A 57,671-nucleotide genomic window follows, 5' to 3' on the forward strand; every position below is an offset into this window, starting at 1 on the left:
ATCGATACGCGTATAGATGACGATCGATAAGCTGGATATCGCCAAAGGGAAACCCACCTGTAACAAATAGAGATGGTATTTTTTAATATGCTTGAGGCTTAAGTTTGCTTTCACACGCTGATTGAGCGATTTTTGTGAATAGCTAAACAGGAATCGGCGAATAATGAATGGCACGAAACTGCGGGCCACGACATAGGCAACAGCAAACCAAACCAGGCTCAGTTTAAGGTAAACAAAAGTCAGGTTCAGGATGATAAAGAGTAATAAAGCACAATTGTTAATAATTAAATTGATTTTTGACCGCAGCGTAGCGTCGAAAAAGAGTTTGTAAATATCATGAATGCTGAAAAAGGTACTCAATAGCAACAGGGCCAGAATCACGACCTCATTATGTTTCAGGTTAATCGATGCCCATATCATCAGCGCCGCGCTAAAAAACATAAACATCTTAAACTTGAGCTTGACCGAAGCCGACATAAGCCGCATGCCGGAATATTTATTTTTAGCGATACGATTGAAAAGAATGTTGTCGCTGCCCAATTGTACGAAAGGCATAATCAGGATGACGATAGAAAGCAAGTAGCTAAAAGAGCCAAAACTCGCCGGCCCCAAATAGCGGGCGACAAACATGGCAGAGATAATTCCTCCCCCGGCAAAACAGAGTTTTTCAAGGATGATCCAGAACGTATTAAAAATAATCGCCGCCATAGTTACCATTTCATAATGAGTACAAGTAAACCGCAGGGCTCGATTGTCAACTGCGACGCTTACGCCAGGCTGCGGTGACGAATATTTCGCGCTGATGTCATATAACTATATCTTGTTATTGGGCTCGACAACTGAAATCAAGATGAAATCTATTTTAGGTAAAGTTATTTCATTCGCTTATTTCATCTCTTCCTGATGTGAAATCCAAGACGGTTCGATTTCATATAAAAAAACCCGCCGCAGCGGGTTTTTGTCGCCTGTGGCGATAGGCGTTATCGTGCTGCACTGGGGTTACAGTAAAAATAGGCATCTTCCAAGCCGCCCGTGGCGCTTATGCATCGGTTGGCGTGAAGTAATACCGGGTTGTCATTTACCGAACAGATGCCAGATAAGGCGCTATAGTCGTTCCATTCTGTATTGTCATCTTGTCTGGCAGCAAGCGGGGTGTCCCCGTCAAATAAAAAAGTCAGGGCCGCAGTCAATAAAACACAGAATGTCAGACATAAAATCACTATTTTACGTTTCTGATAATAGCGCCGTTGTGCCAGAGAAAACAGGTACCGCCAGACCCCCATCCCCTGCAAGCTTTTATCGGGATAAGCATCACGATAAAGGTCGGCGGGGGTTTTGGCATGCGCGGGTAACGCCCATACGGGCTCAGCATGATCGGAAGGGTCCATATAGAGTTCATCTACGACCCTGGGGGCCTGCTGTGGGGCCGCCGGCGCCGTTGACGCCGTATCAACCGGCAGCGGTTGCGGCCGATCGTCGACGGCGGGACCCGCGTCCGTGCCGGGGAAAGCGAAAGGCGGGCTGGAGTGCATATCAAACCGATGTTTTTCTTCGATAATATAACCAACGCGCGGGACAGTTTTTATTATTTCGTGTTCTTTGTCGCCAATTTTTTTGCGAATCGATTTTATCGTTTGATTAATAGTAGAATCAGAGCAATAGGTGCCTTTCCAAATGCGGTTTACGAACTCCCCGCGCGTAACGGCTTTCGGGGAGTTTTCAACCAATAAACGCAATATTTGGTACTCTTTCCAACGAAGTCGGGTCTGCAAATCCGGGGCGACTTTCACATCAAGATTATCGATAGTGATAGTTTCAGTAAGTTTCATTTAAAAGTACCTCAGATATTTTTTTTCTTATCGTAATGCTTTCTCATAAGCTATACATGAAAATGAAAACTCAAATAATTTAATTAGATGGCAATATTTTCATTTCTTTTAAGCGTAACGAAACATAAATCCTCCTATGAAGATGAGCGGTTGTTAAGGCTAATCAAAGTTAGTTGAAGGCTTGCTAAGCTGTTAGGGTAATTATTCTTAATTTTATAGTCAATTTATCCTTTTTTAGTTTTCGGCTAACGCTTACCCGCGGCCGCAGATTAACCATAACGGCAAAAGGATTTTGTATGATATTTGTACCGTGATAATTGGCTGAAAAAAATTTATTTTGCAATGGGTTTTTGGCTGAATTTATGAAATTCAATCTAAAATATTTAACCTAATGATTTTCCATGTTTTCACACCAATAATGAAATTATCGCTAGAGAAGCGCGTGCTCAGCTTAAGAATAGAAAAACAAGTGAAATTGATGGTTTTGCTTCGTGTTTCATCAACAGCATTAGATAATGTGCAGTTTTTTATGCTGGATATGCTGGGTTCATTGGTGATATTTAGGGAGCGGCGGGCGGTGATGCGTTGGGCAAGGCTTTTGAGTGCCTCTCGGCAATTTCATCTATTTTACATAACTTATCTGAGTATTATCCTAAGGTGGCGTGGTGTGAAATATTCGACGTCTGCTGCAAACCCGGTTTTTCGCTACCTTTCTCAGGGGGAAAAAACGGTAAAAATTCGGCTATTTTTCCTGTCAAAAAAACGCGTTAATTTAGGATTTTTCCGCCCGATAGTCACCGCGGTTTATTTGTTAAACTGGAATAGGCGTATTAATTAACCTTTTTTAGTTATTCGTTTAACCTCATTCGCTGCCTTCACTTCCCCAATGCCTTGTCTTGCGTCGCAAGAGGCCAGTACTCGGCGTTTGGGGCCGCCGCAAGGCAGGAGAACTAACAGGGGGCAGCGTGGCGTCGGCCACCCCGGCGCGCGTCGTTAGCGCGATGTTTTTGCGCCGCCGCTGCCCTCTTTGTTAGCCTCTCGATGACGCGGCGGGATTGCGCATTAGACCGATCTATGACACTGTCTGCGCCGATGAACCGCTAGGGGGATAAAGATGAATGATTTTTCGCTGGTGTGCCGGGTGCTTGGCACGTTGTTTTACCGTCAGCCGCAGGATGAGGTACTCTCACCCTTGCTTACGCTTATCGCGCAGAATAAGCTCGCCGAGCATTGGCCGCTGAAACAAGACGCGCTGCTTACGCGGATGCAACAAGAGTGCGTGCCCGAGACGTTGCAGCAAGACTTTCAAGCGCTGTTTTGTGGCGAGACGCCTAAAGTTTCCCCCTACCGATCCGCCTGGTTGGACGCCGACGAACAGGACATTCGCGCCTTTTTGCTCGCCCGCGGTATGCCCTGCGGTGAGAAACCCACCGACCACTTTGGCGCGCTATTGCTGGCCGGCTCCTGGCTTGAAGATCAGGCGCAGCAGGATGAAACCGAAGCACAACGGCAGCTGTTTGACGGTTTTCTTTTGACCTGGAGCGAACGTTTTCTCGGTAAAGTGGAGGCAAATGCCGGCACCGGCTTTTATCGTGCGCTGGCAATTCTCTGTCGTGAAGCGCTGCCTGAATTACGTGACGAGCTGGGTTGCGACGTAGAGCAGGAAGGGTAACACGCCGGGGGGAGGCGCGCGTTAGGGCAATCGCTGGCGCCATATTCTGCCATGGCGTACGCCTTGATAAGTTGATTAGCGCGGCGGCATCGAAGAAGCTCCCGCTATTCAACCGCCTCACCCGCGCTCGATTACCGTTGGTTCGGCAATAAAGACATCGCCCCCCGGGCGATAGGCCGGCGCTCACGCCTTGACGGTGTGTCGCCGTCTGCACCGCTAAGGGAGGATGGGGCAATGCCCCGCGCCTTGCCGGTGCTATCGCCCCCGCCCGATTCCCACGCCGCAGCGACTTTACCGGGGGGAACGCCGCGTTATGTTGACCAACTGCCCGCTCCGCCTCAGCTGCTTACGCTCTTCACGAGGTTACGAAATAACCAGATCCGACGCGGGGCGTCACGCGTGGCAGGTTTGCCGCGGCGGGGTTTAGCGGGTAAAAGGAATCACCAGTTCACCCGGTTTGACCTCGATCCCTTTCGCCAGTTTCTTCGCCAGCGCCTCGCTTTTGCTGCGGTTGGCGTCCAGACGGTAAGCCGGCTGGGCATCGAACCAGCTCCTTAACGATTGCTGAAGATAAGGCTCCAGCGTGCGCAGCGTGCCGGTCAGTTTTTCCGGGTTGACCTGATAATTGACCAGCTGCATATCTTTGAGATAAATGGCGCCCTGCTCGGGGTCGTAGTAGGGCTGCGCTTTCAGCGTCAGCCTGACGTCAGCCTGTTGTGAACCCAGCAGGGAAACAACGTTAAAGCGGGCATTGCCGGCTAACGTCACCTTACCCGGCTCTTCCCTACCAATCTGGCTGTGCAAATCCTGTAGAACGATATCGGCCGAGATCAGGCCCGGGATACCGATGGATTTATGGAAATCATTGTGCTGCTGCAGATAGTCATTCACTTTTTGTTCGCTGAGGCTGTAATGCGTCAACCGATTACAGCCGCTCAGCAGCAGGCCGCCAAACACCACCGCCAGCGCGAAGCGTTTACCTCGTTTCATTCCTTCCCCATAGATTGTTCACCCCTCACGGCGAGGGGCGAACAGCATAACATAACTGCCTCGGGAGCGGGCAGGGGATACGCCCCGCGCGGCGCATCTCCGGCGCGGCTTATTGCGCCATACTGGACAGGAGATTCACCTGCGTCTGTTTGGCCATATTATCGCGATAATCGGCAACGCGGGTGGGCCAGTCGATGCCGGCAACGAGGGTTAACGAGCGCAGCCAGGGAAACAGGTGAATATCGTCTTCGGACAGTTCGCCGTTGCAGGCATTGGGCTGCTTAATTAACGGATCCAGATCGCGCAGCTGCTGGCTGATTTTTTTCACCAAGCCCGGCGTGTGATCCAGCAATTGCTCGAAATCCCCCAGGCTAGCCTGTTTTTTATTGATAAAATACCGGCGGGCCTGCTCGGTGGCGAACTCTTCCAGGCTCGCGCGCACAAAGCGCGGCAGCAGCAGGCGCTGCGCGGTGTCGCTAATGTCCTTTAGCCATTTGCCGATGGCGGGCTGTGTCGGGCCAGTCAACAGCGGGCGCCGGTCAAGGTTGTCAATATAATGGACGATGTCCATGCTTTCCGGCATGTAGCTGCCGTCATCTTTTTGCAAGATCGGCACCATTTTCTGCCCCACCATGGCGATGGGGGTGGTTTCATCGTCATTCGCCAGCACGTGCAACGCGATGGGAATATTTTTAAGACCAAAGATCATGCGGGCTTTGACGCAAAAGGGGCAGTGCTCGTAAATGTATAATTTCATGATGTCGGCATCCTCCCGTGGGGTATTGGCGCCTACTGCGCCAATAAGGTACATAAGGAATAAAGTATGGGTAACTTTACGCCCGGGATCAACCGCAGCGCCGGCAAAGGGGGAAAGCCGCCACCCTGGCGTGCACGCCGTCAGGAGCCTTCACCCCGACCGTTGAGCATCGCGGGCTCAATGGGACGCTGCTGAAATTGCCGGTACAACCCCAGCAGGGTAATAAAACCTATCAGCCCCAACATGAACCAGGGAAGCTGCGGAATCTCCAGACGGTTGCCGACATCATACAGCCAGCCGCCGCCGCTATAGCCGATGGCGCCGCCCAGCGCCAGGCCCAGGCGGCTAAATCCCATATAGCTGCCGCGGGCGCGGTTGTCCGCCAGCGACGCGCCCAACGTTTCCCGCGCGGGTTCGGCAATGATAGAACCGATGTAAAACAGCCCGATTAACATGAACAGCGCGCGCAGATCCTGGATCAGGCCGATAGGGAACAAACTCAGCAGCATGACGGTCAGCCCCGCCATTAGTCGGGTTTCCAACCTGAAGCGCTTTTCGCTCCAGCGGGCAATGGGGTAGAGCAACGACAGCGACAGGGCCGCTTCGATAGCATACATCCATTTCACCGCCGCGGGCTGGCCCGCCACCTCGTTGACGCGGATCGGCAGCATTAGCATCACCTGTACCGAAAGCATGTAGTAGCCGGTCAAGGTTAACACGTAGGTCACGAAGCGCTGGTCGCGCAGCACCCGGCGCATGCCTTCCAGCATCGGCGCGCGTACGGTGGAGATACGGTACCCCGGCAGCAGCCAGGCGTTAAAGATGGCGGCGAATACGAACAGTACTGCGCCGGCCAGGCACACCAATTTGAAATCATAGCGCAGCAGCCAACTGCCGAGCAGCGCACCGATTACGGCGCAGGCGCTGTCTTGCATCATTAACAGCGAATAGAAGCGCCCTCGTTCCCAAGGGCGCGTCAATTTAATCACCAGCGCCGTGCGGGGCGGATCAAATAGGGTGCCCCCCAAGGCGGAGAGCGCACAGGAGAGCCAAAGCAGCCAGGGCTCGTCGGCAATGCCCATTAATACGAACCCCAGGGCGCGCATCAGCATCCCGGCGACGATCATCGGCTTCGCCCCCAGTCTGTCGGCAAAGGCGCCGCCAAAAATACCCAGCCCCTGCTGGATAAACTGCCGCAGGCCGAGGGCGATACCCACCAGCAGCGCGGCCCAGCCGAGTTGATCGACAAACCGTATGGAAATGAGCGGGAAGACGACATAAAAGCCCATCACCACCAGCATATTATCCATTAACAGAAAATATTTACCCAAGCTCCTAGCTTGCGAGACCGACGACATGCTCCACCCTAAATTGCAATAAAGACGAAGAGGACAGCCTATTCTGAACGGAATATTTGATTAGCGATAGTGTGCTTAGGGATGATATTTTTTAATAGCGCGGAATTAGCAAAGCATATACTTTATTAACACGATTATATTATTGTTTATAAGTGGCGCAGCGCCCCGGTCAGCATAAAACGCGGCATGAGGCTTAGGTGAAACAGACCAGCGGATAGGGTACCGCTGCGTTGACAACCGCGTCGGTTCAGGTAGGCAAAACGGGAGGGCGGAGGAAAGATGTTCGGCTATCGCTCAGCATCGCCAAAGGTGCGGCTGGTCACCGATCGGCTGGTGGTACGTCTGGCCAATGAACGGGACGATTACCGTCTGGCGGAGTACTATGCGGCTAATCGGGATTATCTCAAACCCTGGGAGCCGATACGCGACGAGAGTCACTGTTATCCCTCAGGCTGGCAGGCGCGTCTGGGAATGATTAACGAAATGCATCGACAGGGCAGCGCCTATTATTTTGTCCTGCTCGATCCGCTGGAAACGGAAATTCGCGGAGTCGCCAATTTCAGCAATGTGCTGCGTGGCTCGTTCCATGCCTGTTTTCTCGGCTATTCGCTCGGAGAAATGTGGCAAGGGCAGGGGCTGATGTTTGAAGCGCTGCAGGCGGCCGTGCGCTATATGCAGCGGCAGCAGCATATGCATCGAATAATGGCAAATTATATGCCTCACAATCATCGCAGCGGCAGTTTACTGGCGCGGCTTGGATTTATGCGCGAAGGTTACGCGAAAGAGTATTTATTGATCGATGGCCAGTGGCGAGACCATGTTCTGATGGCATTGACCTACAGTGAATGGACGCCCGGTCGCTAATGTTTCGGGGGAGCACTATGACATTACGGATTGGCATTATTGGCTTGGGCGGCATTGCGCAAAAAGTGTATCTGCCGCTGCTCGGCTCCGCCGCACACTGGCATTTAGTGGGCGCCTTCTCACCCAATCAGTCGCGGGCGCGGGCGCTTTGCGACAGTTATCGTATTCCCTGTTTTGCCCGGATAGATGAACTCGCAGAGCAGTGCGACGCCCTGTTTGTCCATAGCAGCACCGAAAGTCATTTCGCTGTGGTGAGCGATTTGCTCAAGCGCGGTCGGCATGTGTATGTGGATAAGCCGCTGGCGGCCACCCTCGAGCAGGCGGAAGCGCTGTTGGCGCTGGCCGCCCGGCAGCAGCGGATACTGATGGTCGGTTTCAACCGCCGCTTCGCGCCGCTATACCGGCGTCTCAAACAGGACATGCAGCACGTTGCTTCGCTGCGCATGGATAAGCATCGTAGCGACAGCGTTGGGCCGCAGAACGTGCGTTTTACGCTTTTAGATGATTATCTGCACGTCGTGGACACCGCCTTATGGTTGGCGGGCGGGACGCCGGCGTTGACCGGAGGAGTGGTACGGGACAATGGTACGGGTCAGCTGTTGTACGCCGAGCACGCGTTTCGCTGCGGCGAGGGTCTGGTCACCACCGCTATGCACCGCCAGGCGGGCAGCCAGCGGGAAACCGTCACCGCCGTGACCCGCGGCGCGCTCTATCGGGTAGAGGAGATGAGCCGTTATCAGTGGGAACGCGCGGGAACGCTAGGGGAATTGCCGGTCCCCGCCTGGCAGACGATTTTAACCCAGCGCGGGTTCACCGGCGCGGTAGAGCACTTTATTGACTGCGCGGCGAACCAGACCCCGACGTGTCTCGATGGCGAGGAGAGCATCAGCGCGCAGCGCTGGATTGAGCGACTGCTCGCGGAGCGTGAGGTTTGATGTCCGCACGCCACAACGCTCGCAGCGTAGGGCCGGGCTGTTCCCCGACGGGCGGCGCCACCGGCCGTTATCGCGACGCCGCTAACGGAGAGTAGCGATTTTCTCCGGGCAGGGTAGACTAGGCGCACCTTAACGGCTCAGGATTAGCCGGGCGGCGCGCCAAGCTTAGGTTGACGGCGTCCGGGCGGAACAGAAAAACACCACCATGAATTTATTGAAATCGCTGGCAGCGGTCAGCTCCATGACACTTTTCTCCCGCGTATTGGGGTTTATTCGCGATGCTATCGTGGCGCGGGTGTTTGGCGCCGGTATGGCGAGCGACGCCTTTTTTGTCGCCTTCAAAATACCCAATCTGCTGCGGCGTATCTTCGCCGAAGGCGCTTTCTCCCAGGCGTTTGTGCCCATTTTGGCGGAATATAAGAGCCAGCAGGGGGAGGCGGCAACGCGCGTGTTTGTCGCCTATATCGCCGGCCTGCTTACGCTGGTGCTGGCGCTGGTCACCGTCGCCGGTATGCTGGCCGCGCCTTGGGTCATTATGATCACCGCGCCGGGGTTTACCGATACGCCGGAAAAATTCGCCCTGACGACCGCGCTGTTACGTGTCACCTTTCCCTATATTTTGTTAATTTCCCTCACCTCGCTGGTGGGCGCGGTACTGAATACCTGGAACCGGTTTTCGGTGCCGGCGTTCGCGCCAACGTTGCTTAACGTCAGCATGATCGGTTTCGCGCTGCTGGCGGCGCCGCTGTTTCATCCGCCGGTGATGGCGCTGGCCTGGGCGGTGGTGGCCGGCGGCGTCCTCCAGTTAGGCTATCAGCTGCCGCACCTGAAAAAAATCGGCATGCTGGTGCTGCCCAGAGTGCAGTTTCGCGACGCCGGCGTATGGCGCGTGCTGCGGCAAATGGGGCCGGCCATTCTCGGCGTGTCAGTCAGCCAAATCTCGCTGATTATCAATACCATATTTGCCTCCTTTCTGGTGTCGGGTTCCGTCTCCTGGATGTATTACGCTGACCGCCTGATGGAGTTCCCTTCCGGAGTGCTGGGCGTGGCGTTGGGGACTATTCTGCTGCCCTCGCTGTCGCGCAGCTTTACCCGTGGCAATCACGATGAATATTCCCGTCTGCTGGATTGGGGATTACGCTTATGCTTCATGCTGGCGCTGCCCAGCGCGGTGGCGCTCGGCATTCTGGCGCACCCGCTAACGGTGGCGCTGTTCCAGTACGGCAAGTTTTCCGCCTTTGACGCCTTGATGACCCAGCGCGCGCTGATAGCCTACTCGGTGGGCCTGGTCGGCCTGATTTTGGTGAAAGTATTGGCCCCGGGATTTTACTCCCGTCAGGACATCAAAACGCCGGTGCGCGTGGCGATGATTACGCTGGTCATGACCCAAGTGATGAACTTGACCTTTATCGGCCCGCTGAAACACGCCGGTTTGTCGCTGTCCATTGGCCTGGCTGCCTGTCTCAACGCCGGGCTCTTGTATTGGCAGCTGCGCCGGCAAAACCTGTTTCAGCCGCAGCCGGGCTGGCTCGGCTTTTTCTGCCGTCTGATACTGGCGGTGATTATCATGGCGGCGGCGCTGGTCGGGCTGCTGTCGGTGATGCCGGACTGGGCGCAGGGCGCCATGTTCTGGCGGCTGTTGCGCCTGATGGGCGTGGTGGCGGCAGGGGCTATTGTTTATTTCGCCACGCTGTGGTTGGTGGGGTTCCGTCCGCGCCACTTTGCGCGCTCGGTGCAGGTTCACTAAACCCTTTCCCGCGAAAAAAAGCCGGCCCGCGCTAGGCGGGCCGGCTTAATCAACGATCGCGGCGACCAAGGGTGGCGCCATCCAAGGCTAAGCCCCGGCTACATCCGCTCGACCGTTTCGATACCCAGCAGATCCAGTCCTTGTTTCAAGGTGCGCGCGGTGAGCAGCGCCAGCTGCAGACGGCTTTGGCGTAACGCTTCGTTCTCGGCAGTCAGGATCGGACAGTGTTCGTAGAAGGCGGAAAACAGCACCGCCAAATCATAAAGATAGGCGCACAATACGTGGGGCGTGCCGTCGCGCGCTACCGTCACAATGGCCTCCTCCAGCTGCAGCAAACGAACCGCCAGCTGAGTTTCCTGCTCCACCGCCAGCCGAATAGCGCCGCTGAGCTGCTGCTCATTCTGGCCGCTGCGTTTGAATATTGAGGCGACGCGGGTGTAAGCGTATTGCATGTAGGGCGCGGTATTGCCCTCGAAACTTAGCATATTGTCCCAGTCGAAAACGTAATCGGTGGTGCGGCTTTTCGACAAATCCGCATACTTCACCGCCCCAATACCCACCACCTGCGCCAACCTTTCCAGCTCGGCGTCGTCCATGGTGGGATTTTTATCGGCAATCAGGCGGCGCGCGCGTTCCAGCGCTTCGTCCAGCAGGTCGGTGAGTTTTATGGTTCCGCCGGCCCGGGTTTTAAACGGCTTGCCGTCCTTGCCCAACATCATGCCGAACATGTGATGTTCAAGCGGTACCGATTCAGGTACGTAGCCGGCCTTGCGCACGATGGTCCAGGCCTGCATTAAATGCTGATGCTGACGTGAATCGATATAGTAAATGATGCGATCGGCTTTCAGCGTTTCATAGCGGTATTTGGCGCAGGCGATATCGGTGGTGGTATAGAGGTAAGCGCCATCCTTTTTCTGGATGATCACCCCCATAGGCTCGCCTTCTTTATTTTTGAATTCCTCAAGGAACACCACGATGGCGCCTTCGCTCTCCACCGCCAGCCCTTTGGCCTGCAAATCCGCCACGATCCCGGGGAGCATGGCGTTATACAGGCTTTCGCCCATGACGTCTTCGCGCTTGAGCGTCACGTTGAGCCGGTCATAGGTTTTCTGATTCTGCGCCATGGTGACATCCACCAGTTTGCGCCACATCCGCCGACAATACTCATCGCCGCCCTGGAGCTTCACCACATAGCCGCGCGCGCGCTCGGCGAAAGCCGGATCCTCATCATAGTGCTGTTTGGCGGCGCGATAAAAACTTTCCAAACTGGAGAGCTGCATTTCCGCTTCACCGCCGTCCTGCACTTTTTCCAGGTAGGCAATCAGCATGCCGAACTGTGTTCCCCAATCCCCGACGTGGTTGGCCCGGATAACGTTATGGCCCAAAAACGTCAGCGTGCGCACCGAGGCGTCGCCAATGATGGTCGAGCGTACATGGCCGACATGCATTTCTTTAGCGACATTGGGGGCGGAATAATCCACCACGATGGTTTGCGGCGCGACGCTTGCAACCCCTAGACGTGGCGAAGAAAGCGCCTCGACAAGCTGATTCTCCAGCCAGCGCGGGTCGAGAAAAATATTGATAAAACCGGGACCGGCGATGTCGACTTTGCGCGCGATGCCGTTCAAATCAAGCAAGCCGACGACTTTTTCCGCCAGCGCGCGGGGCGGCAGACCGAGTCGTTTGGCGATCGCCATAACGCCATTGGCCTGGTAATCGCCGAATTGGGCCTTGGCAGACTGCCGCACCTGCGCTTCGCAGTCAGCGCTCGCGCCTGCGGCAACCAGCGCCTGCTGGATTTTTTCAGAGAGAAGTGTGTGGATGTTCACCGGAATACCTTTATTGCATGGGCGGGAGGCAGGCAGAGCGCTGACATTCCCTGGCAACCTGACTACGCCACCATAACCGGGCGGCCACGGTGGTCAGATCCGAAAAATAAACCATGCTTATACCATAATCGGCGGCGGGAGTCAGTAGAGTGGGTAAGACGGATTTAACGGGCGCGGAAAGGAAAGCAGGGAGGCTGCCCGCCGCGAAGCGGGAAGCGGGATGAGGGGGCATTAACGATAGCGGCGGCGTTCTTTGCGGGAAATGCCGAGCTGATTACGATTCTTGCTGCGTAAATGCTGGATTATGGAATAGACAGCGACAATAACCAGCAACAGGCATAAAGTTAATAATAGCATTTTATATACCTTCGATTATTTAGGTGTCTAAAATAGCTGAAATAACCTGGGCGCACAATCCGCTCGACGCGCTTTAAGAATATACCTACCTTTTACGCCTCTAATCACTTTGAAATATGAGATAAAGCTGATGTTTGTAAGTGTAATGTTAGGAAATAGGGCGAACATTACCCTTTCCATTAAGTATGATAAATATTTGCCATTAAATGCCCTCTTGCAAATTAACAGATTAATCTTAATACTCTATTGCGCGCTCGCCTACCGCCCAACGGGAGGGGCGAAGCGGCCTGCGGCGCGGTGCGCCGGGCTGGGCGGGGCGCAATGCGAGGGCAACAAAGATAAATAAGGATAAAGAAAAATGAATTGGACCGACGTTCCACAATTATTGGATTTAAAAATCGATTTAGTGCGTTTTGACGCTGAGCTATACGCTTTAACGAATAGATTAGGTATTTTGCCAGAAGCTTTTCTTATCGATCATATTGCCGTGCGCTGTCATCAAACCGTGACGGCGCAACGCTGGTATCAGGGTTTCTCCCAATGCGGCCGCGTTTTGAATGAAACGAAAATTAACGGTCGTAACATTGTGTTGTTTGAACTGACGACGCCGCTGGTGTTAAAAGGACAAGCCATCCATTGTATTGAGCTGCCCTGGCCCGGCGAACGGCGATATCCCCATGAAGGATGGGAACATATTGAAATGGTGCTGCCGGGTGAAACGGATACGTTTTACCCGCGGGCGCTGGCGCTGCTCTCGGAGGGAGCATTGGCCTCGCCCGATTTGCGCATCAAACAAAGCCAGCCCCATGCTCAGGAGGAGACGCTAGCCAATCCTACGCTTGCCATCAGCGATGGCCGCGTCACCGTGAAATTCCACCCTCATCGTCTAAGCGATATCGTTACCGCCGCGCGCCGTTGACGTTATTAGGTCAGCGACCCGCTATGGGGATTGGCTCTGTCGATGGCCTGCGCCATCCTCGCCAGGGCGGCATCCAGCACCCCCCGGGTGCAGCCGAAATTGAGCCGGACAAAGCGGCGGTCGCCGAAATCGGCGCCGGCGGAGAGACCGACGCCCGCCTGTTCAAAAAAGGCGTGTGGATCGGCGACGCCCAGGCCGCTGGCGTCAATCCAGGCCAAATAGGTCGCCTCGGGGCCTGCCAGCGTTAGACCGGGCATGTCCCGCAGGCGGGCCTTGAGCCGGTCGCGATTGCCGCGCAGATAGTCAATCTGCGCCGCAAGCCAATCCTGGCCGCCGCGCCAGGCGGCGTTTGCGGCGCACAAGGCCAGCACATCCACGGCCGGCACCAAGCCCGCGCGCTGCGCGGCGAATTTCATGCGCAGGCGCGCATTGGGTATGACCGCCACCGACGCCCCGAGTCCGGCGATATTGAAGCTTTTCGACGGCGACATGAGAGTAATGCTGCGCTGTGCCGCGTCCTCGTCCAGGGACGCGAAGGGGATATGCCGCAAGCCGGGGGTCAGTAATAAGTCGCAATGAATTTCATCCGAGCACACCAGCAGATCGTGCTCACGGGCAAAGGCCAGGTGCTGCAAAAGCTCTTCGCGACGATAGGCACTTCCGCCGGGGTTGTGGGGATTGCACAGCATCAACAGGCGTTCGTTGCCGGTCAGTGCGGGATCGGTGCCGGCGAAATCCACGCACCAGCGATCGGCATCGCGCCGCATTGGCGCCAGCCGCTGTTCACGGCCCGCGCTGCGGGCGGCCGCGCGGAACGGCGGATAGATGGGATTGGGTATCACTACCGCCTCGTTTGCCGCGGTCAGCGCGCGGACCGCCAGATGCAGGCCGCTTACCAGCCCCGGCAGAAAAACGAGCCATTCCGCCTTGACCTCCCATTGATAGCGTTCGCGCATCCGCTGGATGAAAATCTCGGTCAGATCCGTCGGCGACGAGCCGTAGCCAAACACGCCGTGTTCGACACGGGCGCGCAACGCCTCGATAATACAGGGAGGGGAGCGAAAATCGGTATCGGCCACCCAGAGTGGAATGACATCCCGTCCGGCGTACTTTTGCCATTTATAACTATCGCTGTGACGCCGGTCGATACATTCATCGAAGTTGAATGCCATAGTCTTTTCCCTGCACAATTAAAAACAATAACGCCGCCGTTTAATGGCATAGTGTGCTATGCCAGTAATTCAGGGCCGTCAAGAAAGGAGTAGTATACCATGCCAAAACTGGAAGTTTGCTGCTATAGCGCGGAGTGCGCCATAACGGCCGAGCAAGCGGGCGCGGACCGGATTGAGCTTTGTTGTGCCCCAAAAGAAGGGGGATTGACGCCCGGTTTTGGAACGCTACAGGCGGTACGCGACCGCGTTGCGTTGCCGGTTCATCCCATCATTCGCCCGCGCGGCGGTGATTTTTGCTACAGCGCTGCCGAGTTTGAGGTGATGCTTAATGATGTCGCACAGGTCCGTGATATGGGCTTTCCGGGGCTGGTGATTGGCCTGCTTGATGCGGATGGGCACGTTGACCTGGCGCGTATGCGGCGCATTATGCACCTTGCCGGCACCATGGCGGTCACTTTTCACCGCGCCTTCGATATGTGCCTCAATCCTTATCAGGCGCTGCGGCAATTAACCGATTTAGGGGTGGCGCGCATCCTAAGTTCCGGTCAACAGCAAAGCGCGGAAACAGGTTTGGCGTTATTGAGGGAACTGACCGAGCTGAGTCGTGGTCCAATCATTATGGCGGGAGCGGGAGTAAGATTGACTAACCTGCATAAGTTCGTGCAAAGCGGGATCCAAGAGCTGCACAGCTCCGCCGGTCAATTTGTCCCCTCCGGCATGCGCTACCGGAAAGCGGGCGTCAGCATGAGCGCCGACAGTGAAGCGGACGAGTTCAGCCGTTATCGGGTAGACGGTGAAATGGTAGCTAATATGAAACATGCGCTGACCGTGTTGCCCGTTGCGACGCGTCCGGCGTGATAACCGATTTTGCCGCGCACACGCTTAAACCCACGTGATGCTTGCAAGTACCAAGCCCCAACCTCTTGTTGGGGCTTCTTTTTATCTCGCGTTAGACGCTGTTAGCGGCACTCCTGGCCCGACGCTATGACGACTGGCCCTCACACCTTTAGCCCCGGCGCCGGCCACCGGACGCGTCAGCGCGCCTGCCGTTATCGATGATGGGGCGCAGAGTCGCGGCGGGAGGGCGCAAATAGGCGTCGAAGGGGCGCTTAGGCCCCACGCCCCGTTTGCCGTCAGGGTTTCTCCGCCACGATAACCGCCCGCAGCGGAGCGGGGTGGCCCTCGATGGTCAATCGCGGGTCGTCGGGGTGCAGGAAATCCGCCAGAGATTCGCTGGTCATCCACGTCGTGCGCCGCTGTTCATCAGTGTTGGTCACCGACATATCCACCTGACGCACATTGACAAACCCGCATTTTTCCAGCCAGCCGATCAGGGCGGCGGGGGAGGGAATGAAGTAGACATTGCGCATTTGGGCGTAACGCTCCCCGGGGACCAGCACCTGGTTCTGGTCGCCTTCGATGACCAGGGTTTCCAACACCAGTTCACCGCCGCTGACCAATTGATTCTTCAACTGCAACAGATGATCGAGCGGCGAGCGACGATGATACAGCACCCCCATGGAAAACACGGTGTCAAATGCGGCCAATTCCGGTAACTGCTCAATGCCCAACGGCAGCAGATGCGCCCGTAAATCACCGCCGAGCAGCTTGCGCACCGCGGTAAATTGGCAATAAAACAGCTGCATCGGATCGATGCCGACCGCCAGCTGCGCGCCGGCGCCCACCATCCGCCACAGATGGTAACCGCTGCCGCAGCCCACATCCAAGATAAGCCGGCCGGCCAGCGGCGCGATATGCGGCACCACGCGTTCCCATTTCCAGTCAGAGCGCCATTCGGTGTCGATAGTGACGCCATGAAGCGAAAAGGGGCCTTTACGCCACGGCATCAGCTGGCGCAGCAGGGATTCGATCCCCGCCTGCTGGCCGATGGGCAACGGCGGATGGCTGTCCGCGCTTACGCCGTGCAGCAGATCCAGACGCGCGGGGGTCAGCGTAGGCAGTTTTTCCACCGCGTTAAACCACTGGGTAAACTTGCCGTGCAACGAAGTGTGCTCCCACTCGCTCAGTTGTGCGGGCAGGGTATTGAGCCAGTGGCTCAATGGACTCTTGGCGATAAGCTGATAAAAATCGGCAAACTGACTCACTGCCCGCTCTCCGGTTTAATGGCAATCAATGAGCCGAAATTGAAGCATTGGAACCAGACCTCGGCATGACCGAAACCCGCCTCGGCCAGACGCTGTTTATGCACTTCCACCGTGTCGGTGAGCATCACATTTTCCAGCATGCTGCGTTTCTGGCTGATCTCCAGTTCGCTATAGCCATTGGCCCGTTTGAAATCGTGATGCATATCGAACAATAGCCCGCCGATGCGCCGATCCTGAAAACTGAATTTTTCCGATAGCACCACGGCACCGCCGGGATTAAGCCCCTGATAAATGCGATTCAGCAATGTCTGGCGCTGCTCGGGTTCGAGAAATTGCAAGGTGAAATTGAGCACCACCAGCGAGGCGTTTTCGATAGGGACGGTGCGTATATCCCCTTCGACGATCTCCGTTGGCGTCTTTGCGCGGAACGCTTCGATATGGCGCCGACAGCGGGCTATCATCGCCGGCGAGTTGTCCACCGCGATAATGCGGCAATCGGTGTGGTTGATGGCGCGGCGCATTGCGAGCGTCGCGGCGCCGAGGGCGCAGCCGAGATCGTAAATCTGCGTTCCCGCGCGGGCAAAGCGGCCGGCCAACATTCCGATCATCGAGATAATATTGGAATAGCCGGGGACGGAACGCTGGATCATATCAGGAAAGACTTCGGCGACGCGATCGTCGAAAGTCCAGTCGCCCAGGCTGGCTATGGGCGCCGAGAAAAGGTCATCACGATGGGTCATGGCAAAAGGCGTCGTTATGCAAAACATCTATTCTATCAGAAAGCGGCGATAAAGCATGTATCCCGCGCGCCGCCGCGTGCCGTTCTTACTGCCAACTGAGCACCACATCCCAAGGCATGAACCAGAGATTAAGCAGCACCATCAGCATCAACGCGCAATAAGTGGCGCTCATGCCGGCTCGCCGCCAGCGGTATTCCCGCGTGCGCAGACCGTAATAGTGCATTAGCCGCCCGGCCATCAGCAGCAGCCCGCAGATGTGCAACGTCCAGTTGGGGGTCCCGTTCATTTCCAGCAACACCAGTAAAATCAGGCCGATGGGAATATATTCCACCGCGTTGCCGTGCACCCGGATAGCGGTCTGTAATTCATAAAAACCGCCGTCACCCGTGGCCACGCGGTATTGGGTCCTGAGCCTGACGACATCCAGCGATAACTTTATCAGCAACAATGCGCCCAGCACGACATAAAGCGCGCTTACCATCCTAACGTTACTCCCTCGTTCACCCCATATTTCGCGTGCAAAATAATAGCCTGTGTCACCGGCGGTGTCGCAAAAAAAAGCGAGTGGTTCACGCGGTTTTGACCGCTCAGAAAAGCGTTTCCTGCTGGGGCCAATGCGGCGTTGGGCCCATGGCGGGGATTTGTGCTGCCAATTTCGGCCACAAATGCTGGACCAGCGGCGGCGCGAAGGCAATATCCGGCGTGTGGATAAACAAAAACGGCGTTCCCCGCTGTTGCCATTGCGGCAGACGGGCCAGCCACGGCTGGAACAGCGCGACGTTATCGTCGGGATCGTCGGCACCGATAAAGCGCACCAGCGGCCGCCCGGCGGTTACCACCGCATGCACCGGCAGCTTGGGTTTTTGTTGCTTGGCGGCGCGCAGCGCTGGGGACGTGGGGCGCGCCGCATGGACCGGTCGGCTATCGAGGATCACCCGGTTGACGCCCCGCTGCTGCAGGCCGCGGTTTAGCGCGCGCTCTTCGTCTTGTTTAGTAAAGAACGCCGGATGGCGCACCTCCACGCCGTAATGGAAATCCGCCGGCAGCGCGTCAAGAAAGGCCCACAATCGGTCCAGATCGGCCGGGCCAAACGCCGCCGGCAGTTGAAGCCAATATTGCCCGATACGATCCGCCAGCGGCGCGAGAGTGGCGAAAAACGCCGCCAGCGGCGACTGGAAGTGGCGCAGCCCGCCCTGGTGGCTGATGGTGGCCGGAAACTTAAAGCAAAAGCGAAACGTCTCCGGCGTCATAGCGCGCCACTCGCGCACTCGCCCGGCATCGGGCAGCGCGTACAGCGTGGTATTGCCCTCCACGCAGTTGAAGTGGCGGGCGTAATCCGCCAGCGTACGCAGCCCGTAGCGGCCCCAGCCGCTGTGCTGCCACTGGGGCAAGCCGATATAGAGCATAGCGTCTCCAGAAAGAAGGGGCGGCCGCGTGACGCCGATGCCCGAGGCGGATTTCCCGCCCGCCGCGGGCGCTAACCGGCCAGGGCGTCAAGCACTTCCGCACTGCGGCGCACGCGGCCCAGGCGCGGGAAGATATGCTGGAAGCTGCCGTTATGCTGGGCCTCATCGTGGGCGCTGCAAATATCTTCCACCAGCACCAGCTCGAAACCTAGCTCCCAGGCATTCCGCGCGGTAGACTCCACGCCAATATTAGTGGAAATGCCGCCCAAGACAATGGTTTGAATACCGCGCCGGCGCAGCTGCATTTCCAAATCGGTGCCGTAGAAGGCGCCCCACTGACGCTTTATGACCCGAATGTCGCTGTCTTGCGCCTGTAGGGCCGCGGGAATGTCCCACCAGTTGGCCGGCAGCGGGCCGCCGCTGGCGCTATCCACCGGCTGTTTCAATGCGTCGGCGAAATCGGCCGACCAGCCCACGCGGACCAGAAATACCGGCGCGTGCGCGTCGCGAAAACCCTGCGCCAGCACGGCCGCGCGTTTGACGACGTCCGCGGCGCTGTGCGGGCCGCCGGCGAAGGGTAAAATCCCTTCTTGTAAATCGATGAGCACCAAGGCGGTACGAGAAGGACTGAGCTTAAGCATGAGATCTCCGTGAGTCAATATTGCCCGACACCCGCGCGTGGGCCGGGCCGGTCAACCAAGAGTATGTTACTCCATGCGGGATGTGACAGCGTTGGCGCGGTGAATTTTGTTAATATTTATGAGGAGAATCGCTAATTTCAGCGACGGGGGCGTTGGCAGCGCAGACGGGCTTATGCTGTGCCTGAAATTCCTTTATAATGACCGCCTTTCAAACGCCGGCCCGTGCAGCGCGCACCCGCCGGCCGGTGATGCCGGGCAAAGACTCGGCGCCGGTTCGCCCACGCCGGGCGCAGCCATTAATGAATAACAGCTCGTTTTGTCCCATTCCGGCACCCGCTGACGGGCTGAATTTTAAGGATATCCTAATGCGTACTGTATATTGCGGACAGCTGAACCTGTCACATGTTGGCCAGGAAGTGACGTTATGCGGTTGGGTCAACCGCCGTCGCGATCTTGGCGGTCTGATTTTCATCGACATGCGTGACCGGGAAGGCCTAGTGCAGGTGTTTTTTGATCCCGATCGTCAGGACGCCTTCGCCCGCGCCGCCGAGCTGCGCAATGAATTCTGTCTGCAACTGACCGGTATCGTGCGCGCCCGCCCGGACAGTCAGGTCAATAGCGATATGGCCACCGGCGCCGTAGAAGTCCTGGCCACCCAACTGACCATTATCAACCGCTCGGAGCCGCTGCCGCTCGACGCCAATCAGAATAATACCGAAGAGCAGCGCCTGAAATTCCGCTACCTCGATTTACGTCGTCCCGTCATGGCGCAGCGCCTCAAAACGCGGGCGCGTATCTCCAGCTTCGTGCGCCGTTTCATGGATGCCGAAGGGTTTCTCGATATCGAAACGCCGATGTTGACCAAAGCGACGCCGGAAGGCGCGCGCGATTACCTGGTGCCCAGCCGGGTGCATAAAGGCAAGTTTTACGCCTTGCCGCAGTCGCCGCAACTGTTTAAACAGCTGCTAATGATGTCGGGTTTCGACCGCTACTACCAGATCGTGAAATGTTTTCGCGATGAAGACCTGCGCGCCGATCGTCAGCCGGAGTTCACCCAGATCGACGTAGAAACGTCATTCATGACTGCGGCGCAGGTGCGCGAGGTGATGGAGCGGCTGGTGCGCGATTTGTGGCGCGACATTACCGGCGTCGACCTGGGCGTTTTCCCGCAGATGACCTATGCCGACGCCATGCGCCGCTTCGGTTCCGACAAACCCGATTTGCGCAATCCGATGGAGCTGGTGGATGTGGCGGATCTGGTCAAAGACGTGGCGTTTAACGTGTTTTCCGCGCCCGCCAACGACGCCAAGGGGCGCGTGGCGGCGCTGCGCGTGCCCGGTGGCGCGCAGTTGAGCCGCAAGCAGATTGACGAATACGGCAAATATATTGAAATCTATGGCGCCAAAGGGCTGGCGTGGATGAAGGTCAACCAGCGCGACGCCGGCGCGGAAGGGGTGCAAAGCCCGGTGGCGAAATTTCTGGGGCCGCAGGTGATTGAACAGATTCTGGCACGCACCGGCGCCGCCGATGGCGATATCCTTTTCTTTGGCGCGGATCGCAAAAACGTTGTAACCGATGCGCTGGGCGCGCTGCGCCTCAAGCTCGGCCTGGATCTGCAGCTCACGGAGACCGACCGCTGGGCGCCGCTGTGGGTGGTCGACTTCCCGATGTTTGAGGAAGACGAAGACGGCGGCCTGGCCGCAATGCATCATCCCTTCACCGCGCCGAAGGAGATCGATGCCCAGACCCTGGCCGCCTGCCCGACCGCGGCGGTGGCCAACGCCTACGATATGGTGATCAACGGTTACGAGGTCGGCGGCGGCTCGGTGCGTATCCACCGCGGCGACATGCAGCAGACCGTGTTCGGCATTCTGGGTATCAATGAACACGAACAGCAGGAGAAATTCGGTTTCCTGCTCGATGCGCTGAAATACGGCACGCCGCCCCACGCGGGCCTGGCCTTCGGCCTGGATCGTCTGGTGATGCTGCTGACCGGCACCGACAATATCCGCGATGTTATTGCGTTTCCGAAAACCACCGCGGCGGCGGATCTGATGACCGAAGCCCCCAGCTTCGGCAATGCCGAGGCGTTGGCCGATCTGTCGATTGCGGTCGTCGGTAAGGGTAAGGAAGCGATGGAAAACGGTCGGTCTTAATGGCTTATAAACGCCCAATTTCGGTGCTGGTGGTCATCTCTGCCGCCGACAGCGGGCGGGTTTTGATGTTACAGCGCCGGGATGACCCGGCATTTTGGCAGTCGGTTACCGGCAGTATAGACGCCGGTGAACGTCCGGCGGCGGCGGCGCGGCGAGAAGTGCGCGAAGAAACCGGGTTTGATGCTGATGCCGCGGGAGTGACGTTCACCGATTGCCAGCGCTGCATTCAATTTGAGATTTTTAGTCATTTTCGCCACCGTTACGCGCCCGGAGTGACGCACAATACAGAATATTGGTTCTGTTTGACGCTACCCTGTGAGCAGGCGCCCGCGTTAAGCGAGCATCTCAGCTGGCGCTGGATGGCCGCCGCCGACGCCGCCGCGCTGACCAAATCCTGGAGTAACCGGCAGGCGATTGAAGAATTTGTTATTTATCCGGCCTGAGAAGGCTTTTTTCGGAGAGAGATATGGCAGGTCATAGTAAGTGGGCCAATACCAAGCATCGTAAAGCCGCACAGGACGCCAAACGCGGGAAAATTTTCACCAAGATTATCCGCGAATTGGTCACCGCCGCCAGATTGGGCGGCGGGGATGTCGGCTCCAACCCTCGCTTGCGCGCGGCGGTGGATAAAGCCTTGGCGAATAACATGACGCGTGACACGCTCAATCGCGCCATCGCCCGCGGCGTGGGGGGAGATGACGACGCCCAGATGGAGACCATCATTTATGAGGGCTATGGTCCAGGCGGTACCGCGGTCATGGTTGAATGCCTGAGCGATAACCGCAACCGCACCGTGTCCGAGGTGCGCCACGCCTTCACCAAGACCGGCGGTAATTTGGGCACCGATGGCTCCGTCGCGTATCTGTTTACCAAAAGAGGGGTGATTTCGTTTGCGCCGGGCCTGAGCGAAGATACCATCATGGACGCGGCGCTGGAAGCCGGCGCCGATGACGTTATCACTTATGATGACGGCGCGATCGATGTGTACACCACGCCGGACGCGTTCGGTGAAGTCAAAGACGCGCTGGAAGCGGCTGGCCTAACGCCGGAAGCCTCGGAAGTGGCGCTGGTCCCGTCTACCCGTGCCGATCTGGACGCTGAGACCGCGCCCAAACTACTGCGCCTTATCGATATGCTGGAAGACTCCGATGATGTGCAGGAAGTCTACCACAACGGTGAGATTTCCGATGAGGTGGCGGCGACCCTGTGATGACCGGTTTCCCGCGGTATTGCGCAAGCCAGGCGGCAGCGGTATGACCGTGATATTGGGTATCGATCCCGGCTCGCGCATTACCGGCTACGGTATCGTGCGCCAGGATGGGCGTAAACTGAGCTACCTGGGCAGCGGCTGTATCCGTACCAAAGTGGACGATCTGCCCGGTCGCCTGAAGCTTATCTATGCCGGCGTCAGCGAAATTATCACGCAGTTTCAGCCCGACTGTCTGGCGATTGAGCAGGTTTTCATGGCCAAAAACGCCGACTCGGCGCTAAAGCTGGGCCAGGCGCGCGGCGTCGCCATCGTGGCGGCGATCAACCTGGATTTACCGGTGTTTGAATATGCCGCCCGTCAGGTGAAACAGACGGTGGTAGGCACGGGGTCGGCGGAGAAAGGCCAGGTACAGCATATGGTGCGTAGCCTATTAACGTTATCGGCCAACCCGCAGGCGGACGCCGCCGATGCGTTAGCTATCGCCATCACCCATTGCCACGTCAGCCAGAATGCCCTGCGCATGGGCAACGGCGGGCTTAATTTGGCGCGCGGCAGGCTAAGCTGACCGCCGGTTAGGCGCGTTTACCTTCAGGCTGGATATCCATCCAGCCTTTATTATGTTATAAGCATAACCATCAAAAGCAATAACCTGACGCGTAAAGGAAGGTCGAGGTGATCGGACGTCTCAGAGGCATCATTCTGGAAAAGCAGCCGCCGCAGGTGCTGTTGGAAACGCATGGGGTGGGTTATGAGGTGCAATTGCCGATGACCTGTTTCTATGCCCTGCCGGAAACCGGTCAGGAGGCGGTTATCTTCACCCATTTCGTAGTGCGTGAGGACGCCCAGTTGCTGTTTGGTTTTATTCATAAGCAGGAACGGGTGCTGTTTCGCGAACTGATTAAAGTAAACGGCGTCGGGCCGAAGCTGGCGCTGGCAATTCTCTCCGGGATGTCGGCGCAGCAGTTTGTCAGCGCCGTGGAGCGCCAGGAAATTAACGCGCTGGTGAAATTGCCCGGCGTCGGCAAGAAGACCGCGGAACGGCTGGTGGTGGAAATGAAGGACAGATTCAAAGGGCTGTCCGGCGATCTGTTCGCCCCTCAGGGCGTGGGCGATATCCCACCCGCCATCGACGCGCAGATCAATCCGGCCGATCCCGAGAGCGAAGCGGTTGCCGCGCTGGTGGCGCTGGGGTATAAACCGCAGGAGGCAAGCCGGATGGTGAGCAAAGTGGCGAGCGCCGGCGCCGATTGTGAAATGCTTATCCGTGATGCGCTGCGCGCTGCGCTGTGAGGTAGAGGATGATAGAAGCCGATCGACTGATGAGTGCCGCGACGGTGACGGAAGAAGAGGTAATCGACCGCGCCATCCGGCCGAAAACGCTGGCGGACTATATCGGCCAGCCCCACGTGCGCGAGCAGATGGAGATTTTCATTCAGGCGGCGAAAATGCGCGGCGACGCGCTCGATCATTTGCTCATCTCGGGGCCGCCCGGGCTGGGTAAAACCACGCTGGCGAACATTGTCGCCAACGAGATGGGGGTCAATCTGCGCACCACCTCGGGCCCGGTGCTGGAAAAAGCCGGCGATCTGGCGGCGATGCTGACCAACCTTGAGCCCCATGACGTTTTATTTATCGATGAGATCCATCGGCTTTCGCCGGTAGTCGAGGAAGTGCTTTATCCGGCGATGGAGGATTATCAGCTGGATATCATGATAGGCGAAGGGCCGGCCGCGCGCTCAATCAAAATCGAGCTCCCGCCGTTTACCCTGGTGGGCGCCACCACCCGCGCAGGCTCGTTAACGCCGCCGCTGCGCGACCGCTTTGGTATCGTGCAGCGGCTGGAGTTTTATCAGACGGGGGATTTACAGCATATTGTCAGCCGCAGCGCCGCCTGCCTGGCGCTGAACATTACCGAAGGCGGCGCGCGGGAAATCGCGCGACGGGCGCGCGGTACGCCGCGTATCGCCAACCGGCTGCTGCGCCGGGTCCGTGACTTTGCCGATGTGCGGGCCGCGGGCCACATCAGCGATGAGGTGGCGGTGAACGCGCTGAATATGCTGAATGTCGATACTGAAGGGTTCGACTTCATGGATCGCAAACTGCTGCTGGCCATCATCGATAAATTTGTCGGCGGACCGGTAGGGTTGGATAACCTGGCGGCGGCAATCGGCGAAGAGCGCGAGACAATCGAAGATGTGCTGGAGCCGTTTTTGATCCAGCAAGGGTTTATACAGCGAACACCCCGCGGGCGTATCGCCACCGTCCACGCCTATCGCCATTTCGGGCTTGAGGGACACGGCGGCGAAGACGCATAACGCCGCCGGCGCCGAGCATCAGCGGCCGCCTCCCACCGCGACGCAGTGGCCGCAGGCGGCGCATAACAGGGTGTCCTGCGCCCGCGGCGGTCAAGCGCGCGCTTTGACGCTCAGGCTGAGCAGGAACAGCACCGAGGCGCACAGCACAACGGACGGGCCGGCCGGGGTATCGTAGAGCGCGGAAAAGGCCAATCCGCCGGTGACCGCCAGCGCGCCCGCGAGGGTAGCGTATAACGCCATCTGCTCCGGGCTACGCGCACAACGGCGGGCCGCCGCGGCGGGAATGATGAGCAGCGAAGTAATAATCAACGCACCGACAAACTTCATCGCCAGCCCGATGGTCAGCGCGGTAACCAGCATCAACAACAGCTTGACGCGGGGCAGGGGGATACCGTCTACGTGGGCCAATTCGGGGCTGATGGTCACGGACAATAGCGCGCGCCACTGCCACAAGATAAGCGTCAGCACTACCGCAACCCCCGCGCCCACCAGCGCAATGTCCTGCGGCGTGACCGCCAGCAGATCGCCAAACAGATAGGCCATCAAATCGACCCGCACCCCCTGCATCAGGCTGACCACGACCAGGCCCAGAGAGAGCGAACCGTGCGCCATGATGCCCAACAACGTATCGATGGCCAACTGGGGGAAGCGTTCCAGCCATACCAGCCCGAGCGCCAGCGCCAGCGTAACCGCGATCACCGCGTAGAACGGATTGATGTTCAGCAACAGGCCGAAAGCGACGCCCAACAGCGAGGCGTGGGCGAGAGTATCGCCGAAATACGACATTTTGCGCCACACCACGAAGGCGCCGAGGGGACCGGCCGCCAGCGATAACAGCACGCCGGCGAACCAGCCTGGGAGCAATAATTCAATCATGGCGACAGGCTCCTTGCGCGGGCGGCACGACCTCGCCCTGCAAATCGTGGCGGTGGTTATGTTGATGGTGGTAGATCGCGAGCGGCGCCGGTCCGCGCTGGCCGAACATGGCGATAAAATCCGGGTGGGCCGAGACGACATCCGGCGTGCCAGAACAGCAGATATGGTGATTGAGGCACAGCACTTCATCGGTTTTCGCCATCACCAGATGTAAATCATGCGATACCATCAACACTGCGCAACCGAGAGCCCGGCGAAGGTTGTCGATTAAATCATACAGCGCCACCTGGCCGTTGACATCCACGCCCTGCGTCGGCTCGTCCAGCACCAATAGCTGTGGCGAATTGAGCAGGGCGCGCGCCAGCAGCACCCGCTGCATCTCTCCCCCGGAAAGTTTCTGCATGGGCGCCGTCTGCAGATGTTGCGCCTGTACCCGCGCCAGCGACGGCGCTATATCGCTTTTCTTGACGCCCGGACGCAGACGCATAAAGCGTTCCACCGTCAGCGGCAACGTCGGGTCCAGATGTATTTTTTGCGGGACATACCCCATACGCAGTTTGGGCTGGCGCTTAAGCGTCCCCTCGGTAGGGGCGATAAGCCCGAGCACCACCCGCACCAGCGTCGACTTGCCGGCGCCGTTCGGGCCCAGCAGCGTAAGAATGTGACCGGGGCGCAGGGTGAAAGAGATATCGTGCAGCACCGCTTTACGGCCAAAGGCGACGCCGATGTGTTCCAGAATTACCAAATCGGTCATGATGATTACTGTTGTTAAATTGCCGCGTTATTATAACATAACAATCCGCTTCGTTGCCGATGAGAATATTGCCATGCCTGCATCCTATCCCGCCGCTTTGCTGCGCGCCGTGGGTCGTACCTGCCGTTTCGTCTGCCTTGGCGCCGCGTTAGGGATGGCGACGGGCGTCAACGCGCAGGCGGCGGTTGTTGCCTCGCTCCGCCCGCTGGGGTTTATCGCCGCCGCCGTCGCCGATGGCGTTATGCCGGTGGAGATAGTGTTGCCCGATGGCGCCTCGCCCCATGATTATGCGTTGCGGCCGACGGATGCGCTGCGGTTAAAGAGAGCCGATGTACTGGTGTGGGTAGGGCCGGAAATGGAGGCGTTTCTCTCTGGACCCGCCGCCTCGCTGCCTGCTGCGCGGCGCATTACCCTGGCCAGCCTGCCGTCCGTTAAGCCGCTATTGCAAAAAGGCGGCGAAGAAGTGCATGAAAATCATGGGCATGACCACGATGGCGGTGGCGACGATGGCCATCACCACGGCGAATATAATATGCATCTGTGGCTATCGCCGGCCATCGCCCGGCGCACGGCGGAGGCGATCCATGACCGTCTGCTGGAGTTAATGCCCGAAAAGAAACAACAATTGGACGATAATCTGCGAATTTTCAACGCTGTCTTGACAAAAAATGACAAAAATATCGCTACAATGCTGGCACCCGTTCGCGCTAAAGGGTATTACGTATTTCACGATGCGTATGGGTATTTTGAAACATACTATGGCCTGACGCCGTTAGGATATTTCACCATCAATCCCGAAATACAACCCGGCGCCCAGGTTTTACACAAAATCAGAACACAGTTGGTTGAGCAAAAAGCGACCTGTATTTTTGCTGAGCCACAATTCAGGCCAGCCGTTATCAACGCCGTCGCCCGCGGGACATCCGTGCATATTGGCACCCTGGACCCGCTGGGAATGGGTATCGCCTTGGACAAGGAAAGCTACGCGCGCTTTCTGTCGCAATTGGCGAACCAGTACGTGAGCTGCCTGGAGAAGAACACATGAGGATAGTTATTAGTGCAGCAGATAGCCCGCTCTTTCGCCCTGGCGTTTAATCATCTGCCGCGACCCCACCGCGTCATGCTGGGGTCGCTGACCATAGTCACTTTAGCCGTCGCCGTTTGGCGACCCTATATCTACTCCCCGGTAGTGGAACGGCCCGCCAGCCGCATCATTCCGCTGGAAGACCATCAATTACGCGAGCTGACGCCCGAGGCCAGCGAACCCCTCGATCAGACCACCCCGGACAGCGACGAAGATATCCCAAAGGATGAACTGGACGAACGCGTGGAAGGGGAGGCCGGCGTGCATGAGTATGTTATCTCCACCGGCGATACCCTAAGCAGTGTCCTCACCCAGTACGGCATCGATATCGCCGACGTCACCGCGCTGGCTCAGCAAAATCCCGCGTTGCGCAATTTGAAGATAGGCCAGTCCCTCTCCTGGACGCTGACCGCCGAGGGCGATTTGCAGCGTCTGACCTGGGATGTTTCCCGCCGCGAGACCCGCACCTATGATCGCGTGAACGGCGGGTTCAAGGAAAGCATCGCCAATATGACCGGCGAGTGGCGCAACACCACTTTGACCGGCCAGCTCAACGGCAGTTTCGTCACCAGCGCCCGCGCAGCCGGTTTGACGGGCAGCGATATCAACGCGGTGATCAAAGCGTTGCAGTGGCAGTTGGATTTCCGCAAATTGCGTAAAGGCGATCAGTTCTCGGTTCTGACCTCGAGGGAGATGCTGGACGGCAAGAGCGCCCAAAGTCAACTCCTCGGCGTGCGCTTACGGACAGGCGGGAAAGATTATTACGCGTTCCGCGCGGATGACGGTAAATTCTATAACCGCGATGCCGCCGGTCTCGCCCGGGGTTTTATGCGTTTTCCCACCGTGAAACAATTCCGCGTCTCCTCCAATTTCAATCCACGCAGGCTTAACCCCGTTACCGGCCGTATCGCGCCCCATCGCGGCGTCGATTTCGCCGTACCGGTCGGTACGCCGGTGCTGGCGGTGGGCGACGGCGAGGTGATGGTCAGCAAAAGGGACGGCGCCGCCGGTAACTATGTGGCCATCCGCCACGGCCGCCAATACATGACCCGCTATATGCATTTGAAGAAATTGTTGGTGAAGCCGGGACAGAAAGTGAAACGCGGCGATCGCATCGCCTTATCCGGTAATACCGGGCGCTCAACCGGCCCCCATTTGCATTATGAAGTCTGGATCAACCAGCAGGCGGTCAATCCCCTGACCGCCAAACTGCCGCGCACCGAAGGGCTGACCGGCAGCGATCGCGCCGAATATCTCGCCCAAGTCAAACAGATGCTGCCTCAGCTGCAGTTAAACTGACATGACGCCATCAGCGGCCGATCCTGCATCGGCTGCTTTTTTTCTTTATAATGCGGTTAGCCGCGGTAACTGCGCGATGACAAGCATTGAGAAAGGCAGGCATGGAAAATAAGCAAAACGGTCAGATAGAGTTCATCCCGACATTCAAAAACGCATTCTACGCCCCACGTTATTGGGGCGTCTGGCTGGGGATAGGCGCCATCGCCGCCGCCGCCTGGATCCCGCCGCGGCTGCGCGATCCCGTGCTGGGCGCGTTGGGCCGCGCGGTTGGCCGTGTTGCGCACAAGGCGCGCTTTCGCGCACAGGTCAATTTGGCCTACTGCCTGCCGGAAATCGCCGCAGAGCAGCGGGAAACCATTATTGACGACATGTTCGCCTGCGTGACGCAATCCACCATCCTCATGGCCGAGCTGGCCTGCCGCGATCCGCAGCGGGTGCTGGCTCGCGTGCGCTGGCATGGCGACGAATGGCTAAATCGGCTTCAGGAAGAGGGGCGCAATGTCATTTTTCTGGTGCCTCACGGCTGGGCGGTGGATGTGCCGGCGATGCTAATGGCGGCGCGCGGCCAAAAAATGGCGGCCATGTTCCACAATCAGCGCAATGAGCTGGTGGATTATATGTGGAATCGCGTGCGTCGGCGTTTCGGCGGCCGCATGCACGCGCGTAACGACGGTATCAAACCCTTTATCAGCTCGGTGCGCCAGGGGTATTGGGGGTATTATTTACCGGATCAGGATCACGGCGCCGAGCACAGTGAGTTTGTGGATTTCTTTGCCACCTACAAAGCGACGCTGCCGGCTATCGGCCGTCTGATGAAAGTCTGCCGCGCCACGGTCGTTCCCTTATTCCCGGTCTACGACGGCAACACCAGCCTGCTGCATATTCATATTCTGCCGCCGATGGAAGCGTTAACGGATGCCGATGATGCTACCGTGGCGCGCCGCATGAATGAAGCGGTGGAAACGCTGGTGCGTCCAAACCCTGAACAATATACCTGGGTGCTAAAACTGCTTAAAACCCGCAAGCCTGGCGATCCCAACCCCTATAAACGCCCCTCTCGCTGAGAGCCCGGCCCCCCAGGAGCGCGACAACCCGCGTGCTGGGGGCGCGCTTGGCCGACGTGGGCGGCCAGCGTGAGGGCCGCGCGACGGGGCCTGGCGTTGTCGTGAGGTTCACTTTCACCCGACCACGCTCCTCCGTTGAATTAAGCGCATTAGCTGCGTGCAATGCTGTAGCCACGCCGTTGCGCAACTGAACCCGGTCTATCCACGACGCAGTATGTCTCAGCCGAACAGCATTCGCACCGTTTCGATGATGAGCTGGAGATTTAAGACCACCAGCACCGCGGTGGCCAGCCAGCCAAGTACCATAAAAGGTTTGCAATTGACAAACTTGCCCATTCGCTTTCTGGAGGAGGTTAAATACAACAGCGGGATCATTGAAATCGGTAAGGCGATGCTCAAAAAGACCTGGGTATAGACCAGAAGTTTCTCAACCACATCCCCTTTATCTCCCCATAGGTAGATGCAGGCCACAACCGGCAAAATAGCAATCAGGCGCGTAATCAGGCGCCGCTGCCACAGCGGGAGCCGGAAATTGATGAAGCCTTCCATCACGATTTGCCCGGTTAAGGTCCCCGTAATAGTGGCATTCTGACCGGAAGCCAGCAGCGCAACGGCGAATAACGTTGCCAGGGTGGCGCTGGCAATGGCGCCAACCATGCTGTGATCCTGCAGGGCATCGTACAGCTGGGCAAAACGGCCGATATCATCCGGGTTTTTGCCAAAAAATAGCGCGGCGCCGAGAATAAGTAGTAAGCAATTGATGATAAATGAGAATCCCAACTGGACATTGGAATCAATGGTCGCGTAGCGGATAGCCTCTTTCACCGCCCGCTCGTCACTGCGGTCGTATTGACGTGATTGCACGATGGAAGAGTGGAGATAGAGGTTGTGCGGCATCACGGTGGCCCCCACGATCCCCAACGCGATGAAGAAAGCGGAATCGCCGCCCGCCACATGCGCGGTGAGGATCTCCCTTTGCGGGATGAAGGCGTGGGCAATTTGCGCCAGGTCGGGGTTGGCGAGCGCCACCTCATAGGCAAAAATAATAAAGATCGTGGCGATGAGCGTAAAGACCAGCGCCTCAATTTTTCTGATATCAAACTTCATCAAGGCCAGCAGGAGAAACACGTCCAGCACGGTGATCATCACGCCCAGCAACAGCGGGATCTTGAAAAGTAAATTTAACGCGATGGCGCTACCGATGACCTCGGCAATCTCCGTAGCGATAATAGCTAATTCGGTGGTGACCCAGAGCGCGGCGGCGGTACGCTTGCCGACCAAGGCTTTCGTTGCCTGCGCTAAATCCATTCCCGTGACGATACCCAATTTGGCGCACATGACCTGGAGCAGCATCGCAATCAGACTGGAAATCAGTATCACCGACAGCAGAAGATAGCTGTAGAGTGCTCCGCCTTGAATCGAGGTTATCCAGTTGCCGGGATCCATATAGCCGACCGCGACCAATGCACCAGGCCCTGAAAAAGCAAACAGTTTTCTAAAGAATCCGCCTTTCCCCGCAGGAACGGGGATCGTACCGTTAATTTCTTCCAGACTGTTCTTTCTGACTATTTCCATCTTTTCTTCCAAATTGACCGAGAGCGGTGACAAAAAGTAATTTTATTATAAATGGGAATGAGATTCGTTATCAATTAAAAGCTCGTTGAGCCTCGGTTTACACCAGGCACGCGGCGACCTGCGCGCCGCGCCGGTCCTCTCCTCAGCGCCAGGGGCTTTAGCGCAGGCTTCCCCCGCGGGCGGAGCAAACCTCGGACGTCTTCTAAATCCTTAGTGCCCTATCCGCACGAGGCGCGGGCGATCATTGCGTATACGGCAGCAAATAATAAGGGGTGCGTGGGGAAGGCGGCGGACTAATCCGAGGCTGTTTAGGGGAGGTTGAGCTTGCTGCTTGGCGATGGCAGTTTACAGGACGGTGGCACAGCCATGCGGTCGGCGCCCACCGCCATGGCGCTGATGCCTTAGCGGAGGATGGCCCTCACCGGCCTGCGCGCAAGTCGCAGTGTCGTATTGCGCCTGGGTGTTCGGCTTTGAGGATCTCGCCCGCCGATCCGCTCGCGTCAGCCGCCACTCTGGCGGCAACGACGCTGACGCCAGAAGAGAGGGGCATCCGGGTGAGGGTGATCCTATACCGCCCTGTACAAGCTTGGCGAGATGGGAGATCGGGCAATCCGCTTGCGAGAGAGGGGAGCGATCGCAGCGGCCCGTCTCAGACGCAGGCCGCATGAGCAAACGTGAGACGGGCCCGCAAGGCAGGGTCGTCACGGTGGCTTTGTTTTACAATGCGCGCAAAACCACAATACCGGGTTTGCTTTGCATATATTCCATGAAGGGCGTATCTACCACTCTGCGGTTACGCTGCAAAGAAGATGCATTGCGATAATAGAGTTCGTCTCCTTTCCTGATGGCGATGCCCACATGGGAAACATCCAGTCCGTCAAGTTTGGAATAAACACCAATATAGTCCCCTGTATGGATTGCGTTCAGCGCGGCCTGATCCAAGTCGCCCGCGGGGATGTAGGTAATGTCGCGCTCGAATACCCCGATAGCGGGAATAAATTTACCGCCATCCGCTTTCAGATTTAGGTGTTTATGAACCACCTTGGCCCTCGGACTAATGTGCGCGGTGATATCTACCGCATTGCGCGGCTGGCTCGCAAACCAATCCGTGAAGAAATGTTTGCGGTTAACAAAGGACACCTGGCTTTCTTTGTAGCGGGTTTTCACCAGTTGATCGAGGAAATCCGTTCTGTTTGCCGACTGGCTCAGCGCATTGACGTAATCAAGCAAGGTGAAGCAGTCGACGCCGTTGAAATCTACCACCAGTTTTTCGGGCTCCGTCGCCGAGCCGATTAAGGTATTGGCCTGATACGGCGTACCCAGAAACGATTGCGAAACCTGTTCAATTAATTCCCCGCGGCTATCCTGTCTGTGTGCCTGTATATCATTGATGATATGCTGCGCTTTTTCCGCACTGATGGCATCCATGGCCAGCGAATAATTTTTGGGTGAACATGCCGATAATAAAAGGCACAAGGGAATGAGCAGGTATAAACGCATGGTAATTTCCTTATGGCGGTAAACGAAGATAAAGTTGAAGGGAATTCCTACTCAATGTCAAAACCAACCTGCTTTCTGTTGTTATTTCATTTATATCTATGGCGCTGCAAGATAATGGTGTCGATATAAATTATGATCTAGTTAACTTATTAACTCTTTAACGGGTGTGGTAGCTGTATTAAGCGTGGCATATCGTAGACTGTTCGGCTTGACGTTTATTCTTGGGGCGGCATACGCCGCGATGCAATATAACGTTAAGCGATGATAAGGATACCGCCCGCCATGGGTTTGATGTCCGCTAAGGGAGAGGGCGGGGTGACGCCGCCGTACCGATGGGATGACGGCGCAGTCGCGCGACAAAGGAGGTGTTATGGGAGGATCGCATGTCACGCTGGCGACCTGCGGCAATAGGGCCAGGAAATCGCGTGCCCGGATGAATTATTCAATGGCGGCCCTTGAGGCCCACTTTGTCTTTAGCGCAAGGGAAAAATTCATCGAATTTTGCGGACGCGTGTTTTCCGGCAAAAGTCGAATGGATGATTACAAAGAGATACATCAGTTATTTTGTTATGATAAACCCTGCTCTTTGTGGAATGAAACTCTAGAGAGTCATTGGCGGCCGCTGTTGGGCCTGATGAAAATGATGGATCACAGTAAGGTGGAATATCGACAACACTACCGTATCATATGGCAGATTAACGGTAATGACAGTTATATGTTGACGTTACTGTATGCCGATAAACCGCTCGCCAGGACGATATTGAATCAGCAAGAAACCGATTTCTTAAAAAGCCGCGTTTTTAACGAAAATAACGGTGAAATAATCCTATGCGCTGCCCCGGAGAGGACAGACCCTCGCCAAGTGTATTACACCAGGGCATTATTAAAGCACTACGAGCAGTATAGACAGACGAGGGCCAAAGCGAAGAACGCACCCGCCTCGGCCACCCCCGTACCCAATAGCGCCGCGCTGACTTCTTATGCTTTCCCGACACGGACGGCGTGTGCTCTGTCAGCGGGCGACACCCACTGTATCGCCGCTATCGACCGTTTTTTGGCACGTATTGCGGGTCAACCGATTGAACAACAGGTGATAGCCAAAGGTAAAGAGATTGGGCAGGGATCTTATGGCTCCGCATACAGAATCGGCGCCTTTGTGGTCAAAATTCCCCGCAATAAGGATAATGTCTGGATTAATTTTGCGGGCATGCCGAACGCCCATCCCATACGTGTACAACATTACCTGAATAAGGCCAATAATCAGCCTGATTTTGCCCGCGCCGGCGTGATGAGTGACAAACACGGCGACCCGGTGGACGTTCTGGTCACGAAATATATTGCCGGCAGTACCTTAGAGGATTTATCCGACGAGGAAAAAGGCAATGTGCTGCGTACCAAGGCGCTCCTGCTGCTCGATTCACGCGGACTCTATATGCATGATGCCGAGGTGGTGGGAAATATCCTGATCCAGAGTGACGGTCGCATCTATTTTATCGATGCCGATCAGATGGTAATTGCGCAACGACAGCGTCTGGCGCGCACGCCGTCATTTGCCACCGACGTATTGGAAGATGCGCTGGAGAGATATTATCAAATAATGACCAAACTGGCGTTAAAACGCGGCCGTCGCGATGACGAATATCGGACCCGTCTGTCTGCGTTACGTGCGATCCGCGGGCGGTCCGTGGCGCACGAATAATGCCGCGATGGGCATCACGGCCGCTCGACGCGGGCCGTGATGCGTTTGCCTTGGGTTATTCCACGCGCAGGATACGGCTGGTATTGGTGGTGCCAACCATGTCCATCACGTCGCCCTGGGTGATGATAACCAGATCCCCTGAGACCAGAAACCCCTTGTCGCGCAGCAAATTGGTGGCATGGGTCGCCGCCGCCACGCCGTCGCAATCGCCGTCAAAGTACACCGGCGTCACGCCACGATACAGCGCGGTCAGGTTCAGGGTATGCTCATGACGCGAGAGGGCAAAAATCGGCAGGCCCGAGCTAATACGGGACATCATTAGCGCGGTGCGGCCCGATTCCGTCATTGAGATAATGGCGGTGATGCCCTTGAGGTGATTGGCGGCGTACATCGCCGACATGGCAATGGCTTCTTCGATATTGTCAAATTGCACGTCCAGCCGATGCTTGGACACATTAATGCTGGGGATCTTCTCCGCCCCCAGGCAAACGCTGGCCATGGCCGACACCGTTTCGGCGGGATACTGCCCCGCGGCGGTTTCGGCCGACAGCATCACCGCGTCGGTGCCGTCAAGCACCGCGTTGGCGACGTCCATGACTTCGGCGCGCGTGGGCATTGGGTTGGTTATCATTGATTCCATCATCTGCGTGGCGGTAATCACGGCGCGGTTAAGGGTGCGGGCGCGGCGGATCAGTTTCTTTTGAATACCCACAAGTTCAGGATCGCCGATTTCAACCCCTAAGTCGCCGCGGGCCACCATCACCACATCCGAGGCGAGGATAATATCGTCCATCGCTTCCTCGCTGGCCACGGCTTCGGCGCGCTCGACTTTCGATACGATTTTGGCATAACTGCCCGCGTCACGCGCCAGGCGGCGCGCATAATTCAGATCCTCGCCGGTGCGGGGAAAGGAAACCGCCAGGTAATCGACGCCGATTTTGGCGGCGGTAATGATATCGGCCTTGTCCTTCTCGGTCAGCGCTTCAGCGGACAAACCGCCGCCGAGCTTGTTGATGCCTTTATTGTTGGACAGCGGACCACCCACCGTCACTTCGGTGTAAACCCGGATACCCTGCACCTCCAGCACTTTGAGCTGCACGCGGCCATCATCCAGCAGCAGAATATCGCCGGGCACCACATCGTCAGGCAAGCCTTTATAGTCAATGCCCACCCGTTCGCGGTCGCCCTCGCCGCGGCCTAATGACGCATCGAGCAGAAATTTATCGCCGACGTTCAGGAAAATTTTCCCTTCCCGAAACGTCGAAACGCGGATCTTCGGCCCCTGTAAATCGCCGAGTATCGCGACGTGCCGGCCGAGACGGGCCGAGATTTCGCGCACTTTCTGCGCGCGCAGGAGATGATCTTCCGCGCTGCCGTGTGAAAAATTGAGGCGAACGACGTTGGCGCCGGCGGCGATCACTTTTTCGAGATTATTATCGCGATCGGTGGCGGGGCCGAGAGTGGTGACAATTTTGGTTCTTCTTAGCCGTCTGGACATGGATAACTCCGTTGACTTGGGCAATGGTGTTGTTGCAACAAAAAGAGTGCTCCGGCGGGGCGCCAGACCGTTGGCCGGTCCCCGCGGCGGATAATCCCTGTTGATAAAAGCCTTTTCGCGGCGGTCAGGCCGCCGGAGAAGGCGCGAAGGTTCCCCTGGATGCCTTCGTTAAAGTCCTAATTCCGATTTATCAAAGCGCGATTCTTTCAGGGCGTCCTTGACCCGCTTCAAGTTATCCCGGAATTTTGCGCCGCGCCGCAGCGTAAAGCCGGTTGCCAGGACATCGATCAAGGTTAACTGCGCCAGGCGCGATGTCATCGGCATAAACATGTCGGTATCTTCCGGCACGTCCAGCGCCAGGGTCAATGACGCTTCCAGCGCCAGCGGCGAGCGCGGCGAGGTGATGGCGATAACCGTAGCATCATTCTCCCGCGCCAGCGCCGAGAGTTCTACCAGCATTTTGGTGCGGCCGGTATGAGAAATCAGCACCACGACATCGCCTTCGCTGGAATTCATGCAGCTCATGCGCTGCAAGACGATATCCTCCGAGTACACGACCGGGATATTGAAACGGAAAAACTTGTTCATCGCATCATGCGCCACTGCCGCCGAGGCGCCAAGACCAAAAAAGGAAATCTTCTTGGCTTGGGTAAGTACGTCCACCGCACGATTCACCGCGGCGATATCCAGGCTGTTTTTGACCTGCTCCAGACTTGCCATCGCGGACTCGAAGATTTTATGGGTATAGGAATCCACGCTATCATCTTCATCCACGTTACGGTTTACATACGGCGTCCCGTTCGCCAGACTCTGGGCGAGATGCAATTTAAAATCAGGATAGCCTTTGCTTCCTAAACGGCGGCAAAAACGGTTGACGGTTGGTTCGCTGACCTCCGCCGTGCGCGCGAGGATGGCAATGCTGGAATGGATGGCGGTTTGGGGAGAGAGCAGGATGACTTCCGCGACCTTACGTTCGGATTTACTCAGTAACTCCAGATGAGTATTGATCTTTTCCAGCATGTTCATAAGTGTATAGCTCATGGATTTTGCCGATTTCACACAAAGGAGAAATCATTACCGATTTAATGAAATATACTACGAGCCGGTAGTCAAAGGCAGCGAAACCGGATGGCCCAAAGTGTTTTTTGCCAGAGTATGACCTGTGTCTAACTTTCAAAGCGGTAAGACAACCACAATGTTGTTAATTAATTACACTTTTGAAAACAAAGCCGGGTATAATTGCCAAAAAACGGGGGGCTGGCGCGATATTTTTGACGTTTTGCCGGTCGATGTCAAAAAAAATACCCTAACGATGTAATAAAATTACAAATCCTGCACGAGGAGAAGAACATGGCGGTAACATCCATAGCCCAGGCCTGTGATCTGGTCATTTTTGGCGCGAAAGGCGATCTGGCGCGGCGTAAGTTGTTGCCCTCGTTGTATCAGCTGGAAAAGGCAGGTTCACTTCATCCGGAAACCCGTATTATCGGCGTGGGCCGCGCAGACTGGGACGTCAAAGCTTATACCAAGGTGGTGCGTGAAGCGTTGGAAACCTTCATGAAGGAGCCTATTGACGACAAATTATGGAAGACCCTGAGCGCGCGGCTGGATTTCTGCAATCTGGATGTCAACGAGACCAAGCATTTCAGCCGACTGGGTGAAAAATTGGATCAGCAGGCGCGGGTGACGGTGAACTACTTCGCTATGCCTCCCAATACGTTCGGGGCAATCTGCAAGGGCCTGGGCGAAGCCGGTCTGAACAGCGAACCGAGCCGCGTCGTAATGGAAAAACCGCTCGGTACCGACCTGGACTCTTCCCGAGTGATAAACGATCAGGTCGCGGAATATTTCAACGAGAGCCAGGTTTACCGCATCGACCATTATCTGGGCAAAGAGACCGTGCTGAATTTGCTGGCGCTGCGTTTCGCCAATTCGCTTTTCGCCTCGAATTGGGATAATCGCACCATCGATCATGTGCAGATTACGGTCGCCGAGGAAGTCGGTATTGAAGGCCGCTGGGGCTATTTTGACAAAGCCGGCCAAATGCGCGATATGATCCAAAGCCATCTGCTGCAAATCCTGACCATGATAGCCATGTCGCCGCCCTCGGATCTGACCACCGACCGTATCCGTGATGAAAAGGTGAAGGTGCTGCGCTCGCTGCGTCCCATCGATCACAGCAATGTCCGTGACACCACGGTGCGCGGGCAATATACCGGCGGGTTCGTGCAGGGGAAAAAAGTCCCCGGCTATTTGGAAGAAGAGGGCGCGAATAAAAACAGCCGCACCGAAACCTTCGTTTCCATCCGCGTCGACATCGACAACTGGCGCTGGGCTGGCGTGCCGTTTTATCTGCGCACCGGCAAGCGTCTGCCGACCAAATGTTCCGAAGTGGTGGTTTATTTCAAAAACCCGGCGCTCAACCTGTTCCGGGATTCCTATCAGCAGCTGCCGCAGAACAAATTGACCATCCGTCTGCAGCCGGACGAAGGAATGGATATCCAGATCCTGAACAAAGTACCGGGTTTGGATCACAAACACCGTCTGCAGACCACCAAATTGGATCTGAGCTTTACGGAAACTTTTAACCAGGAACATCTGGCCGACGCTTATGAACGGCTGCTGCTGGAAACCATGCGCGGTATCCAGGCGCTGTTCGTGCGCCGTGATGAGGTGGAAGAAGCCTGGAAATGGGTCGACTCGATTATGGAAGCCTGGGAGGCGGACAATGACGCGCCGAAACCCTATCAGGCCGGGACCTGGGGGCCAGTAGCCTCCGTCGCGATGATTACCCGCGATGGGCGGTCGTGGAATGAGTTCGAGTAACGGCCGGCGTTAGCCCGCCCCCAGGCAACGTTCCGCGCCAGGTGTGTCTTCAGCCGCGCGCCTTCACGTGCGCGGCAGGGTGAATTTATTGAAGGTAAACAGGAGTTAGCAAAACATGAATAACTGGAAAACCAGCGCGGAAACCATCCTGACCTCGGGGCCGGTCGTGCCCGTCATCGTCATTCAAAAACGAGAGCATGCGGTCCCCCTGGCGAAAGCGTTGGTCGCCGGCGGCGTAAAAGTGCTGGAAGTGACGCTGCGTACGCCCTGCGCCATGGACGCTATTCGCGCCATCGCTCAAGAGGTGCCGGAGGCGATTATCGGCGCCGGTACGGTTACCAACGCCCAGCAGCTTGCTGAGGTCACGGCCGCCGGCGCGCAGTTTGCCATTAGCCCCGGTCTGACCGAGCCGCTGCTGAAGGCCGCCAACGCCGGATCGATTCCGTTAATTCCCGGGATTAGCACCGTGTCGGAGCTGATGCTCGGCATGGATTATGGTCTGCGCGAGTTTAAGTTTTTCCCGGCGGAAGCCAACGGCGGCGTTAAAGCCCTACAGGCGATTGCCGGACCGTTCTCACAGGTGCGTTTCTGCCCGACCGGCGGCATTTCGCCGGCCAACTACCGTGATTATCTGGCCCTGAAGAGCGTGCTGTGCATCGGCGGATCCTGGCTGGTGCCCAATGAAGCGCTGGAGCAGGGCGACTATGCCCGCATCACGCAATTAGCAAAAGACGCGGTTGCCGGCGCGAAAGCGTAACCTGGCACTCGCGCATTGCGCCGGCTGAAACGTGGCCGGCTTCAATAACGTCCGGCGCCGGCGTGGTTTTGCCCGAGCATGGCCGCCAGCGCTTTTGCGCCGTCGGCCTGGCCGCGCCATCGCCACCGTGACTCTTCTATCCTTAACCCGCGGCATTGCCACGGTGACTCTTCTATCTTAATCCGCGACAGTGCCACGGTGACTCATCTCTCCTTAACCCGCTCTCACGCCACGGCGAAGGCGCTATCCTTAAACGCACGCCCGTTGCGGCGAATGCCTTTCCCGACGCCCGCTGCCCTTTGTCTGCCGCATTAGCCGGTGTAGGTGCTTGTTAATCGGATGGCGTCCAGGGCTCACCGCCGGGGAGCCCCTCAGCCCCCTGCCGACCATCGGTGAAATACTGTCCGGGCGGTTTGCCCAGCGCCTTTTTAAACATGGTGATAAAGGCTGAAGGCGAGTCGTAGCCGAGATTTTCCGCCACCCGCTGAACGCGGGTACCCGATGCCAGTTCACGGATGGCGATGATCAGCTGCAATCGTTGCCGCCAGCGGCCGAACGTCATGCCGGTTTCTTTGATAAACAGTCTGGCCAACGAACGTTCGCTCATGCCGACCTGAGAGGCCCACTCGGGCAGCGTTCGACGCTCGCCGGGGGACTGGTTTAGCGTATCGGTAATGCGGCGAATGCGCGGATGCGAAGAGAACGGCAGTGAAAGGTTCTCCACCGGCATATTGCCCAACTGTTCCAACATGACGATAGCGAGGCGCCCGGTGGGCGAATCCAGCACATAGTCGCCCGGCAGCCCGGCCAAATGTAAAATAAGCTGTTGCAGTAACGGTGAAATGAATAACGTACAGCTGCGCGTCGGCAACCCCGGAAAGGAGGGCTCCACGAACACGAAACAGAAGCGGGCATTAACGGTGGCGCGGTTACTGTGCGGTGTATCTCCCGGGATCCACACCGCGCAATGGGGCGGTACCATCAAAAGCGCATCGGTGAGTTCGCAGGTAATACCGCCCCGCAGCGCCATGATCAATTGCCCTTTACGGTGTCGATGAAAAGGGGTTTCCATCGCGCTCTGCACGGCATCGAGACGCATTGCGGTCGCCAGATTGCGATCGCGGTCGGGGTCATAATGGGTCAAGGGTGCCGGCAGCATAATAAATTGGCCGTTTCTCACAATTTTTAGTCATTTTATCTCAATTAATTGGCGGCGCAAGACGGTAGAGTAGCAGGGCAATCATGACATCAGGAGTACGTTTTTTGGCTAACACACCGACCCCTTTTCCTCCCCGCGCTACCGGGCGTCTTATCCTTATCGGCGGCATTTTGCTGATAGCGGCCTGCCTGCGTACCCCGGTGACCAGCGTGGCGCCGATCGTGACGCAAATCCGCGAGAGTTTTGCCCTCAGCACCGCGGCGGCGGGGGCGTTGACGACGCTACCGCTGCTCGCCTTCGCGCTGGTATCCCCCTTAGCGGCGCAGCTGGCCCGCCGGCAGGGTATCGAGAAAGCTCTGTTCGCCGCGCTGGCGGTGATGATTGCCGGCGCGTTGCTGCGCGCCATCGACCAGATTGCTTGTGTGTATCTGGGCACGTTTGTGCTCGGCGCCGGCATTGCGGTGGGCAATGTGCTGTTGCCGAGCTTGCTGAAACGGGATTTCCCAGGGCGTATCGCCGCGATGACCGCGGCCTACGTCGTGGTCATGGGGATGGTCGCCGCGCTGGGATCGGCCGGTATCGTGCCGCTGACCGAGGCGCTACAAGGCAATTGGCGGCTGTCGCTGGTGTTGCTGTCGACGTTGCCGCTGCTGGCAATGCTGTGCTGGCTGCCGCAGATTACGACGCATCGGCATACGGGCGGTCCGGGTGCGGCCGGGATCTTGCATCGCGGCAGTATTTGGCGGTCGCCGCTAGCGTGGCAGGTCACCCTGTTTCTCGGCATGAATTCGTTTATTTACTATATCGCGGTCGGCTGGTTGCCGGCCATGATTACCGAGACGGGTTACAGCGCCGCTTATGCGGGCTCCTTGCATGGCCTTATGCAGCTCGCGACCGCCGTGCCGGGGCTGTTGTTGGCGCCGGTCATCGCCCGGATGAAAGACCAGCGCTTGCTTGCCTGTGCGACCGGCCTGGTCACGCTGGTGTCGCTGGCGGGGCTGGCGTTATGGCCCGCCGGGGTCGTGGTTTGGACCGTATTGTTGGGTGTCGGCACCGGCGCGGCGATGATTCTCGGGCTGGCGTTTATTAGTTTACGCGCGGCGGAGTCTCACCAGGCGGCGGCGCTGTCGGGAATGGCGCAATGTGTGGGGTATCTGCTGGCGGCGGTGGGACCGATGCTGATGGGCGCACTGCATGACCTCGCGGGTAGTTGGTATTGGCCGCTGCTCATTTGTAGCCTGTGCGCCGGTATTATGGGCCTGCTGGGCTTCCTGTGCGGCGCCGACCGGCAAATCGGCGTTCACCGAAACCGCACCGGCCATGACCGTGAGCCTGGGCGCTGAGGCCGCCGACCCATGACCGGCATCGACGGCCTCAGACCACCATTAGTCGTTACGTTCGCCGCGGCCCTTGACTACCATTAGCCAATACGTTCACCGCGGCCCCTGACGACCATTAGCCGATACGTTCGCCGCGGCGTCAGACACCTTTAACCGATAACGTTCACCGCGGCGGCGGCCTCTTTTGCTACCGTGACGGCCTCTGTTACCGTGGGCGCCACGGCGAGCGCCACGCCCAGCCGGCGTTTGCCGTTGAGGCTGGGCTTGGCAAACAGGCGGATCTGCTGCCCCGCGCTCAGCGCGTTTTCCAGGCCGCTGAAGCGGACGTTGTCACTGTCCAGTTCGGGCAAGATCACCGCCGACGCCGCCGGGCCATATTGGCGAATGGTGCCTATCGGTAGTCCAAGAAAGGCGCGAACATGCAGGGCGAATTCCGATAAGTCCTGCGAAATTAAGGTGACCATGCCGGTGTCATGAGGGCGGGGGGACACCTCGCTGAAAATCACCTCGTCGCCGCAAATAAACAGCTCCACGCCAAACAGACCGTGGCCTCCGAGCGCACTCACCACCTTAGCGGCAATCGCCTGCGCGCGCGCCAGCGCCAGCGCGCTCATTTGTTGTGGTTGCCACGACTCCCGGTAGTCGCCGTCTTCCTGGCGATGGCCGATGGGCGCGCAGAAATGGATGCCGTCCACGGCGCTGATGGTCAACAGGGTGATTTCAAAATCAAACGCCACCAGCCCTTCAACGATAACCTTGCCGCCGCCGGCGCGGCCGCCGAGTTGCGCATACTGCCAAGCCGCATCCAGCTGCGCCGCTTCGCGCACGAGGCTTTGCCCTTTACCGGAGGAGCTCATGACGGGCTTGATAATAAAAGGGTAGCCAATAGCCGCTATTGCCTGGTCCAGCGCCGCCCGATCGGCGGCAAAGCGATAGCGCGAAGTGGGCAGGGCGAGCGTTTCCGCCGCCAGCCGGCGGATGCCTTCTCGGTTCATCGTCAGCCGCGTCGCGTTGGCGCAGGGCACTACGCGGTGGCCTTCTTGTTCGAGAGTGACCAGCATGTCGGTGGCGATAGCCTCGATTTCCGGCACGATATAATGCGGTCGCTCGTGTTCGATTACGGCGCGCAGCGCCGTGCCATCCAACATATTAATGACGTGGTGACGATGGGCGACGTGCATCGCCGGGGCATCGGCATAGCGATCGACGGCGATCACCTCCACCCCCAAACGCTGGCATTCGATGGCGACTTCTTTACCCAATTCGCCCGATCCGAGCAACATGACACGCGTTGCTCCCGGACGACGTGCCGTTCCGATGGTGATCATTTGGTTTACCCGAGGTCATAAAAATTGCGCGCAGTATAAACGAAAACGTTTGCCTATGCATCCGTCACCCCCCACGGAGCTTGCGCGTCGCTTACTCTCGCCGCGCTGGAACCGTTAACTCTCATGCCGCGCGACCGCAGGCAGCACGGGTTACCCCGTTGCGGGGCGCGTTTCCCCGCTGGCGAGCAGCGTTGCGGCTTACCCCGTTGCGGGGCGCGTTTCCCCGCTGGCGAGCAGCGTTGTGGCTTACCCCGTTGCGCGGGATTATTTCCCTTGTCGGCTAGGAACATGCCGCGCGCAATTGACGCGGGGCGTTCCATCCGGGCTCCCTAAGACGCGGCAAGCCTTCGCGAGGAACCATGAATAAGCAACTATTTAAAGCTTTTGAAATAAAACAGTTTCGCACGGAATTTTTAACCGGCTATTATCATCTAATGAGGTGAAAAAGATTAACTGATCACGTGGAGGAACTATGCGTAAAACGGGAAACAGGGTGGTGGGGATGCTGGTGGCGGGACTATTGGTATCGTCAATATCGGCGCGGGCAGATGATGAAACGCCGACCCCCGTCCCTGCGCAGGATACGACCGGGCAGTCAACGCAGCAGGCGGCCGGCGATAGCCAACAACCCATCACGCCCCCCGGTGCCAACACCCCGCAACCTCAGGATGAGAACAATGCCGCCTCAAACGGCAGCGGCGATGGCACAGGCACCTCGCCCGCACCGGGCGGCAGTGCCAATGCGACGAGCGCCGCACCCAGCGGCAGCGCCAATGCGCCAGACACTCCGCCCGCGTCAAACGGCGACGGTGACCATGCCGCCCCGCAAAGCAATACCAGCAGCGCTGCGCCCGCCGGCAACGGCAAAGGCAACGACGACAACGCTGCCGCTGGCCAAAACGGCAAAGAGCCGGCCGTAGCAAGTGCGCCCAAGAGCGGCGCCAATGGGGCTGCTGCGGCAGACAAGCGTACGGCAGCCAAAAAAGCAGCGGCGGATAAAGCGGCCAAAGCGAAAAGCACCAAACCCGGGCCCGCCGCCGCCACGCCTGAAATCGCCAAAGTCGCCCCTTGTCCCGATCTCAACGCTGCCCAGGTCGCGGAGCTTATCGATCAGGATTACACCGAAAACCGGTTTCAGCGCTCCGAACAGGACCAGCAGGCGGCCGGCGGCAGAAATATCAACGCTTGGGTAAACCCGGAAGACGTTACCGGCGTGGGTGATGTTTGGCAGGCGCCGCTTAAGGTGCGCGGTAACGAGCAGGACCTGAACTATGCCGTTACGCTCGACTGCACCAAAGGTGAAATCACCTACCGGTTAAATAAATGATTTTCCCCGGCGCCCCACGCGGGTGCCGGTGCCGTGACGGCGACGCAGCCTATTTCTTTTCCTTTTGTGAACCCCTCGCTTTGGTCTGCGCCCATGCCCGCGCCGCGCCGGCTCGGCCCTGACAAGCGCAGCGGCGCGGCCTGATCCACGCTGCCGCGCTGGTTCCCGCTGCGCTTGGCATAGCACCATATTCGTGCCACTCTATTTTTATAGAGAATAAGGAATTGCCGTATGACATTGCCACCCAAAGCTGAAAAACGACCCTTTACGTTAACGCTACACGGCGACACCCGTGTGGACGACTATTACTGGTTACGCGATGATAAGCGTGAAGATCCGGCGGTGCTGGATTATCTCAAGCGGGAAAATACCTACGGCGAAATGATGATGGCCGAGCATGAAGCGTTGCGGCATCAACTGTTCACGGAAATGGTGGAGCGCATACCCCAGCAGGATCGTTCTGTACCCTACGTCCGTCGGGATTATCGCTATCAAAGTCGCTACGAAGAGGGTAATGAATACGCCATCTACACCCGTCAGCCGGCATCGGCCAATTTGCAAGGCGAGTGGGAGGTGTTGCTTGACGGCAATCAACGCGCAGCCCAGAGCGAATTTTATACCATGGGTGCGCTGGAAATCAGCCCCGATAATCGTATTATGGCCGTCGCGGAAGATTTTTTATCCCGCCGCCTCTATGGGCTGCGTTTTAAGGATTTAGCCCGTGATTCATGGTTTCCGGAAGTCATTGAACATGCGTCGTCCAGTTTTGAATGGGCCAACGACTCGCGGGTGCTGTATTATGTCCACAAGCACAGAAAGACGCTGTTGCCATATCAAGTATGGCGCCATGTGGTGGGCACGCCGACCACGCAGGACGAGCTGATTTATGAAGAGCAAGACGACACCTTTTATGTCAGCGTGCATAAGACCACGTCGGAGCGCTATATTCTTATCGCCCTCGGCAGCACCACCTCCGGTGAAATTCTGCTGCTCGACGCCGACGATCCCAAGGCGAAACCGCATCGGTTTTTGCCGCGGCGGCACGACCACGAATATTCATTGGATCATTATCAGGGCCACTTCTACATCCGCTCCAATCGCGACGGTAAAAATTTCGCGCTGTATCGCGGCGAAACCGGTGAGGAAAAGCTCTGGCAGGCGTTGATCCCGGCGCGCAAGGACGTGGTACTGGAGAGCTTCACGCTGTTTCGCGATTGGCTGGTGCTGGAGGAGCGCCATATGGGGCTCACCAGCCTGCGTCAAATCCGTTGGTCGACCGGCGAAGAAAAGGGCATCGCGTTTGATGATCCCACCTACGTGACCTGGCTGGCGTACAACCCCGACCCGGAAAGCGCGCAGATGCGTTACGGTTACTCCTCCATGACGACGCCGACGACGCTATTCGAGATGAATCTGGATACCGGCGAACGCACGCTACTCAAGCAAACGCAGGTGAAAAACTTCCAGGCGGACCATTATCGCAGCGAACGGCTCTGGATCACCGCCCGCGACGGCGTCGAGGTGCCGGTGTCGCTGGTTTACCGCAAGGATTTGTTTAAGCCGGGCTGCAATCCCCTGCTGGTTTACGGCTACGGCTCCTACGGCAGCAGTATGGACCCGGACTTCAGCGCCAGCCGGCTGAGCCTGCTGGATCGCGGCTTCGTCTTTGCTTTGACGCACATACGCGGCGGCGGCGAACTCGGCCAAGAGTGGTACGAGGACGGCAAATTATTTAACAAGATGAATACCTTCAACGATTTTATCGACATCAGCCGCGAACTGTTGCGTCAAGGGTATGGCGATGCCGAGCAGGCCTTTGCCATGGGCGGCAGCGCCGGTGGGCTGTTGATGGGGGCGGTCATCAACATGGCGCCGGCGCTGTTCAAAGGTGTAGTAGCCCAGGTACCCTTCGTGGATGTGGTGACCACAATGCTGGATGAATCCATTCCGCTGACGACCGGCGAATATGAGGAGTGGGGAAATCCGCAGGAGGAAGCCTTCTATCGTTATATTCTGCAATACAGCCCTTATGACCAGGTACGTGCGCAGGCTTATCCTCATTTACTTGTCACCACCGGCCTGCATGATTCGCAGGTGCAGTATTGGGAGCCGGCGAAGTGGGTGGCTAAACTGCGTGAAGTGAAAACCGACGATCATCTGCTATTGCTGTGCACCGATATGGACTCCGGCCATGGCGGCAAATCCGGTCGCTTCAAAGGCTATGAAGGAGTATCGATGGAATATACCTTTATTCTGGCGCTGGCCAAAGCCGCCGGCAGCCCGCCGACGGGGCCCGCTTAACCGTCGGAGAGCCGCGTCGTGCAGCTTTACTCCCCGGTATGTCCCTCGGCATGGCGTTGTGCTTCGCTGGCTGCCCCGGAGAGATGGTAGTTGAGGCTATAACGCAGGTCGGCGGATAAATCGCGCAAATTGGCCAGCAGCCAGTGGAGATAACCGGGGTCATCACGGGCGATCTGCGCCAGCGGCTGGCCGCGGTACTTACCGAATTTCAGGCTGGAGAGTAACGTGGCTTCATTACTTATCGCCACCATCTCTTCGGGGCTCCAGCCGGAATCCTGCCGTATCTTCATCAACAGGGCGGCGGTGACGTAGCAATCGTACAACGCCCGGTGGGGGTAGAGCCCCGCCGGCGGCGCAACCTGCAACTTAAGCGCATAACGCAGATATTGATTGCCGTACTTGATACCGGGGTACAATTTGCGCGCCAGTTTCAGGGTGCAGATCCACGCACCGTTCATCTCCGGCAACATCCGCCTGTCGAAGGCGGCATTATGCGCGACATAATAGGCGCTGCCCTGGTAACGGCCGATAACGCGCGCGATGCGCGGTTTATCCGCCACCATCTCTTCGGTGATATGGTGGATAGCCATCGCGTCCAGTCCAATGGGGCGTCCCGGATTCACCAGATCGCTCATCACATTGCTGATGCCCGTATCGCTAAGGTCCAGCGAGGCGATTTCCACGACGCCTGCGTCAAGGCCGCAGGTCTCGGTATCGATCACGCGAAAGGTCATAATTGGTCCTGTGCTGGCAAAGTTGCCTTATTATGACGCCTTAAGCGGCAATAAAAAACCCGCTGCGAGGGCGGGTTGATAGGAAAGGAAGCGGCGAGGCATCACACAATGTCGGCAGGCGCCTTTTTGCTGCGCTTTTCGGCACGCTTTTCTTCCGGGGTTTTCAACGGTTTCTTCTTGGTGTCTTTTTTACGATCCATTCCCTTACTCATAATGACCTCTCAGTGGCAGACAGGAAATGCTGGATTTATTAACTGCCGATTGTCGGTCGTTGGCAACACAAATTGTGCTATTTGGTGCCGAAATAGCATGACGGGCCTTGCGGTGCCGGGAGCGTCAGCGAAACGCGGCGCAGGGTGCGCCAGTTATCGCGCGACGCATGCCGCCGCGTGAAAGGAGGCCGTGCGCGCCCGGCAATTGCATGCACACGCCGCAAAACGGAAAATGCGGCATAACCTTCACGTCGCCCTTAGCCCTTCGCGCATAGGCGAGGGGGTTACCCCCAGGAATAGACGGCGATGAGACACCACACTGTGGCACAGGGCGCACAGCCCTCCGCTTTGGGGAGGATTATTTGCGCGGCTCGTAAGGGAGGCGGGAGAAGTTGAGTGAAGCCTGCCGATAGAAGGCCACGCGGTTACGGAAATAGTCGCGTAACTGCGCGGGTTGGTCCCGCTCCACCTGTTCCGCCACCACCGGCATGTTATAGCGCTCTTTGAACGCCACGGCAGACGCCGCCAGGTCGACGTTGATTTTATCGCGCGTTGGCTCATCAAGGGTGGCTAAATTGTACGTCATCGTAACTCTTCCCGGTTCATTGCGGTTCGGCGTACAAAATAAAGCAGCCGGCGACGGTTTGCAAGCCGCCGGTGGGAAGGGGTGAATAATAATCGTTTCTATTTCGTTTTTGGCATCTTTGCCGTGGCGATACAGCGTGGTGCGGGAAATAATGGTTAATTAAGAATGCAAATAATAATCCCTATCAATTCCAAGCGAGGAATAATTATCACTCCCTGATGCGGAACAGTGAAATTATCGCAGGTCATTGAATTTGGCTGATTTTAAATTATCCGTCTATTTCGGAATAAGCCGGTTTGTTTTTCCCGATGATGTTGGCATAATAGCGAAAATAAATCACCTGCACATCCCATAAGGACGCCAGACAATGTTAAAAAAAGAAATGGCCAGCAAGCTAAATGAACAATTAAATCTCGAATTCTTTTCCGCCAATCTCTATTTGCAAATGAGCGCATGGTGTAATGACAAAGGATTAGAGGGCGCTAGCCAGTTTTTCAAAACCCAGTCCAGCGAAGAGATGGATCACATGCGCCGCCTGTTTGATTATCTCAATGACACCGGCACCATGCCGGTACTGGGGGCTATCGAAGCGCCGCCGGTCGGGTTTCCTTCCCTGGCCGAGCTGATCAAACTCGCTTACCAGCATGAGCAAATGATTACACAGAAGATTAACGAGCTGGCCCATGTCGCCATGACGCTGCAGGATTATTCCACGTTCCACTTCCTGCAGTGGTATGTCGCCGAGCAGCACGAGGAAGAAAAGATGTTCAAGTCAATCCTCGACAAGCTGGCGCTGGTGAACACCGATGCCAGCGGCCTGTTCTTTATCGATCAGGATCTTAAGAAAATGAATGGCGATAACAGCGTCGCCACCACGATGTAAGCGCCTGTCTCTGCTAATGATTTCTCCTGTCCGCCCCTGCATCACCGCCGGGGCGGACGGGTGCGTTGTCCTCGACTTCACCCGCCGCAGCCGCTATTATTTGCCCGCGCTCATGTCAGCGGGATAGCCAGCCTTGCCCGAACCTACAGGCCTTTTTCGCCGCCGGCGGTAATGGCTATACAGTGGATCCTGCCGTCTTGTTACCCGTGCCATGGCGTTTATTCCGACATTTATCTACTTAAGGAAAGCCACTAATGTCAATGCAACGTATTGCCGCGCCGGTGTACGCGCTGGCGTTATTTGCCGGAGCGGTATTCTGCGCGCCGCGGGCAGAAGCCCATGCGCATCTCAAGACGCAATATCCCGCTGCCAATGCCACCATGACGGATGCGCCGCAGGCGCTTACCCTGACCTTTACCGAAGCGATTGAACCTGCTTTTAGCGGTTTAACGTTAACCCGTAAGGATAACCAGCCCGTGCCGACCGGGCCCATCAAGACCGATCCGGCCAATGCTACCCAAATCATCGTTCCGTTTAAGCAGCCGCTGACCGCCGGCGAATACGTAGTAGCGTGGCATGTGGTTTCGGTAGATGGGCATAAAACCCAGGGCAGCTACTCCTTCAGCGTCAAATAAATGGCCTCGTTGCCGGCCTGGTTCGCGGCCTGCCGTTTCATTCATTTTGCCGCGTTGATACAGCTCGCCGGCGTGTTGCTGTTCAGTGAACGTCTGGCGCCGCCCGCGCTGCAGCCTCTGCTGCGGCGCGCATTTCGGCGCAGCCAAAGCGGTTTGGCGCTCGTGGGTCTGTTGACGGCCATCGCGCTACTGGCGCTCCAGGCGGGCCTGATGGGGCAGGGGTGGCCGGATACTCTACGATTGGAGGTGTGGCGTGCGGTGCTGCATACCTCCTTTGGTCAGGTATGGTTCTGGCACCTGATGCTGGTGCTGGCGACCTGCGGCGCGACGCTCGGCGCAACGGCCTCTCCCTGGCGTTACCCGCTGTTATTGATGTTGTCGATGGCGGCGCTGCTCAGTCTGGCGTTCACCGGTCATACGGCGATGTATGACGGCTTACGCGGCGCGGCGCAGCGCAGCAACCAGATGCTGCATCTCTTGGCGGTGGCGGGGTGGCTGGGGGGACTGTGGCCACTGTTGTTAACGCTGCGCTGGCTTAGGTGCCTGCGTTTACGCGCTGGCGCCTTGACGGCATTAATGGCCTATTCCCGCAGCGGTCACGTGTGGGTGGCGCTGGTGATCCTCACCGGAGTAATGAATACTTCCCTAGTTCTGGGGCATTGGCCCTTCGCGCTGGGACAGCCCTATTCGCGTATGCTGCTTATCAAGACCGCCGCCGTCGCGGCCATGGTAATGCTGGCGTTAACCAACCGCTACCGGATCGTCCCGACCATGCGCACTGACGAACCCCGCGCCATTAAACGGTTGACCCTGTTGACGTTAATGGAAATCGCCTTGGGCGCGCTGGCGCTGTTGTTGGTCAGCGTATTTGCGATGCTCGAACCCCAATAAGTCACGGCTACGGGCCGTCAGGTTATAAGCAGGTTTACCATGAAAAAACGATCGGTTGTTGTTGTCCTCGTATTGCTGGCCTCGCAGTACGCCAGCGCTATTGAAATTATCACCCTGAGCAAATTCCAATACGGTAAGCGGTGGGCGTTCACCAAAGAAGAAGTGCAGCTCATGTGCCGCCCGGATCACGCGCTGTACGCCCTGAACATGAGCACGTTGATGCAATACCCGTTGAACGAGCAAGCCGAACAGCAACGAAAAGAAGGCCATGTCCACGCTCAGCCCATCGACACTATTTTGCTGGATGATCCCGACCGGCCAGGGCAGAAAATGAGTATCGCGCCTTTTGTCGAGCGCGCCCAGCAGTTGTGCGTGGACAAAACCGTACCCTAACGGTGAAGGTGGGAAAAAATCACCAAAGTGCAAAGGTTAAGCAACTGAAGTGTGTCTGTTATCACAGAGTTAAACTTTGATGACAGAATATGCGCGCAATGGCGCCTCGGCGGTGGAAAAGCGGGGTCTGCGCTCTATACTTAAGACTGTAGGACGTTAAAAGCCTACGAAAAATGCCAACTTTTAGCGCACGGCTCTCTCCCAAGAGCCATTTCCCTGGACCGAATATAGGAATCGTATTCGGTCTTTTTTTATCCGATTGAAATACAGCGAAAATTTCGCTTTTGTTCAAAATTAACCGCATTATGTCCGATAACGCGATAATTGGATCGTACCATCACAAATGCCTGACCACGAGAAACGAGGTATTTTTTGGTCTTCGACCTGTGCTTATGTCCGAGTGATTTTTGTGCAAATTCATTTCAATTCTCCACAGCGTACAGCCGGCTTACAAGACTCCTTATCTCATGAATAGAAGGGGAATGGTTGCCAAATTGGACACCGCTCGATTCACTGGCTTCTGCAAATGCGCTGGTAATGGCATCAGGTAAAATCGAACCCGCTTTACTTTGTCCTTTTCTGACTGAAGAGTAAACGAGGTAACCAGTAGGATTTCCTTGCCGGCATGTTTCGATGACATCGCGCAGATTTATCCCGGCGGAGCAACAGAATGAAATGAAAGTGCAGAATTAGCGACCTCGTCAATCGTCGGAGCATACGGTGTAAGGGCACAGTATATTGGCCCTTCTATCTTAGCCGCTTCCCCGTTTCCTAGAGCGGAGTAGAACTACATTACGCTATCCGTCAATAACCTGCGTGCTTGAGCTTTCTTACCTATTTACCCCCATGTAATAGCCTGCTTGTGCTGTATTCATGTACAGTATTTCGAGGTGAATGACTATTGGTCAAATGATGGTGTAGGGGATTGATCTAAATGCGCTCGTCAGCGCCAGCGCTGCGGCTTACTCCATGCTACCGGGTGGTATCTTTGTTAACGCTGGGAGCAGGGAAGGGGCGATGTTGATTGTTGACTGTTTTTGCAACGCCGGTCCACGACAGCATAATCATAGCAGCGGAGAAGGGGCGCTACATGATACGCCGCTTGCTGCTGCGGCCGACGCTTCAGCATCTGGACAGGCTAAATGAGTTGCTAGACGCGAGGTCATAGGAGAACGAACAACAGGGAGGTGATGCAGCAATTTTCGGCGTGATCACGTATATCATCAACGACGTGCGGACAAAGATATTCGATGTTAATCCGGGTCTTGGCGTAGGCAGCCCGCTCCAAGTTAGCGGGCTAGCAGTGCATGTAAGTTGCCCATAGTCATTACCAGCAAAAATTCACGCCTTCTCTGAGGAGTTTTTTGGGTACGTAGTTATTCAGACCTACATTATGACAATATTCAATCAGGCCATTCAGTGAATTGACGCCGATCTTCTCATAAATCTTCAGCAATCTATTTTCAACCGTCCTGTGTGATATACACAGTCTAGGCCCTATTTCCTTTGCTGTTTTTCTCCGAATCGCGTAAAAAATTATTTCCAGTTCACGCTCGTTAAAAATGTCAACCGCTGGGTTAAGATTCAATACGGAAGGTTTCAATTTATCAAAAAAGTCATAAATTGAAATAAAATTGACTCGCTTTGCATAAAAAAGCGTTCCAATAACCTGATTTTCCGGAGTATAGATTGGAAACTTATGACAATACCATGGCTCTAAAACAGCATTACGAGTAAAATATGACGTGGTTATTATTTCGGCGCCCTCTGGGCTAGATTCTGCTTTTCTGTCATGGGCTTTATAATCCTCGGCCATTTCTGACCAGGGAGTAGGGAATTCTTCATCCAATCGTCCTTCAAAATTAAACCCGGCGGGAATATTGAAAAAATCCATAGCGGACTCATTGATATAAGCGAATCGCGAGTCGACACTTTTAACGGCCCACGGCACTTTAGATTTCTCAATCAACGACAGCAGTGGTAATCTATCAAGGGAATGGTTGCTTTGGACTGAAAAGTTGTTTTCCATGATTGCCTCCTGGCATAGCCTACATTCATATCATTAAGGTCACATAATCATTCATGTTCATAAAGCGTATTGCCTGATAAATACCTTGGAAATCGGGATGCATTTATCAAATTAAATTCAGTATCTAATCCTTGATGTATTGCTTATAACGCATTTTCATCGACGCTATATCGGGTTATGTGTGGCGGTCAACAGGCTGTATAACCTTGTGAGCCTGTAAGTACAGCCGGATAGCGAGTAAGTAATCGGTCGGTTAAGTTTAATGGTCATCCATGTGTTTAAGTCGTTAGCCCGCTTTAAGTAGGTGGACTAGCAGTGCATTAATTTGTCGATGGTTATTATCAACAAAAGTCTACCCCCTCCCTTAGCAAATTTTTTGGAACATAGTTATGCAAGCCGACAGTATGGCAATACTCAATTAATCCGTTTAGTGAATTAACGCCAATTTTGTCGTAGATTTTCAGTAATTTACTTTCTACTGTCCTATGGGAAATGCATAATTTGAGTCCTATTTCTTTTGCCGGTATTCGCTGTATCGCAAAAAAGATGATCTCCAATTCGCGCTCAGTAAAAATGCCTACTGGCGGGTTTAGGTTTAAGACGGAAGGTTTTAATTTGTCGATAAAATCAATTATTGACATGAAGCTCAATCTTTTTGCATAACATAATGTTCCAATCACTTGTTTTTCAGAACTAAATATTGGAAACTTATGACAATACCAAGGTTCTAAGACAGCATGGCGGGTATAATAAGAAGTGGTTATTATCTCGGCGCCACCTTGGCTTGATTCTGCTTTTCTATCATGAGCCTGATACTCTTCCGCCATTTCCGACCAAGGGCAAGGGAACTCGCTGTCCAATCTGCCCTCAAAGTCAAAAGACAAAGGTATATTGGAAAAGTCCAAGGCGGGCTTATTTATATAAACAAATCTCGAGTCAATGCTTTTGACGGCCCTAGGTAGTTTAGATTGCTCGATAAATGAGAGTAGTGGTAGTTTCTCCAAGGATAGGTTTCCTTGGTTTGAAAAGTTGTTTTCCATAATTGCCTCCTGGCAATATCCTCCATTATCATCAATTAATGTACTTGGTTATTTATGCCTGTAAAGAGTACTATCTCCCAATTGTGTAGGCGTTAGGGTACCATTACAACAGTACAAATCGAACGAAAGCCATAATGGTATACTGCTAAAAGTTGATGGCCACACCGAGCCTCTTGCGTGCCGCAGTAGATAGGCTTTGTAATGTGCGGACGGCGGCATTAGGGCGTTGCGGGGAAGATGATAATTCACGCATTTAGCAGATTAGATGCCACTGTTGCAAACGCAGGGTAAGCTAACGCCGATGCTGGCTTCATAGAATTAGGTTAGTGACGGCAGTTAAGCAGATAGTATGCAGAATAGTTGTATATATAATTGCAAAAATGCTGGTAACCGATTGATGCTAAACATTTTCTAGAATGCAGTGCAACCTAATTAACAACTGTATTTATAATTAACTATATGATTATGGTAAATTATAAACCTAGAGTCATACCAGGGCATTATATCCGCTTTTTTCCTATTGTTTGTATTCATTTTCTGAATGCAATCATGAAATTTTTTAAAAACCGTTAGAGATTAAGATAGAATATATTCTCGAACGCGCGGATCGAGAGATCTCTTCGTCTCTGCGCTAGTTTGGGTTCCCGTCATTTTGAGCAAAATCATCCTCTCTAACTGTGTCATATGGTCGTCGAGCAGAGTTATCTATTTCCTGAAGCGAGGGGCTTTCTGAAGCGAAGGGTGTAAGAGCAAAATTTTGTATTTGATGTGCCTTGAATGTTCGAAAACACGCCATGCGGGCTTCAGGTTGCCGCTACTGAAACGGTTAACGCAGCAATAGGGAAAATGGCTGAATGCTTAATATATGCATCCTCGTGTGAAAATCGACTGTCGCGGGTGTATGCGGCTATTCTTGGGGAGGATCTCCGGCATCAATAACGACGCTTGCATGCAGGAAATTAACTACAATACATGGAATTAGCTAATATGGCCCGCTTAAGCTGGCAGGCAGGCAGCGCATTGATTTGCCCACGTTCGTCACCAGCAAAAGTTCACGCCTTCTCTGAGGAGCTTTTTGGGGACGTAGTTGTCCAAGCCGACATTATGGCAATATTCAATAAGTCCGTTAACTGAATTAACACCTATTTTCTCGTAAATTTTTAATAATCTGTTTTCCACCGTTCTATGCGAGAGGCACAATCTAGGCGCGATCTCTTTGGCGGATAATTTTTGTATTGCATAGAATATAATTTCAAGCTCTTTATCGGTAAAGAGATCAACGGGAGAATTAAGTGTGATGGTAGAAGGACGTATACCGTTGAGAAAATCAGAGATGGAATTGAACTGAAGTCTTTTGTTGTAATGTATATTCCCTAATACCTTTCCATCTTTATTATATATGGGAAATTTGGCGCAATAGCATGGCTGTAGTATGGAATCTCTACCGAAATTAGAAATAGCAATAATTTCAGCGCCTCCCGGGCTAGCCTCAGCTTTCCTGTCATGTGCCTGAAGCTCGTCCGTTAACGATGCCCAAGGGCATGGAAATTCATCATCACGGCGACCTTCAAAGTCGAATCCTTTGGGAACATTTAAAAAATCACAGCAGGCATTGTTTAAGTAAACTATGCGGGAATGTGTGTCTTTAATGCCCCAAGGTATATGAGACCTTTCCATTATTGCCATCATTGGAATATTGCTAATTGACTCTACGGTGAATAAGCTTTGTGATGACGGTACTATCGCTTCCATTAGGTTATCTCCTTTGACTGTTCCGCATCATTTAGTCAGGCAGAATTAAACTCCCATATTTATCCCCTTGTGTAAAGAGTACATTCTCCCAATTGAGAATTCGTTGTCATTTATTAATGAGATAGATATTGTGGCTGGTATGATCGATGTTGTGTGTCCACTTTTGCCGAACCTCATGCAAAACGCAGCTAGTTATCTGATTAATGCGACAAATAATATCAAGTGTTGTGGCTATACTCAGGCCGTTATGCTCTCCATTCGTAAATACGCTGAAAGGAAGTCTACATCGATTTGGTGCTGTAATGGCATCATCTTTAATGCAATTGTCAGCCAGCAAAATCAGTCATAACTGCAATACTTATCGACCAAGGGCATTCGCACGCGAAAAATGAATTTGGACGAAGGCGCCTGCGTTTCGTCTGATAATTGATGAATGAAATTGTTTTTCTCTCAATTGTACTATTACTTCCTATCGCTATCTGTAAGTGAAAACTGCAAACTCTAATTTGTCACTCGACTCAATGCCCTAGGCTTCTGTCATTGGTGATCATTGCTATTTGCCTATACTGGCATAGGCAAGGCGCTTTTGTCATAAGGTGATGTATTATATCAGCGCGCAGCCTCCCTGTTCTCATTTATGTCCTCAACCTTGTCTCGTCGCGATGAAACATGTAAAGGCAAGTTAACGAACTTTAAAAATGATCGAGATATTGATGCTGCAAGATCTGGCAATTTAACCTCTTTTTTTTGTCAGTATGCATTGTAATTTATCATTAACTGCTTTTGTGCAGTGTTAATATATTATGTATTTACTACAAAATTGAGGAAAAGGGTAGACTAGTAAAGTGTCGTTCATCATTAAGGCACTTCTGTCGACATGAATAATGCTTACCATATTGAGCTTATTAAGGAGCGTATATGTGTGGTCGTTTCGCTCAATTTAACAGCCGAGAAGCGTATTTAGAGACCCTTAATACCTCTCCAGGCGATATGATTTATGACCCTGAGCCGATTCGGTGCTACAACGTCTGCCCCGGCATGAAAGTGCTGCTTCTTAGCGAGCGTCATGATCAACTCCACCTTGACCCGGTTTTTTGGGGCTACAAACCCGAATGGTGGGATAAACC

At 55.7% G+C, this 57,671-nt stretch carries 53 protein-coding genes (2 of these 53 cut by a window edge); 27 read left to right on the forward strand and 26 right to left on the reverse strand.

What is annotated here, in order from left to right:
• On the reverse strand, positions 1–708 hold the 5' portion of the coding sequence (locus SANT_RS08415) for a flippase (RefSeq protein WP_025421851.1). It extends 606 nt beyond the left edge of the window; only the first 708 of its 1,314 coding nucleotides appear in the window; its start codon is at positions 706–708; the stop codon falls past the left edge of the window.
• Positions 709–980: 272 nt separating this feature from the next.
• Positions 981–1,829 (reverse strand): winged helix-turn-helix domain-containing protein, encoded by an 849-nt coding sequence (locus SANT_RS22895; RefSeq protein WP_025421852.1) that lies wholly within the window; start codon positions 1,827–1,829, stop codon positions 981–983.
• Between the two features lie 418 nt (positions 1,830–2,247).
• On the opposite strand from SANT_RS22895, the gene SANT_RS08425 reads away from it, so the two are divergent.
• The gene (locus SANT_RS08425) at positions 2,248–2,667 is read left to right on the forward strand and encodes a hypothetical protein (protein ID WP_038668396.1); all 420 of its coding nucleotides are present in this window, start codon (positions 2,248–2,250) and stop codon (positions 2,665–2,667) included.
• Between the two features lie 276 nt (positions 2,668–2,943).
• Positions 2,944–3,501: a TorD/DmsD family molecular chaperone gene (locus SANT_RS08430; protein ID WP_025421854.1), complete on the forward strand. Its 558-nt coding sequence runs from the start codon at positions 2,944–2,946 to the stop codon at positions 3,499–3,501.
• A gap of 423 nt (positions 3,502–3,924) precedes the next feature.
• Here the strand turns inward: SANT_RS08430 and SANT_RS08435 are convergent, their stop codons facing one another.
• The 3 genes from SANT_RS08435 to mdtH all read right to left on the reverse strand — a co-directional run bounded on the left by SANT_RS08435 (position 3,925) and on the right by mdtH (position 6,606).
• Positions 3,925–4,491 carry a lipoprotein gene (locus SANT_RS08435; protein ID WP_025421855.1) on the reverse strand — a complete coding sequence of 189 codons (567 nt, stop codon included), beginning with the start codon at positions 4,489–4,491 and terminating at the stop codon, positions 3,925–3,927.
• 109 nt (positions 4,492–4,600) lie between these two features.
• Positions 4,601–5,248, reverse strand: a complete 648-nt coding sequence (grxB, locus tag SANT_RS08440) for a glutaredoxin 2 (protein ID WP_025421856.1) — start codon at positions 5,246–5,248, stop codon at positions 4,601–4,603.
• Positions 5,249–5,388: 140 nt separating this feature from the next.
• The gene (gene mdtH, locus SANT_RS08445) at positions 5,389–6,606 is read right to left on the reverse strand and encodes a multidrug efflux MFS transporter MdtH (protein WP_025421857.1); all 1,218 of its coding nucleotides are present in this window, start codon (positions 6,604–6,606) and stop codon (positions 5,389–5,391) included.
• Between the two features lie 279 nt (positions 6,607–6,885).
• On the opposite strand from mdtH, the gene rimJ reads away from it, so the two are divergent.
• The 3 genes from rimJ to murJ all read left to right on the forward strand — a co-directional run bounded on the left by rimJ (position 6,886) and on the right by murJ (position 10,152).
• On the forward strand, positions 6,886–7,470 hold the full coding sequence (gene rimJ / locus SANT_RS08450; RefSeq protein WP_025421858.1) for a ribosomal protein S5-alanine N-acetyltransferase: 585 nt from the start codon (positions 6,886–6,888) through the stop codon (positions 7,468–7,470).
• A gap of 17 nt (positions 7,471–7,487) precedes the next feature.
• Positions 7,488–8,405, forward strand: a complete 918-nt coding sequence (locus tag SANT_RS08455) for a Gfo/Idh/MocA family protein (protein ID WP_025421859.1) — start codon at positions 7,488–7,490, stop codon at positions 8,403–8,405.
• A gap of 205 nt (positions 8,406–8,610) precedes the next feature.
• Complete coding sequence (murJ, locus tag SANT_RS08460) at positions 8,611–10,152, forward strand: murein biosynthesis integral membrane protein MurJ (protein WP_025421860.1); 1,542 nt, start codon at positions 8,611–8,613, stop codon at positions 10,150–10,152.
• 98 nt (positions 10,153–10,250) lie between these two features.
• Here murJ and argS read toward each other — a convergent pair whose 3' ends face one another.
• Together argS and SANT_RS24810 are read right to left on the reverse strand one after the other, a co-directional pair.
• Positions 10,251–11,981 (reverse strand): arginine--tRNA ligase, encoded by a 1,731-nt coding sequence (gene argS / locus SANT_RS08465; RefSeq protein WP_025421861.1) that lies wholly within the window; start codon positions 11,979–11,981, stop codon positions 10,251–10,253.
• 231 nt (positions 11,982–12,212) lie between these two features.
• Complete coding sequence (locus SANT_RS24810) at positions 12,213–12,338, reverse strand: hypothetical protein (protein ID WP_256381638.1); 126 nt, start codon at positions 12,336–12,338, stop codon at positions 12,213–12,215.
• Between the two features lie 358 nt (positions 12,339–12,696).
• Here SANT_RS24810 and SANT_RS08475 point away from each other — a divergent pair, with 358 nt between their 5' ends.
• Entirely contained in the window at positions 12,697–13,257 is a 561-nt protein-coding gene (locus SANT_RS08475; RefSeq protein WP_025421863.1) for a VOC family protein, read from the forward strand.
• Between the two features lie 5 nt (positions 13,258–13,262).
• Here SANT_RS08475 and SANT_RS08480 read toward each other — a convergent pair whose 3' ends face one another.
• The gene (locus tag SANT_RS08480) at positions 13,263–14,429 is read right to left on the reverse strand and encodes a MalY/PatB family protein (RefSeq protein WP_025421864.1); all 1,167 of its coding nucleotides are present in this window, start codon (positions 14,427–14,429) and stop codon (positions 13,263–13,265) included.
• Between the two features lie 99 nt (positions 14,430–14,528).
• Here SANT_RS08480 and cutC point away from each other — a divergent pair, with 99 nt between their 5' ends.
• Positions 14,529–15,287, forward strand: a complete 759-nt coding sequence (gene cutC, locus SANT_RS08485; protein WP_025421865.1) for a copper homeostasis protein CutC — start codon at positions 14,529–14,531, stop codon at positions 15,285–15,287.
• Between the two features lie 275 nt (positions 15,288–15,562).
• Here the strand turns inward: cutC and cmoB are convergent, their stop codons facing one another.
• The 5 genes from cmoB to SANT_RS08510 form a co-directional block, all read right to left on the reverse strand.
• A complete protein-coding gene (gene cmoB / locus SANT_RS08490; RefSeq protein WP_025421866.1) occupies positions 15,563–16,534 on the reverse strand; it encodes a tRNA 5-methoxyuridine(34)/uridine 5-oxyacetic acid(34) synthase CmoB in 972 nt (323 codons plus the stop codon).
• Positions 16,531–17,274 (reverse strand): carboxy-S-adenosyl-L-methionine synthase CmoA, encoded by a 744-nt coding sequence (gene cmoA, locus SANT_RS08495; protein ID WP_025421867.1) that lies wholly within the window; start codon positions 17,272–17,274, stop codon positions 16,531–16,533. The genes cmoB and cmoA overlap by 4 nt, the downstream gene beginning before the upstream one ends.
• 85 nt (positions 17,275–17,359) lie before the next feature.
• Complete coding sequence (locus SANT_RS08500) at positions 17,360–17,755, reverse strand: MAPEG family protein (RefSeq protein ID WP_025421868.1); 396 nt, start codon at positions 17,753–17,755, stop codon at positions 17,360–17,362.
• Positions 17,756–17,861: 106 nt separating this feature from the next.
• Positions 17,862–18,680: a DUF72 domain-containing protein gene (locus tag SANT_RS08505; protein WP_025421869.1), complete on the reverse strand. Its 819-nt coding sequence runs from the start codon at positions 18,678–18,680 to the stop codon at positions 17,862–17,864.
• A 71-nt stretch (positions 18,681–18,751) separates the two neighbouring features.
• The gene (locus tag SANT_RS08510; RefSeq protein ID WP_025421870.1) at positions 18,752–19,321 is read right to left on the reverse strand and encodes a hydrolase; all 570 of its coding nucleotides are present in this window, start codon (positions 19,319–19,321) and stop codon (positions 18,752–18,754) included.
• A 365-nt stretch (positions 19,322–19,686) separates the two neighbouring features.
• Between SANT_RS08510 and aspS the strand changes: the two genes are divergently transcribed.
• From aspS to ruvB, 6 genes are all read left to right on the forward strand, one after another.
• Positions 19,687–21,477 carry an aspartate--tRNA ligase gene (aspS, locus tag SANT_RS08515; RefSeq protein WP_025421871.1) on the forward strand — a complete coding sequence of 597 codons (1,791 nt, stop codon included), beginning with the start codon at positions 19,687–19,689 and terminating at the stop codon, positions 21,475–21,477.
• Positions 21,477–21,920 (forward strand): dihydroneopterin triphosphate diphosphatase, encoded by a 444-nt coding sequence (nudB, locus tag SANT_RS08520; protein ID WP_025421872.1) that lies wholly within the window; start codon positions 21,477–21,479, stop codon positions 21,918–21,920. Before aspS ends, nudB begins: the two co-directional genes overlap by 1 nt.
• Positions 21,921–21,943: 23 nt before the next feature.
• A complete protein-coding gene (locus tag SANT_RS08525) occupies positions 21,944–22,687 on the forward strand; it encodes a YebC/PmpR family DNA-binding transcriptional regulator (protein WP_025421873.1) in 744 nt (247 codons plus the stop codon).
• Positions 22,688–22,730: 43 nt separating this feature from the next.
• On the forward strand, positions 22,731–23,252 hold the full coding sequence (gene ruvC / locus SANT_RS08530; protein WP_025421874.1) for a crossover junction endodeoxyribonuclease RuvC: 522 nt from the start codon (positions 22,731–22,733) through the stop codon (positions 23,250–23,252).
• Positions 23,253–23,359: 107 nt separating this feature from the next.
• Entirely contained in the window at positions 23,360–23,977 is a 618-nt protein-coding gene (gene ruvA, locus SANT_RS08535; protein WP_025421875.1) for a Holliday junction branch migration protein RuvA, read from the forward strand.
• An 8-nt stretch (positions 23,978–23,985) separates the two neighbouring features.
• On the forward strand, positions 23,986–25,002 hold the full coding sequence (gene ruvB / locus SANT_RS08540; protein WP_025421876.1) for a Holliday junction branch migration DNA helicase RuvB: 1,017 nt from the start codon (positions 23,986–23,988) through the stop codon (positions 25,000–25,002).
• Positions 25,003–25,092: 90 nt separating this feature from the next.
• Here the strand turns inward: ruvB and znuB are convergent, their stop codons facing one another.
• Entirely contained in the window at positions 25,093–25,878 is a 786-nt protein-coding gene (gene znuB, locus SANT_RS08545; protein WP_025421877.1) for a zinc ABC transporter permease subunit ZnuB, read from the reverse strand.
• Positions 25,871–26,632: a zinc ABC transporter ATP-binding protein ZnuC gene (gene znuC / locus SANT_RS08550; RefSeq protein ID WP_025421878.1), complete on the reverse strand. Its 762-nt coding sequence runs from the start codon at positions 26,630–26,632 to the stop codon at positions 25,871–25,873. The genes znuB and znuC overlap by 8 nt, the downstream gene beginning before the upstream one ends.
• Before the next feature lie 73 nt (positions 26,633–26,705).
• On the opposite strand from znuC, the gene znuA reads away from it, so the two are divergent.
• The 3 genes from znuA (at position 26,706) to lpxM (ending at position 30,079) form a co-directional block, all read left to right on the forward strand.
• Entirely contained in the window at positions 26,706–27,677 is a 972-nt protein-coding gene (gene znuA / locus SANT_RS08555; protein WP_081730510.1) for a zinc ABC transporter substrate-binding protein ZnuA, read from the forward strand.
• A gap of 12 nt (positions 27,678–27,689) precedes the next feature.
• Positions 27,690–29,015, forward strand: coding sequence for a murein DD-endopeptidase MepM (mepM, locus tag SANT_RS08560; protein ID WP_025421880.1), 1,326 nt, complete (start codon positions 27,690–27,692; stop codon positions 29,013–29,015).
• A 101-nt stretch (positions 29,016–29,116) separates the two neighbouring features.
• Complete coding sequence (gene lpxM / locus SANT_RS08565; protein ID WP_025421881.1) at positions 29,117–30,079, forward strand: lauroyl-Kdo(2)-lipid IV(A) myristoyltransferase; 963 nt, start codon at positions 29,117–29,119, stop codon at positions 30,077–30,079.
• A gap of 219 nt (positions 30,080–30,298) precedes the next feature.
• Here the strand turns inward: lpxM and SANT_RS08570 are convergent, their stop codons facing one another.
• The gene (locus tag SANT_RS08570; protein WP_025421882.1) at positions 30,299–31,654 is read right to left on the reverse strand and encodes an Nramp family divalent metal transporter; all 1,356 of its coding nucleotides are present in this window, start codon (positions 31,652–31,654) and stop codon (positions 30,299–30,301) included.
• 717 nt (positions 31,655–32,371) lie between these two features.
• Positions 32,372–33,154: a DUF1460 domain-containing protein gene (locus SANT_RS08575; protein WP_081730435.1), complete on the reverse strand. Its 783-nt coding sequence runs from the start codon at positions 33,152–33,154 to the stop codon at positions 32,372–32,374.
• 370 nt (positions 33,155–33,524) lie between these two features.
• On the opposite strand from SANT_RS08575, the gene SANT_RS08580 reads away from it, so the two are divergent.
• A complete protein-coding gene (locus SANT_RS08580) occupies positions 33,525–34,853 on the forward strand; it encodes a hypothetical protein (RefSeq protein ID WP_025421884.1) in 1,329 nt (442 codons plus the stop codon).
• Between the two features lie 55 nt (positions 34,854–34,908).
• Here the strand turns inward: SANT_RS08580 and pyk are convergent, their stop codons facing one another.
• Complete coding sequence (pyk, locus tag SANT_RS08585; RefSeq protein WP_025421885.1) at positions 34,909–36,351, reverse strand: pyruvate kinase; 1,443 nt, start codon at positions 36,349–36,351, stop codon at positions 34,909–34,911.
• A 168-nt stretch (positions 36,352–36,519) separates the two neighbouring features.
• Positions 36,520–37,377, reverse strand: coding sequence for a MurR/RpiR family transcriptional regulator (locus SANT_RS08590; RefSeq protein WP_025421886.1), 858 nt, complete (start codon positions 37,375–37,377; stop codon positions 36,520–36,522).
• 324 nt (positions 37,378–37,701) lie between these two features.
• Here SANT_RS08590 and zwf point away from each other — a divergent pair, with 324 nt between their 5' ends.
• Both zwf and SANT_RS08600 read left to right on the forward strand, forming a co-directional pair.
• The gene (zwf, locus tag SANT_RS08595; RefSeq protein ID WP_025421887.1) at positions 37,702–39,177 is read left to right on the forward strand and encodes a glucose-6-phosphate dehydrogenase; all 1,476 of its coding nucleotides are present in this window, start codon (positions 37,702–37,704) and stop codon (positions 39,175–39,177) included.
• A 115-nt stretch (positions 39,178–39,292) separates the two neighbouring features.
• On the forward strand, positions 39,293–39,934 hold the full coding sequence (locus SANT_RS08600) for a bifunctional 4-hydroxy-2-oxoglutarate aldolase/2-dehydro-3-deoxy-phosphogluconate aldolase (protein WP_025421888.1): 642 nt from the start codon (positions 39,293–39,295) through the stop codon (positions 39,932–39,934).
• A gap of 331 nt (positions 39,935–40,265) precedes the next feature.
• Here SANT_RS08600 and SANT_RS08605 read toward each other — a convergent pair whose 3' ends face one another.
• On the reverse strand, positions 40,266–41,114 hold the full coding sequence (locus SANT_RS08605) for a helix-turn-helix transcriptional regulator (RefSeq protein ID WP_335328940.1): 849 nt from the start codon (positions 41,112–41,114) through the stop codon (positions 40,266–40,268).
• An 83-nt stretch (positions 41,115–41,197) separates the two neighbouring features.
• Here SANT_RS08605 and SANT_RS08610 point away from each other — a divergent pair, with 83 nt between their 5' ends.
• The gene (locus tag SANT_RS08610) at positions 41,198–42,436 is read left to right on the forward strand and encodes a CynX/NimT family MFS transporter (protein ID WP_025421890.1); all 1,239 of its coding nucleotides are present in this window, start codon (positions 41,198–41,200) and stop codon (positions 42,434–42,436) included.
• 146 nt (positions 42,437–42,582) lie between these two features.
• Here the strand turns inward: SANT_RS08610 and purT are convergent, their stop codons facing one another.
• Positions 42,583–43,761, reverse strand: a complete 1,179-nt coding sequence (gene purT / locus SANT_RS08615) for a formate-dependent phosphoribosylglycinamide formyltransferase (RefSeq protein ID WP_025421891.1) — start codon at positions 43,759–43,761, stop codon at positions 42,583–42,585.
• A 472-nt stretch (positions 43,762–44,233) separates the two neighbouring features.
• On the opposite strand from purT, the gene SANT_RS23810 reads away from it, so the two are divergent.
• Positions 44,234–45,088, forward strand: a complete 855-nt coding sequence (locus tag SANT_RS23810; protein WP_081730437.1) for a protein YebF — start codon at positions 44,234–44,236, stop codon at positions 45,086–45,088.
• Positions 45,089–45,319: 231 nt separating this feature from the next.
• Positions 45,320–47,389, forward strand: a complete 2,070-nt coding sequence (locus SANT_RS08625; RefSeq protein ID WP_025421893.1) for a S9 family peptidase — start codon at positions 45,320–45,322, stop codon at positions 47,387–47,389.
• 26 nt (positions 47,390–47,415) lie between these two features.
• On the opposite strand, the gene exoX is transcribed toward SANT_RS08625, so the two are convergent.
• Positions 47,416–48,123, reverse strand: coding sequence for an exodeoxyribonuclease X (gene exoX / locus SANT_RS08630; RefSeq protein ID WP_025421894.1), 708 nt, complete (start codon positions 48,121–48,123; stop codon positions 47,416–47,418).
• 570 nt (positions 48,124–48,693) lie between these two features.
• Positions 48,694–48,921, reverse strand: coding sequence for a DNA polymerase III subunit theta (locus SANT_RS08635; protein ID WP_025421895.1), 228 nt, complete (start codon positions 48,919–48,921; stop codon positions 48,694–48,696).
• Positions 48,922–49,288: 367 nt separating this feature from the next.
• Between SANT_RS08635 and ftnA the strand changes: the two genes are divergently transcribed.
• From ftnA to SANT_RS08655, 4 genes are all read left to right on the forward strand, one after another.
• Positions 49,289–49,804 (forward strand): non-heme ferritin, encoded by a 516-nt coding sequence (ftnA, locus tag SANT_RS08640; protein WP_025421896.1) that lies wholly within the window; start codon positions 49,289–49,291, stop codon positions 49,802–49,804.
• A gap of 254 nt (positions 49,805–50,058) precedes the next feature.
• Entirely contained in the window at positions 50,059–50,439 is a 381-nt protein-coding gene (gene yobA, locus SANT_RS08645) for a CopC domain-containing protein YobA (protein WP_025421897.1), read from the forward strand.
• Positions 50,440–51,330, forward strand: coding sequence for a copper homeostasis membrane protein CopD (copD, locus tag SANT_RS08650; RefSeq protein ID WP_038668403.1), 891 nt, complete (start codon positions 50,440–50,442; stop codon positions 51,328–51,330).
• A 39-nt stretch (positions 51,331–51,369) separates the two neighbouring features.
• Positions 51,370–51,723 (forward strand): YebY family protein, encoded by a 354-nt coding sequence (locus tag SANT_RS08655; RefSeq protein ID WP_025421899.1) that lies wholly within the window; start codon positions 51,370–51,372, stop codon positions 51,721–51,723.
• 1,327 nt (positions 51,724–53,050) lie between these two features.
• Here SANT_RS08655 and SANT_RS08660 read toward each other — a convergent pair.
• The 3 genes from SANT_RS08660 to SANT_RS08670 form a co-directional block, all read right to left on the reverse strand.
• Positions 53,051–53,752: a helix-turn-helix transcriptional regulator gene (locus tag SANT_RS08660; protein WP_025421900.1), complete on the reverse strand. Its 702-nt coding sequence runs from the start codon at positions 53,750–53,752 to the stop codon at positions 53,051–53,053.
• Positions 53,753–54,093: 341 nt separating this feature from the next.
• Positions 54,094–54,792, reverse strand: a complete 699-nt coding sequence (locus tag SANT_RS08665) for a helix-turn-helix transcriptional regulator (RefSeq protein ID WP_025421901.1) — start codon at positions 54,790–54,792, stop codon at positions 54,094–54,096.
• Positions 54,793–55,830: 1,038 nt separating this feature from the next.
• The gene (locus SANT_RS08670) at positions 55,831–56,544 is read right to left on the reverse strand and encodes a helix-turn-helix transcriptional regulator (protein ID WP_025421902.1); all 714 of its coding nucleotides are present in this window, start codon (positions 56,542–56,544) and stop codon (positions 55,831–55,833) included.
• A gap of 918 nt (positions 56,545–57,462) precedes the next feature.
• Here SANT_RS08670 and SANT_RS08675 point away from each other — a divergent pair.
• Positions 57,463–57,671 carry the 5' portion of an SOS response-associated peptidase family protein gene (locus tag SANT_RS08675; protein ID WP_025421903.1) on the forward strand. It continues 472 nt past the right edge of the window, so 209 of the gene's 681 nt are visible here — the first part of the coding sequence; it begins with the start codon at positions 57,463–57,465; its stop codon lies beyond the right edge, outside the window.

The organism is Sodalis praecaptivus (assembly GCF_000517425.1).
Taxonomy (GTDB): Bacteria; Pseudomonadota; Gammaproteobacteria; order Enterobacterales; family Enterobacteriaceae; genus Sodalis_A; species Sodalis_A praecaptivus.

Bases quoted from the DNA above. Each gene is read 5' to 3' on its own strand.
- cutC (WP_025421865.1), top strand. From the start codon at position 14,529: ATGCCAAAACTGGAAGTTTGCTGCTATAGCGCGGAGTGCGCCATAACG.
- SANT_RS08580 (WP_025421884.1), top strand. From the start codon at position 33,525: ATGGGAGGATCGCATGTCACGCTGGCGACCTGCGGCAATAGGGCCAGG.
- SANT_RS08510 (WP_025421870.1), bottom strand. From the start codon at position 19,321: ATGCTTAAGCTCAGTCCTTCTCGTACCGCCTTGGTGCTCATCGATTTA.
- SANT_RS08660 (WP_025421900.1), bottom strand. From the start codon at position 53,752: ATGGAAAACAACTTTTCAGTCCAAAGCAACCATTCCCTTGATAGATTA.
- ftnA (WP_025421896.1), top strand. From the start codon at position 49,289: ATGTTAAAAAAAGAAATGGCCAGCAAGCTAAATGAACAATTAAATCTC.
- SANT_RS08435 (WP_025421855.1), bottom strand. From the start codon at position 4,491: ATGAAACGAGGTAAACGCTTCGCGCTGGCGGTGGTGTTTGGCGGCCTG.
- grxB (WP_025421856.1), bottom strand. From the start codon at position 5,248: ATGAAATTATACATTTACGAGCACTGCCCCTTTTGCGTCAAAGCCCGC.
- SANT_RS08570 (WP_025421882.1), bottom strand. From the start codon at position 31,654: ATGGAAATAGTCAGAAAGAACAGTCTGGAAGAAATTAACGGTACGATC.
- SANT_RS08600 (WP_025421888.1), top strand. From the start codon at position 39,293: ATGAATAACTGGAAAACCAGCGCGGAAACCATCCTGACCTCGGGGCCG.
- murJ (WP_025421860.1), top strand. From the start codon at position 8,611: ATGAATTTATTGAAATCGCTGGCAGCGGTCAGCTCCATGACACTTTTC.
- aspS (WP_025421871.1), top strand. From the start codon at position 19,687: ATGCGTACTGTATATTGCGGACAGCTGAACCTGTCACATGTTGGCCAG.
- SANT_RS08525 (WP_025421873.1), top strand. From the start codon at position 21,944: ATGGCAGGTCATAGTAAGTGGGCCAATACCAAGCATCGTAAAGCCGCA.
- rimJ (WP_025421858.1), top strand. From the start codon at position 6,886: ATGTTCGGCTATCGCTCAGCATCGCCAAAGGTGCGGCTGGTCACCGAT.
- SANT_RS08635 (WP_025421895.1), bottom strand. From the start codon at position 48,921: ATGACGTACAATTTAGCCACCCTTGATGAGCCAACGCGCGATAAAATC.
- pyk (WP_025421885.1), bottom strand. From the start codon at position 36,351: ATGTCCAGACGGCTAAGAAGAACCAAAATTGTCACCACTCTCGGCCCC.
- cmoA (WP_025421867.1), bottom strand. From the start codon at position 17,274: ATGACCCATCGTGATGACCTTTTCTCGGCGCCCATAGCCAGCCTGGGC.
- znuB (WP_025421877.1), bottom strand. From the start codon at position 25,878: ATGATTGAATTATTGCTCCCAGGCTGGTTCGCCGGCGTGCTGTTATCG.
- nudB (WP_025421872.1), top strand. From the start codon at position 21,477: ATGGCTTATAAACGCCCAATTTCGGTGCTGGTGGTCATCTCTGCCGCC.
- SANT_RS08575 (WP_081730435.1), bottom strand. From the start codon at position 33,154: ATGCGTTTATACCTGCTCATTCCCTTGTGCCTTTTATTATCGGCATGT.
- SANT_RS08500 (WP_025421868.1), bottom strand. From the start codon at position 17,755: ATGGTAAGCGCGCTTTATGTCGTGCTGGGCGCATTGTTGCTGATAAAG.
- mdtH (WP_025421857.1), bottom strand. From the start codon at position 6,606: ATGTCGTCGGTCTCGCAAGCTAGGAGCTTGGGTAAATATTTTCTGTTA.
- SANT_RS22895 (WP_025421852.1), bottom strand. From the start codon at position 1,829: ATGAAACTTACTGAAACTATCACTATCGATAATCTTGATGTGAAAGTC.
- zwf (WP_025421887.1), top strand. From the start codon at position 37,702: ATGGCGGTAACATCCATAGCCCAGGCCTGTGATCTGGTCATTTTTGGC.
- SANT_RS08430 (WP_025421854.1), top strand. From the start codon at position 2,944: ATGAATGATTTTTCGCTGGTGTGCCGGGTGCTTGGCACGTTGTTTTAC.
- SANT_RS08475 (WP_025421863.1), top strand. From the start codon at position 12,697: ATGAATTGGACCGACGTTCCACAATTATTGGATTTAAAAATCGATTTA.
- purT (WP_025421891.1), bottom strand. From the start codon at position 43,761: ATGATCACCATCGGAACGGCACGTCGTCCGGGAGCAACGCGTGTCATG.
- SANT_RS08665 (WP_025421901.1), bottom strand. From the start codon at position 54,792: ATGGAAAACAACTTTTCAAACCAAGGAAACCTATCCTTGGAGAAACTA.
- SANT_RS08655 (WP_025421899.1), top strand. From the start codon at position 51,370: ATGAAAAAACGATCGGTTGTTGTTGTCCTCGTATTGCTGGCCTCGCAG.
- SANT_RS24810 (WP_256381638.1), bottom strand. From the start codon at position 12,338: ATGCTATTATTAACTTTATGCCTGTTGCTGGTTATTGTCGCTGTCTAT.
- SANT_RS08625 (WP_025421893.1), top strand. From the start codon at position 45,320: ATGACATTGCCACCCAAAGCTGAAAAACGACCCTTTACGTTAACGCTA.
- SANT_RS08480 (WP_025421864.1), bottom strand. From the start codon at position 14,429: ATGGCATTCAACTTCGATGAATGTATCGACCGGCGTCACAGCGATAGT.
- znuC (WP_025421878.1), bottom strand. From the start codon at position 26,632: ATGACCGATTTGGTAATTCTGGAACACATCGGCGTCGCCTTTGGCCGT.
- SANT_RS23810 (WP_081730437.1), top strand. From the start codon at position 44,234: ATGCGTAAAACGGGAAACAGGGTGGTGGGGATGCTGGTGGCGGGACTA.
- SANT_RS08425 (WP_038668396.1), top strand. From the start codon at position 2,248: ATGAAATTATCGCTAGAGAAGCGCGTGCTCAGCTTAAGAATAGAAAAA.
- znuA (WP_081730510.1), top strand. From the start codon at position 26,706: ATGCCTGCATCCTATCCCGCCGCTTTGCTGCGCGCCGTGGGTCGTACC.
- exoX (WP_025421894.1), bottom strand. From the start codon at position 48,123: ATGACCTTTCGCGTGATCGATACCGAGACCTGCGGCCTTGACGCAGGC.
- lpxM (WP_025421881.1), top strand. From the start codon at position 29,117: ATGGAAAATAAGCAAAACGGTCAGATAGAGTTCATCCCGACATTCAAA.
- yobA (WP_025421897.1), top strand. From the start codon at position 50,059: ATGTCAATGCAACGTATTGCCGCGCCGGTGTACGCGCTGGCGTTATTT.
- copD (WP_038668403.1), top strand. From the start codon at position 50,440: ATGGCCTCGTTGCCGGCCTGGTTCGCGGCCTGCCGTTTCATTCATTTT.
- ruvB (WP_025421876.1), top strand. From the start codon at position 23,986: ATGATAGAAGCCGATCGACTGATGAGTGCCGCGACGGTGACGGAAGAA.
- ruvC (WP_025421874.1), top strand. From the start codon at position 22,731: ATGACCGTGATATTGGGTATCGATCCCGGCTCGCGCATTACCGGCTAC.
- SANT_RS08505 (WP_025421869.1), bottom strand. From the start codon at position 18,680: ATGCTCTATATCGGCTTGCCCCAGTGGCAGCACAGCGGCTGGGGCCGC.
- SANT_RS08590 (WP_025421886.1), bottom strand. From the start codon at position 37,377: ATGAACATGCTGGAAAAGATCAATACTCATCTGGAGTTACTGAGTAAA.
- SANT_RS08670 (WP_025421902.1), bottom strand. From the start codon at position 56,544: ATGGAAGCGATAGTACCGTCATCACAAAGCTTATTCACCGTAGAGTCA.
- SANT_RS08455 (WP_025421859.1), top strand. From the start codon at position 7,488: ATGACATTACGGATTGGCATTATTGGCTTGGGCGGCATTGCGCAAAAA.